Source organism: Rhodococcus sp. IEGM 1351 (genome assembly GCF_030056875.1).
GTDB lineage: Bacteria > Actinomycetota > Actinomycetes > Mycobacteriales > Mycobacteriaceae > Rhodococcus_F > Rhodococcus_F opacus.
Genome location: NZ_JASHKU010000002.1, coordinates 390868 through 448538, shown reverse-complemented (window position 1 = coordinate 448538; position 57671 = coordinate 390868). Strand labels below are relative to the sequence as shown.

The 57671-nt window shown below is 68.7% G+C and carries 55 protein-coding genes and 1 pseudogene (2 of these 56 only partly in view); 40 read left to right on the top strand and 16 right to left on the bottom strand.

Translation table 11 applies throughout. The annotated features are described in order from the left end of the window. The 8 genes from folC to proB form a co-directional block, all read left to right on the top strand. On the top strand, positions 1-1171 hold the 3' portion of the coding sequence (gene folC / locus QM806_RS05255) for a bifunctional tetrahydrofolate synthase/dihydrofolate synthase (protein WP_283290722.1). The gene continues 239 nt to the left of window position 1, outside the view; 1171 of the gene's 1410 nt are visible here — the last part of the coding sequence; its start codon lies beyond the left edge, outside the window; the stop codon is at positions 1169-1171. Beyond that, complete coding sequence (locus QM806_RS05250) at positions 1168-1578, top strand: DUF4233 domain-containing protein (RefSeq protein WP_005248087.1); 411 nt, start codon at positions 1168-1170, stop codon at positions 1576-1578. Before folC ends, QM806_RS05250 begins: the two co-directional genes overlap by 4 nt. Positions 1579-1596: 18 nt before the next feature. Continuing rightward, entirely contained in the window at positions 1597-2016 is a 420-nt protein-coding gene (ndk, locus tag QM806_RS05245) for a nucleoside-diphosphate kinase (protein ID WP_005248085.1), read from the top strand. A gap of 457 nt (positions 2017-2473) precedes the next feature. Further along, positions 2474-5869, top strand: coding sequence for a translation initiation factor IF-2 N-terminal domain-containing protein (locus tag QM806_RS05240; RefSeq protein WP_064080189.1), 3396 nt, complete (start codon positions 2474-2476; stop codon positions 5867-5869). Positions 5870-6075: 206 nt separating this feature from the next. After that, positions 6076-6387, top strand: coding sequence for a 50S ribosomal protein L21 (gene rplU, locus QM806_RS05235; protein WP_005248081.1), 312 nt, complete (start codon positions 6076-6078; stop codon positions 6385-6387). Between the two features lie 42 nt (positions 6388-6429). Then, positions 6430-6693 carry a 50S ribosomal protein L27 gene (rpmA, locus tag QM806_RS05230; RefSeq protein WP_005248077.1) on the top strand — a complete coding sequence of 88 codons (264 nt, stop codon included), beginning with the start codon at positions 6430-6432 and terminating at the stop codon, positions 6691-6693. Between the two features lie 143 nt (positions 6694-6836). After that, on the top strand, positions 6837-8297 hold the full coding sequence (obgE, locus tag QM806_RS05225; protein WP_005572497.1) for a GTPase ObgE: 1461 nt from the start codon (positions 6837-6839) through the stop codon (positions 8295-8297). Next, positions 8294-9394: a glutamate 5-kinase gene (gene proB / locus QM806_RS05220; RefSeq protein WP_005261297.1), complete on the top strand. Its 1101-nt coding sequence runs from the start codon at positions 8294-8296 to the stop codon at positions 9392-9394. Before obgE ends, proB begins: the two co-directional genes overlap by 4 nt. A 3-nt stretch (positions 9395-9397) precedes the next feature. On the opposite strand, the gene QM806_RS05215 is transcribed toward proB, so the two are convergent. The 9 genes from QM806_RS05215 to QM806_RS05175 form a co-directional block, all read right to left on the bottom strand. Next, positions 9398-10225, bottom strand: a complete 828-nt coding sequence (locus QM806_RS05215; RefSeq protein WP_065491745.1) for an NAD-dependent protein deacetylase — start codon at positions 10223-10225, stop codon at positions 9398-9400. A 21-nt stretch (positions 10226-10246) separates the two neighbouring features. Then, positions 10247-11182: a D-isomer specific 2-hydroxyacid dehydrogenase family protein gene (locus tag QM806_RS05210; protein ID WP_005575166.1), complete on the bottom strand. Its 936-nt coding sequence runs from the start codon at positions 11180-11182 to the stop codon at positions 10247-10249. A 10-nt stretch (positions 11183-11192) separates the two neighbouring features. Further along, complete coding sequence (locus QM806_RS05205) at positions 11193-11591, bottom strand: ectoine synthase (protein WP_005261294.1); 399 nt, start codon at positions 11589-11591, stop codon at positions 11193-11195. 19 nt (positions 11592-11610) lie between these two features. Continuing rightward, positions 11611-12873: a diaminobutyrate--2-oxoglutarate transaminase gene (ectB, locus tag QM806_RS05200; RefSeq protein ID WP_005575164.1), complete on the bottom strand. Its 1263-nt coding sequence runs from the start codon at positions 12871-12873 to the stop codon at positions 11611-11613. 27 nt (positions 12874-12900) lie between these two features. Beyond that, positions 12901-13413, bottom strand: coding sequence for a diaminobutyrate acetyltransferase (gene ectA / locus QM806_RS05195; protein WP_005575162.1), 513 nt, complete (start codon positions 13411-13413; stop codon positions 12901-12903). A 151-nt stretch (positions 13414-13564) separates the two neighbouring features. Continuing rightward, on the bottom strand, positions 13565-15664 hold the full coding sequence (locus QM806_RS05190) for a RecQ family ATP-dependent DNA helicase (RefSeq protein WP_005575160.1): 2100 nt from the start codon (positions 15662-15664) through the stop codon (positions 13565-13567). 56 nt (positions 15665-15720) lie between these two features. Beyond that, positions 15721-16587, bottom strand: a complete 867-nt coding sequence (locus tag QM806_RS05185; RefSeq protein ID WP_283290624.1) for a ribokinase — start codon at positions 16585-16587, stop codon at positions 15721-15723. A 9-nt stretch (positions 16588-16596) separates the two neighbouring features. Then, positions 16597-18066: an MFS transporter gene (locus QM806_RS05180; protein WP_005561353.1), complete on the bottom strand. Its 1470-nt coding sequence runs from the start codon at positions 18064-18066 to the stop codon at positions 16597-16599. A gap of 243 nt (positions 18067-18309) precedes the next feature. Then, positions 18310-19410, bottom strand: a complete 1101-nt coding sequence (locus tag QM806_RS05175; protein ID WP_064080187.1) for an NADH:flavin oxidoreductase/NADH oxidase — start codon at positions 19408-19410, stop codon at positions 18310-18312. Between the two features lie 114 nt (positions 19411-19524). On the opposite strand from QM806_RS05175, the gene QM806_RS05170 reads away from it, so the two are divergent. The 12 genes from QM806_RS05170 (at position 19525) to QM806_RS05115 (ending at position 30583) form a co-directional block, all read left to right on the top strand. After that, on the top strand, positions 19525-20805 hold the full coding sequence (locus tag QM806_RS05170; protein ID WP_005261287.1) for a glutamate-5-semialdehyde dehydrogenase: 1281 nt from the start codon (positions 19525-19527) through the stop codon (positions 20803-20805). A 61-nt stretch (positions 20806-20866) separates the two neighbouring features. Next, complete coding sequence (locus tag QM806_RS05165; RefSeq protein ID WP_005261286.1) at positions 20867-21748, top strand: AAA family ATPase; 882 nt, start codon at positions 20867-20869, stop codon at positions 21746-21748. Positions 21749-21759: 11 nt separating this feature from the next. Next, on the top strand, positions 21760-23220 hold the full coding sequence (locus QM806_RS05160; RefSeq protein WP_005261285.1) for a vWA domain-containing protein: 1461 nt from the start codon (positions 21760-21762) through the stop codon (positions 23218-23220). A 64-nt stretch (positions 23221-23284) separates the two neighbouring features. Then, positions 23285-23935, top strand: a complete 651-nt coding sequence (gene nadD, locus QM806_RS05155; RefSeq protein WP_005261284.1) for a nicotinate-nucleotide adenylyltransferase — start codon at positions 23285-23287, stop codon at positions 23933-23935. A 35-nt stretch (positions 23936-23970) separates the two neighbouring features. Then, positions 23971-24396, top strand: a complete 426-nt coding sequence (gene rsfS, locus QM806_RS05150) for a ribosome silencing factor (protein WP_167119350.1) — start codon at positions 23971-23973, stop codon at positions 24394-24396. Beyond that, positions 24393-25052, top strand: a complete 660-nt coding sequence (locus tag QM806_RS05145) for a histidine phosphatase family protein (protein ID WP_005563510.1) — start codon at positions 24393-24395, stop codon at positions 25050-25052. The genes rsfS and QM806_RS05145 overlap by 4 nt, the downstream gene beginning before the upstream one ends. Continuing rightward, positions 25039-25836 carry a diglucosylglycerate octanoyltransferase gene (gene octT / locus QM806_RS05140; RefSeq protein WP_005563507.1) on the top strand — a complete coding sequence of 266 codons (798 nt, stop codon included), beginning with the start codon at positions 25039-25041 and terminating at the stop codon, positions 25834-25836. Before QM806_RS05145 ends, octT begins: the two co-directional genes overlap by 14 nt. Before the next feature lie 4 nt (positions 25837-25840). Next, entirely contained in the window at positions 25841-26707 is an 867-nt protein-coding gene (locus QM806_RS05135) for a DegV family protein (protein WP_005563505.1), read from the top strand. A 70-nt stretch (positions 26708-26777) separates the two neighbouring features. After that, complete coding sequence (locus QM806_RS05130) at positions 26778-27641, top strand: ComEA family DNA-binding protein (protein ID WP_182625026.1); 864 nt, start codon at positions 26778-26780, stop codon at positions 27639-27641. Beyond that, positions 27641-29200 carry a ComEC/Rec2 family competence protein gene (locus tag QM806_RS05125; RefSeq protein WP_265146190.1) on the top strand — a complete coding sequence of 520 codons (1560 nt, stop codon included), beginning with the start codon at positions 27641-27643 and terminating at the stop codon, positions 29198-29200. The genes QM806_RS05130 and QM806_RS05125 overlap by 1 nt, the downstream gene beginning before the upstream one ends. A 52-nt stretch (positions 29201-29252) precedes the next feature. After that, complete coding sequence (locus QM806_RS05120) at positions 29253-30218, top strand: LLM class F420-dependent oxidoreductase (RefSeq protein WP_005560615.1); 966 nt, start codon at positions 29253-29255, stop codon at positions 30216-30218. Positions 30219-30412: 194 nt separating this feature from the next. Then, positions 30413-30583 carry a hypothetical protein gene (locus QM806_RS05115; protein ID WP_005261277.1) on the top strand — a complete coding sequence of 57 codons (171 nt, stop codon included), beginning with the start codon at positions 30413-30415 and terminating at the stop codon, positions 30581-30583. A gap of 10 nt (positions 30584-30593) precedes the next feature. Here the strand turns inward: QM806_RS05115 and QM806_RS05110 are convergent, their stop codons facing one another. Continuing rightward, positions 30594-31322: a GAF and ANTAR domain-containing protein gene (locus QM806_RS05110; protein ID WP_054246739.1), complete on the bottom strand. Its 729-nt coding sequence runs from the start codon at positions 31320-31322 to the stop codon at positions 30594-30596. Positions 31323-31456: 134 nt separating this feature from the next. Here QM806_RS05110 and QM806_RS05105 point away from each other — a divergent pair, with 134 nt between their 5' ends. Together QM806_RS05105 and QM806_RS05100 are read left to right on the top strand one after the other, a co-directional pair. Then, positions 31457-33007: a carboxylesterase/lipase family protein gene (locus QM806_RS05105; RefSeq protein ID WP_054246740.1), complete on the top strand. Its 1551-nt coding sequence runs from the start codon at positions 31457-31459 to the stop codon at positions 33005-33007. A gap of 46 nt (positions 33008-33053) precedes the next feature. Further along, the gene (locus QM806_RS05100) at positions 33054-34163 is read left to right on the top strand and encodes a carboxylate-amine ligase (protein WP_043786877.1); all 1110 of its coding nucleotides are present in this window, start codon (positions 33054-33056) and stop codon (positions 34161-34163) included. Here the strand turns inward: QM806_RS05100 and QM806_RS05095 are convergent. After that, positions 34156-34911 (bottom strand): hypothetical protein, encoded by a 756-nt coding sequence (locus tag QM806_RS05095; RefSeq protein WP_005560624.1) that lies wholly within the window; start codon positions 34909-34911, stop codon positions 34156-34158. The two genes, QM806_RS05100 and QM806_RS05095, sit on opposite strands and share 8 nt — an antisense overlap. 118 nt (positions 34912-35029) lie before the next feature. Here QM806_RS05095 and holA point away from each other — a divergent pair, with 118 nt between their 5' ends. Then, on the top strand, positions 35030-36007 hold the full coding sequence (gene holA / locus QM806_RS05090) for a DNA polymerase III subunit delta (RefSeq protein ID WP_054246743.1): 978 nt from the start codon (positions 35030-35032) through the stop codon (positions 36005-36007). A 70-nt stretch (positions 36008-36077) separates the two neighbouring features. Here the strand turns inward: holA and rpsT are convergent, their stop codons facing one another. Further along, the gene (gene rpsT / locus QM806_RS05085) at positions 36078-36338 is read right to left on the bottom strand and encodes a 30S ribosomal protein S20 (RefSeq protein WP_005248015.1); all 261 of its coding nucleotides are present in this window, start codon (positions 36336-36338) and stop codon (positions 36078-36080) included. A gap of 305 nt (positions 36339-36643) precedes the next feature. Here rpsT and QM806_RS05080 point away from each other — a divergent pair, with 305 nt between their 5' ends. The 5 genes from QM806_RS05080 to QM806_RS05060 all read left to right on the top strand — a co-directional run bounded on the left by QM806_RS05080 (position 36644) and on the right by QM806_RS05060 (position 41834). Next, entirely contained in the window at positions 36644-38293 is a 1650-nt protein-coding gene (locus QM806_RS05080) for a circularly permuted type 2 ATP-grasp protein (RefSeq protein ID WP_169693660.1), read from the top strand. Then, a complete protein-coding gene (locus QM806_RS05075; RefSeq protein ID WP_005248011.1) occupies positions 38293-39264 on the top strand; it encodes an alpha-E domain-containing protein in 972 nt (323 codons plus the stop codon). Before QM806_RS05080 ends, QM806_RS05075 begins: the two co-directional genes overlap by 1 nt. A gap of 8 nt (positions 39265-39272) precedes the next feature. Next, positions 39273-40103: a transglutaminase family protein gene (locus QM806_RS05070; RefSeq protein ID WP_005261269.1), complete on the top strand. Its 831-nt coding sequence runs from the start codon at positions 39273-39275 to the stop codon at positions 40101-40103. A 64-nt stretch (positions 40104-40167) separates the two neighbouring features. Next, on the top strand, positions 40168-40941 hold the full coding sequence (locus tag QM806_RS05065; protein WP_283290611.1) for an aquaporin: 774 nt from the start codon (positions 40168-40170) through the stop codon (positions 40939-40941). A gap of 131 nt (positions 40942-41072) precedes the next feature. Then, complete coding sequence (locus QM806_RS05060; protein ID WP_120661438.1) at positions 41073-41834, top strand: SGNH/GDSL hydrolase family protein; 762 nt, start codon at positions 41073-41075, stop codon at positions 41832-41834. 5 nt (positions 41835-41839) lie between these two features. Here QM806_RS05060 and QM806_RS05055 read toward each other — a convergent pair whose 3' ends face one another. After that, positions 41840-42403 carry a type II toxin-antitoxin system PemK/MazF family toxin gene (locus QM806_RS05055; protein WP_005261266.1) on the bottom strand — a complete coding sequence of 188 codons (564 nt, stop codon included), beginning with the start codon at positions 42401-42403 and terminating at the stop codon, positions 41840-41842. Positions 42404-42468: 65 nt separating this feature from the next. On the opposite strand from QM806_RS05055, the gene lepA reads away from it, so the two are divergent. Together lepA and QM806_RS05045 are read left to right on the top strand one after the other, a co-directional pair. Then, complete coding sequence (gene lepA / locus QM806_RS05050; protein WP_005575144.1) at positions 42469-44361, top strand: translation elongation factor 4; 1893 nt, start codon at positions 42469-42471, stop codon at positions 44359-44361. 57 nt (positions 44362-44418) lie between these two features. Further along, complete coding sequence (locus tag QM806_RS05045) at positions 44419-45357, top strand: NAD(P)H-dependent flavin oxidoreductase (RefSeq protein ID WP_005575146.1); 939 nt, start codon at positions 44419-44421, stop codon at positions 45355-45357. A 25-nt stretch (positions 45358-45382) separates the two neighbouring features. On the opposite strand, the gene QM806_RS05040 is transcribed toward QM806_RS05045, so the two are convergent. Then, a complete protein-coding gene (locus QM806_RS05040) occupies positions 45383-47338 on the bottom strand; it encodes a glycoside hydrolase family 15 protein (protein ID WP_005261264.1) in 1956 nt (651 codons plus the stop codon). Between the two features lie 78 nt (positions 47339-47416). Here QM806_RS05040 and QM806_RS05035 point away from each other — a divergent pair, with 78 nt between their 5' ends. The 8 genes from QM806_RS05035 to QM806_RS05005 all read left to right on the top strand — a co-directional run bounded on the left by QM806_RS05035 (position 47417) and on the right by QM806_RS05005 (position 54698). Next, positions 47417-47608 (top strand): hypothetical protein, encoded by a 192-nt coding sequence (locus QM806_RS05035; RefSeq protein ID WP_005261263.1) that lies wholly within the window; start codon positions 47417-47419, stop codon positions 47606-47608. A gap of 87 nt (positions 47609-47695) precedes the next feature. After that, entirely contained in the window at positions 47696-47824 is a 129-nt protein-coding gene (locus QM806_RS41610; protein ID WP_368681004.1) for an Ms4533A family Cys-rich leader peptide, read from the top strand. A gap of 181 nt (positions 47825-48005) precedes the next feature. Next, positions 48006-49037 (top strand): sulfate ABC transporter substrate-binding protein, encoded by a 1032-nt coding sequence (locus QM806_RS05030; RefSeq protein WP_005261261.1) that lies wholly within the window; start codon positions 48006-48008, stop codon positions 49035-49037. Positions 49038-49044: 7 nt separating this feature from the next. Continuing rightward, a complete protein-coding gene (cysT, locus tag QM806_RS05025) occupies positions 49045-49926 on the top strand; it encodes a sulfate ABC transporter permease subunit CysT (RefSeq protein WP_005247989.1) in 882 nt (293 codons plus the stop codon). Next, the gene (cysW, locus tag QM806_RS05020) at positions 49923-50729 is read left to right on the top strand and encodes a sulfate ABC transporter permease subunit CysW (protein ID WP_005247987.1); all 807 of its coding nucleotides are present in this window, start codon (positions 49923-49925) and stop codon (positions 50727-50729) included. The genes cysT and cysW overlap by 4 nt, the downstream gene beginning before the upstream one ends. Further along, positions 50726-51739 carry a sulfate/molybdate ABC transporter ATP-binding protein gene (locus tag QM806_RS05015; protein ID WP_005575148.1) on the top strand — a complete coding sequence of 338 codons (1014 nt, stop codon included), beginning with the start codon at positions 50726-50728 and terminating at the stop codon, positions 51737-51739. Before cysW ends, QM806_RS05015 begins: the two co-directional genes overlap by 4 nt. A gap of 25 nt (positions 51740-51764) precedes the next feature. Next, positions 51765-53147, top strand: coding sequence for a sulfatase family protein (locus QM806_RS05010; protein WP_005575150.1), 1383 nt, complete (start codon positions 51765-51767; stop codon positions 53145-53147). A 57-nt stretch (positions 53148-53204) separates the two neighbouring features. Further along, positions 53205-54698: a UDP-N-acetylmuramoyl-L-alanyl-D-glutamate--2,6-diaminopimelate ligase gene (locus QM806_RS05005; protein ID WP_043794258.1), complete on the top strand. Its 1494-nt coding sequence runs from the start codon at positions 53205-53207 to the stop codon at positions 54696-54698. A gap of 20 nt (positions 54699-54718) precedes the next feature. On the opposite strand, the pseudogene QM806_RS05000 reads toward QM806_RS05005, so the two are convergent. Continuing rightward, positions 54719-55387: pseudogene (locus QM806_RS05000) on the bottom strand (Stf0 family sulfotransferase); the annotation flags it as partial. Between the two features lie 249 nt (positions 55388-55636). Then, positions 55637-56497 carry a universal stress protein gene (locus QM806_RS04995; protein ID WP_007299485.1) on the bottom strand — a complete coding sequence of 287 codons (861 nt, stop codon included), beginning with the start codon at positions 56495-56497 and terminating at the stop codon, positions 55637-55639. A gap of 150 nt (positions 56498-56647) precedes the next feature. On the opposite strand from QM806_RS04995, the gene QM806_RS04990 reads away from it, so the two are divergent. After that, entirely contained in the window at positions 56648-57049 is a 402-nt protein-coding gene (locus QM806_RS04990) for a DUF1801 domain-containing protein (protein ID WP_005574639.1), read from the top strand. Positions 57050-57169: 120 nt separating this feature from the next. After that, positions 57170-57671, top strand: partial view of a sigma-70 family RNA polymerase sigma factor gene (locus QM806_RS04985; RefSeq protein WP_005247969.1) — the 5' portion only. It continues 5 nt past the right edge of the window; the window shows 502 of its 507 coding nt (coding positions 1-502); it begins with the start codon at positions 57170-57172; its stop codon lies off the right edge, out of view.

Below are 57671 nucleotides of genomic sequence, written 5' to 3'. Positions count from 1 at the left end.
CCGCACCACCAGCCCGCACCTGCAGCTCGCCACCGAGCGCATCAGCATCGACGGGCGCCCGGTGTCGCCCCGCCGGTACGTCGACACGTACCGGGAGATCGAACCGTACGTGCAGATGATCGACCAGCAGTCGCAGGCGGCCGGCGGCCCGGCGATGAGCAAGTTCGAGGTGCTCACCGCGATGGCGTACGCCGCGTTCGCGGAGGCACCCGTCGACGTCGCCGTCGTCGAGGTGGGTCTCGGCGGGCGTTGGGACGCAACCAATGTCATCGACGGCGAGATCGCGGTGATCACCCCGATCAGCCTCGATCACGCCGAGTATCTCGGCGATGACCTGGCCGGGATCGCCGAGGAGAAGGCCGGCATCATCAAGAAGGGCCGCGAGGACGCGCTCGTGCCCCGCGACGCCGTCGCGATCCTCGCCGAGCAGACGCCGGAAGTGATGGAGGTGCTGCTCCGCCGGGCCGTCGAGGTGGATGCCGCGGTCGCGCGGGAGGGCTCCGAGTTCACGGTGCTGGCCCGGCAGATCGCGGTCGGCGGCCAGCAGCTCGAACTCCAGGGCCTCGGCGGGGTCTACACCGACATCTTCCTGCCCCTGCACGGGGAGCACCAGGCGCGTAACGCGTCGCTCGCGCTCGCGGCCGTGGAGGCGTTCTTCGGTGCGGGCCCGGAACGGCAGCTCGACCAGGAGGCCATCCGGGAGGCGTTCGCCTCGGTCGTCAATCCGGGCAGGCTCGAACGTGTGCGCAGCGCCCCGACCGTCTTCCTCGACGCCGCGCACAACCCGGACGGGGCTCGTGCGCTCGCCGCCGCCCTGACCGCCGAGTTCGACTTCCGCAAGCTGGTCGGCGTCGTCAGCGTGATGGGGGACAAGGACGTCGACGGCATCCTGTCGGCGCTGGAACCGGTGTTCGACGAGCTCGTCGTGACGAACAACGGTTCGGCGCGGGCCATGGACGTCGACGATCTCGCCAATCTCGCGGTCGCCAAGTTCGGCGACGAACGCGTCGTCGTGGCGCCCACACTCGCGGACGCGCTGGAAACGGCCATCGGACTGGCCGAGGAGGTCGCCGAGCCGGGTGAAGCAGTATCGGGGGCGGGCGTCGTGGTCACCGGATCCGTGGTGACCGCCGGTGCGGCCCGCACCCTCTTCGGAAAGGACCCAGCGTGAGCGAGCCAGACTCGAGTGCTTCGGAACCGGAGTTCGGGCCGCCGACCAAGGACCCGTGGAAGGGATTCCGCGGTGTGGTCGCGGGATCTCTGATTCTGGAAGCGATCGTGGTGCTTCTCGCCCTGCCGGTCGTCGCGACGGTCGGCGGCGGACTGACCTGGTGGTCCGGAACGTACCTCGTGGGGCTGGCGGTGCTCATGATCCTCGGGGCGGGCCTGCAGGGCCGCCCCTGGGCGATGAAGTACAACCTGTTGTTGCAGGTGGGGCTCCTGCTCGGGTTCTTCGTCCACGTGTCGATCGGCTCGGTCGGAGTGGTCTTCGCCATCCTGTGGGGATACCTTCTCTACTTCCGCCGGAATGTCCGCCAGCGAATGGAGCGGGGCCTGCTGCCGGGGCAGCGGGGCTGACCATTTAGGCTGTGCGCCGTGACTGAGCGCACCCTTGTACTGATCAAGCCCGATGCCGTTGCCCGCGGATATGTAGGAGAAATCCTCGGTCGTATCGAGCGGAAAGGTCTGACGATCTCCGCGCTCGACCTGCGCACCGCTCCCGGCGACATCGCAGCCGCCCACTACGCCGAGCACGAAGGCCGCCCGTTCTACCCGGGCCTGCTGGAATTCATCACGGGCGGCCCGCTCGTCGCGGCAGTGCTCGAAGGTCCGCGGGCGATCGCGGCGTTCCGTCAGCTCGCCGGCGGCACCGACCCCGTCGAGAAGGCCGTTCCGGGCACGATTCGCGGTGACTTCGGGCTCGAAGCCCAGGAGAACCTGGTGCACGGCTCCGACTCGGTCGAGTCCGCCGAGCGCGAGATCGCCCTCTGGTTCCCGCACCTCGCCGCCAACTGATCTACCTCTCCACCCACCCCTCGACCCACCGGCCTGCCCTCCGGGCCGGCGGCGCCCTCGCGTGCGGAACATGTTCCAGACCGATACGTGCGCCGCTGGCACGGACTGCGGCACACGTGTGGGATACTGAGGGTGGTCGGACCGCAATTTGTGCACCACGTGGCTTCGACCGGATGACACCACGGCTCGATGCCCTTCATCGCTGCCCCTGCGTCAACAGGAAATACCTGGGCGTTTCGGCACGCTGGATGATCAGGCGCTCGCGCCGCGGACGACGGCCATCCGCAAGGCACTACATGGGTGTGCAGTGAAAACGGACACTGCACGCGCTGTGTGGAGCGAGACCAGACAATCTCGCGCTCACATCTGGGGCGCGAGTACACACACTGCGCCCTCGCGTGGCCGCGTGACACCCCCAGACACGGGAGTGGACGCGCCCGGGGGCTGAGGAGACTACGTGGCCGATCAAGCGCCGCCCACAAATTCAGAGCCGAACGAATCGGCCACCGCCGGGAGCGCGGTTCCCGCTCTTCCGGAGAAGATTCGCGTTCACGCCCTCGCGAAGTTGCTGGGCGTGACGAGCAAGCAGGTTCTCGCCGAGGCTGCGGCCCTCGGAACCGAACTGCGCAGCGCGCAGTCGAGCCTGCAACGCGACGTCGCCGAGCGTGTGCACGCAGCTTTCACCGCTGCGCAGAACGCTCCCACCGAGCCACCCGCAGCGGCCGAACCGGCCGCGGAGACCCCGGCCGCCGAACCGGTCGCGGAAACCCCGGCCGCCGAACCGGCCGTCGAGGTCGCGCCGGAACCGGTCGCGGCTGCCGACGTCGAGGAAGCGGCGGTCGAGCAGACTCCCGCTCCGGCGGTTCCCGCCGAGGAAACTCCCGCCCAGGAACCCGTCGCGGAGGAGGCCGCGGTTTCCGAGCGCGACCTCGGACGTGACCTGTTCACCACCGCGTCCTACCAGGTCGAGGCGCCCGCCGCCGAGCCCGCCGTGGAGACCCCGCCCGCCGTCTCGCAGGTCCCGCTCTTCCTGCAGCCCGACCTCGCGGCGGTCGAGACCCCGCCGCGTCGCCGCCGCAGTCGCCGGGACGCCGGGACCCCGGAACCCACCACCGAGCAGCCGCCCGTCGTCGAATCGCACGACGAGGTGCCCGAGACCGCGAAGGCCACGGACACCGGAACCGCCGAGACCGAGACGGACGAGTCCGACGTCGACGGCGACCAGCCGCGTCGTCGTCGCCGCGGCCGTCGCGGCCGTGGTCGCGGACGGGGCGAACAGCAGAACGAGCAGGACACCGACACCGACACCGAGGGTCCCGAGGCCGAGGAATCCGCGCGGGAATCCGCGCGCGAGGAGAAGGTCGCCGAGACACCGGCTCGGGAGCTCGAAGAGAAGCCGAAGAAGGAATCCGAGGAGAAGCCCGCTGAGGCCGAGCAGGCCGAGGCGGAGTCCGGTGACGAAGAGGCCGGTGAGGGCGACTCCGACGGGTCGAGCCGTCGCCGCCGTCGCCGTCGTCGTCGCAAGTCCGGTGGCGAGGGGGCGGGAGAGGCCACGTCCGAGGACGATCCGCCGAACACCGTCGTCCACGAGCGTGAACCTCGCAACAAGAGCCGCTCGAAGGACGAGGTCCAGGGCATCACCGGTTCGACGCGGCTCGAGGCGAAGCGTCAGCGTCGCCGTGACGGCCGGGATGCCGGCCGCCGGCGTCCGCCGATCCTCACGGAATCGGAGTTCCTGGCCCGCCGCGAGGCCGTCGACCGCGTGATGGTGGTGCGCGACCGCATCGCCACCGGGCAACCGCACGCGACGACGCAGGTCGCCGTGCTCGAGGACGGCGTCCTCGTCGAACACTTCGTGACCACGTCGGCGTCGGCATCGATGGTCGGCAACGTGTACCTCGGACGCGTCCAGAACGTGCTGCCCAGCATGGAAGCCGCGTTCATCGACATCGGCCGCGGCCGCAACGGCGTGCTGTACGCGGGTGAGGTCAACTGGGAGGCCGCCGGGCTCGGCGGCAACTCCCGCAAGATCGAGCAGGCTCTCAAGCCGGGCGATCAGGTGCTGGTTCAGGTCAGCAAGGACCCGGTCGGGCACAAGGGTGCGCGGCTGACCACGCAGATCAGTCTCGCGGGCCGCTTCCTGGTGTACGTGCCGGGCGGCACGTCCACCGGCATCAGCCGCAAACTCCCCGACACGGAGCGCAAGCGCCTCAAGGACATCCTGCGCGACATCGTGCCCTCGGACGCCGGAGTCATCATCCGGACCGCGTCGGAGGGTGTGAGCGAGGAGGAACTCGCTCGCGACGTGAAGCGCCTGCAGGACCAGTGGGCCGGGATCGAAGCGCAGGCCGCGAAGGCGGAATCCGGCAAGTCCGGTAACCCGCAGGCCCTGTACGAGGAGCCCGACCTTCTCGTGAAGGTCATCCGCGACCTGTTCAACGAGGACTTCTCCAAGCTCGTCATCGAGGGCGAGAAGGCCTGGTCGACGGTCGAGTCGTACATCAAGTCCGTGGCCCCCGATCTCATGCCGAGGCTCGAGCAGCACACGTCGGACAACGGTGTCGACGTCTTCGTGGCGCACCGCATCGACGAGCAGCTGGCGAAGGCGCTCGACCGCAAGGTCTGGTTGCCGTCCGGCGGCACGCTCGTGATCGACCGCACCGAGGCCATGACCGTGGTCGATGTCAACACCGGCAAGTTCACCGGTGCCGGCGGAAACCTCGAGGAGACCGTCACCCGGAACAACCTCGAGGCGGCCGAGGAGATCGTCCGGCAGATGCGCCTGCGCGACATCGGCGGCATGATCGTCGTCGACTTCATCGACATGGTGCTCGAATCGAACCGCGACCTCGTGCTGCGACGGCTGACGGAAGCCCTGGGCCGGGATCGCACCCGCCACCAGGTGTCCGAGGTCACGTCGCTCGGTCTGGTCCAGATGACGCGGAAGAAGTTGGGCACCGGACTGGTCGAGGCGTTCTCGACGACGTGTGAGCACTGCCACGGCCGGGGCATCCTCGTCCACGCCGAGCCGATCGAGGTGAAAGCCTCCGAGGACAACGGTGCGCGCGGCGGGTCGTCCCGCGGCGGCGACTCCGGTGGCTCCCGCAAGAAGCGGGGACGCGACAAGTCGTCCGGCGGGGAGACGTCGCAGCCTCCCGTGCACGAGGAGACCCCGACGGTGGACGCCACCGTCAAGCGGGCCCACCCGGTCGCTCTCGCGATGGCACACCACCATCACGAGGAGGAGGCCGCGCACGCACACAGCGGGCACGAGGCGGAATCCGCCGCGCAGCCCGCGGCGGCGGTTCCCGAGCCCGAGCAGCCGGTCGCCGTGGAGGCGGAGACGCCGGCGGCTGACCTGCCCGGCATCGAAGAAGCCGTGGCCGAGGCCCCGGCAGCGGTCGCCGCGGAAGCCGTCGTGGCACCCGAGGCGGAGGAAGTCGTCGTCGAGGAAGCTGTCGTCGAGGAAGCCGTGGCCGAAGAGCCGGTCGTCGAACCTGCGCCGGCCGAAGAGGCTCCGGTCGCCGAGACCCCGGAACCCGTCGTGGAGCGCGAGCCCGAGCCCCAACCGGAGCCGGTGGCCCCGCCGCGGCGCAGGAGTCGTCGGGTGTCGAGGGCAGCGGCCGCGCCGGTGTCCGAAACCCCGAGCGCCGGGACCGTGTTCGTGATCCCGACATCGGAGACCGGCGCGGAGCACGCACCGGAGCCGGAACCGGCCATGTCGGCTTCGGCCGTGAGCGGACCGCCCGCGTCCTCGCCCGACGGCGCGGATGCGCAGGCAGCGCCGCGCAGGCCGCGGCGCCGCCGGGCGGCGGCACGTCCCGCCGGCCCGCCGGTGGACGCCGACAACTGACGAGGGAGCGCGGGAAGGCAATCGACGCCGGTTTGTACGGAACGGTTGCCTTCCTGTAACCTTGACCAGTCGCTACTCGGCGATGAAGGTCAGCTGTGCCCTCACCTGTGAAGGCTGCGCGATCTCGACCGAGCTAGCCGTCACACCAGACCAGTCGCGCACACTGTGGCGCGAGCAAGTTCGAAGAAGCAAGGGGTAGCCCTCCGATGGCAACGTACGCGATCGTCAAGACCGGCGGAAAGCAGTACAAGGTCGCTGTTGGTGACCTCGTCAAGGTCGAGAAGATCGAGGGTGAGCCCGGCACTGCTGTCTCGCTTGCTCCCGTTCTCGTCGTCGACGGATCCGATCTGACGACCGACGCCGACAAGCTGGCCAAGATCTCGGTCACGGGTGAGGTCGTCGAGCACACCAAGGGCCCGAAGATCCGGATCCACAAGTTCAAGAACAAGACCGGCTACCACAAGCGTCAGGGCCACAGGCAGAAGCTGACGGTCCTCAAGGTCACCGGCATCAAGTAGCTAGAGCTTCAGAGCTGATTTCACCCGAGGAGGGTCAAGAACATGGCACATAAGAAGGGTGCATCCAGCTCCCGTAACGGTCGCGATTCAAATGCTCAGCGACTCGGCGTGAAGCGTTTCGGCGGCCAGTCCGTCAGCGCCGGCGAGATCCTGGTGCGTCAGCGCGGAACCCACTTCCACCCCGGCGTCAACGTCGGTCGTGGCGGCGACGACACGCTCTTCGCGCTCTCTGCCGGTGCCGTCGAGTTCGGCACCAAGCGTGGACGCAAGACCGTGAACATCGTTCCGGCGGCGGCAGAGGCCTAGTCCTGCCGCGAGTATGCATCGTCCCGTGAGGGACGTTTCAAGCTCCCAATAGGGGCGGACCTGGGTCGAGATACCCGGTCCGCCCCTATTGTTTTTTTCAAGAGTGAGATCAACACAATTGGCTGAGGAAGGATCCGGCAGTCATGTCCCGATTCATTGACCGCGTCGTGCTGCACGTCAGCGCCGGAAAAGGCGGCAATGGCTGCGCCTCCGTACACCGGGAGAAGTTCAAACCACTCGGTGGCCCGGATGGCGGCAACGGCGGGCGTGGCGGTGACGTCGTGCTCGAGGTGGACGGCAACGTCCACACCCTCCTCGACTTCCATTTCCACCCCCACGCGAAGGCCACCAACGGCAAGCAGGGGATGGGGAGCAACCGTGACGGCGCCCAGGGCGACGACCTGATCCTGAAGGTCCCCGACGGCACCGTCGTCCTCGACGAGGACGGGCGTATCCTCGCCGACCTCATCGGTGTCGGCACCCGCTTCGAGGCCGCCCAGGGTGGCCGCGGCGGACTCGGCAACGCGGCCCTGTCGTCGAAGGCGCGCAAGGCGCCGGGCTTCGCGCTCCTCGGTGAGGACGGTGTCGAGCGGGAACTGGTCCTCGAACTGAAGTCCGTGGCCGATGTCGGGCTGGTCGGGTTCCCGTCGGCGGGTAAGTCCTCGCTCGTGTCCGTGCTGTCGGCGGCGAAGCCGAAGATCGCCGACTACCCGTTCACGACGCTCGTGCCGAACCTCGGTGTGGTGTCGAGCGGCGACACCACGTTCACGGTGGCCGACGTGCCCGGGTTGATCCCCGGCGCGAGCGACGGCCGCGGGCTCGGACTGGACTTCCTGCGCCACCTCGAGCGGTGCGCCGTGCTGGCCCACGTCGTCGACTGCGCGACGCTCGACCCGGGCCGCGACCCGATCTCCGACATCGACGCACTCGAGGCGGAACTCGCCGCGTACAAGGGCGCGCTGTCCGGCGACGCCGGGCTCGGTGACCTCGCGGACCGGCCCCGCATCGTGATCCTGAACAAGGCGGACGTGCCGGAGGCGGCCGAGCTGGCCGAGATGGTCACCCCCGATCTCGAGGCCCGCGGGTGGCCTGTCTTCACGATCTCGGCTGTCAGCCGAGAGGGATTGCGCCCGTTGACGTTCGCGCTGGCGAAGCTGGTTGCGGACTACCGTGAGGCGCACCCGAAGGCCGAGCCGAAGCGTCAGGTGATCCGCCCGGTGATCGCGAACGAAAACAGCTTCAGCGTCGTCGCCGACCCCGAGATCCCCGGTGGGTTCATCGTCCGCGGCACGCGGCCGGAGCGCTGGGTGCGGCAGACGCAGTTCGACAACGACGAGGCCGTGGGCTACCTCGCCGACCGCCTCGCGCGACTCGGCGTGGAGACCGAGCTCGTCAAGCAGGGTGCGGAGCCGGGAGCGTCCGTCACGATCGGCAACGTGAGCTTCGACTGGGAGCCCCAGACACCGGCCGGCGTCGATCTCACCCGCACCGGCCGCGGTACCGACCCGCGTCTGGATCAGGTCGAGCGCATCGGCGCGACCGAACGCAAGCACGCATCCAGGGTCCGTCGCGGTCTCGAAGGCCTCGACCCCGAAGACCAGTGAGCGCCACCCGGCGCACGATCGCGTCGGCGGGCAGCATTGTCGTGAAGATCGGATCGTCCGCGCTGACCAGTCTGGTCGGCGGGCTCGACGTCCGTCGCCTCGACGAGCTGGCCGATGCGATCGAGGCACGGATGCGTGCCGGTTCCGACGTGGTCGTCGTGTCGTCCGGGGCCGTGGGCGCGGGTCTGGCTCCGTTGGGGCTGACCAAGCGGCCGCGGGACCTGGCGACGAAGCAGGCCGCCGCGAGCGTCGGCCAGCTGGCGCTGGCCCACGCCTGGGGCACGTCGTTCGCCCGGTACGGGCGCACCGTCGGGCAGGTGCTGCTCACCGCGGACGACATCGCCCGCCGCGCGCAGCACCGCAACGCGCAACGCACTCTCGACCGCCTGCGCGCGCTGCACGCGGTCGCGATCGTCAACGAGAACGACACCGTCGCGACGGCGGAGCTGCGCTTCGGCGACAACGACCGGCTCGCGGCGCTGGTCGCGCACCTGGTCGGCGCCGACGCGCTGGTCCTGCTGTCGGATGTCGACGGGCTGTACGACGGCGACCCCCGCAAGGGCAATGCGACGCTGATTCCCGAGGTGAACAGCCCTGAGGATCTCGACGGGGTGGTCGCAGGCTCGGGCGGCGCTCTCGGCACCGGCGGGATGGCGTCCAAGCTGTCGGCAGCGCGCCTCGCGGCCGATGCCGGCGTGCCCGTGCTGCTCGCCGCCGCCTCGGACGCCGGGGCAGCGCTACGGGACGCCGGGGTGGGGACGGCATTCGCGGCCCGGCCGTCCCGGTTGTCGGCGCGCAAGTTCTGGGTACGCCACGCCGCGGACGAGCAGGGGATCCTGCACATCGACGAGGGCGCTGTGCGTGCCGTCGTCACCAAACGGCGGTCGTTGCTGCCCGCGGGGATCAGCGCGGTGTCGGGGCGGTTCTACGGCGGCGACGTCGTGTCGCTCCTCGGCCCCGACGAGCGTCCCGTGGCCAGGGGTGTCGTGGCGTACGACTCCGCCGAGATCAGCGACATCCTGGGCAAGTCGACCCAGGAACTGCCCGCGGAGATGCAGCGCCCCGTCGTCCACGCGGACGATCTGGTGCCGCTCTGACGGTCACGCGGGCAGCGCGGAGGACGCGTCGAGCAGTGCGGTGAGTGCCTCCGAGCAACCGGCGTGGAGGGTGAGGGTGGCGAACTCGTCGCCGCGTGTCGTCCCCCTGTTGACGATGACGATGGGGATTCCGCGCTTGGCGGCGTGCCGGACGAACCGCAGTCCCGACATGACGGTGAGCGACGAGCCGGCCACCAGGAGCGCCTCGGCCTCGTCGACCACGTCGTAGGCGGCGGCGACCCTCGGTTTCGGGACGGATTCGCCGAAGTACACGATGTCGGGTTTGAGAAGTCCGCCGCACGCCTCGCAGTCGACCATCCGGAAATGCCCGGTGCTGGTGATCACCGCGTCGGCGTCCGGTGCGATCTCCACTCCCCGTGCGGCAGAGACGGTTTCGGCGAAACCGGGGTTCGCACGCTCGAGCCGGTCGGCGAGCGTCGCCCGCGAGATCAGGGCGTCGCACGCCAGGCACCGGACTTGGGCGTACGTGCCGTGCAGGTCGATCACCCGGCGACTGCCGGCCTTGGTGTGCAGCAGGTCGACGTTCTGGGTGATGACGGCACGCGCGACACCGGCCCGTTCGAGCCCCGCCAGCGCGCGGTGGCCCGTGTTGGGCCGGGCGGCGTCCATGTGCCGCCAGCCGAGGTGGTTGCGCGCCCAGTAGTGGCGGCGGAAGTCGGGGTCCCCGGTGAACTGCTGGTACGTCATGGGATTGCGCGGCGGCGACTCCGGACCCCGGTAGTCGGGAATTCCGGAGTCGGTCGAGATGCCGGCGCCGGTGATCACACACAGGCGCCGGCCACCGAGTACGTCGATCAGTCGGGCGAACACGCACTCCAGGGTAGCGCCGGCTCAGTACCCGACGACAGGATCGATCAAAGCGGTGAGATTCTCACCTGCGACGAAGCGGGCGACGTTCAGCGCCACGTGCTCGGCGAACGCCGGGGGCCGGACCGCAGGCGGGTTGGAATCGTGCGGGGTGATGATCACGTTGGGCAGATCCCACAGCGGGTGGCCGTCGGGAAGCGGCTCGGGATCGGTGACGTCGAGTCCCGCACCGCCGATCGTTTTGTCCCGCAGCGCTTTCACCAGTGCGTTGGTGTGCACGAGCGAGCCGCGCGCGACGTTGATCACCCACGCGGTCGGCTTCATCTGCGCGAACTCCGCCGCCCCGACCAGATGGTGCGTGGCGTCGGTGGCGGGAGCCCCGATCACGAAGTGGTCCGCGCGGGCCCACACCTCGCCGAGACGGGTGGTGGGGAGCGTCTCGATCGCGCCCGGCACCGGGCTTCCGGAGCGATTCACCGCGATGACGTCGGCCCCGACACCCGCGAGCATCGGGATCAGTGCCCGGCCGATTCCGCCGGCACCCACGATCGCGACCGTGGTGCCCCGCAGGGTGCCGATCTTCGAGAAGAACTCCTGCTGACGCCAGGTCTTCGCCTCGAGGTGCTCCGGTAGTGCCCGCACCCCGGCCAGCAGCAGCGTCAGAGCGTGCTCGGCGACGGTGGCGGCGAACGCGCCCGCCGCCGACGTCCACAGCACGGTGGTGTCAGGTCTGATCACCTTCGCGGCGAACCACTCCTCGACACCCGCGGAGTTCAACTGCACCCAGCGGATGTTCTCGGGAAGCGGGTCCGGGAACCCGATCGGACCCGCGGTCCAGACCAGGGCGTCCGCGGACTCGAAGGGTGCCACACGGGCGCCGCCCCGGCGCACCGCATCCTCGAGGAGCGGGTCCGGGGCGGGTCCGATGGCTATAGCTGGAACAGCAGCGTCGTCGGCCATGGGGTCGAACTTACGCGGGAACCTCGACCAACGGGTAGACACCGTTTTCGTCGTGGACCTCACGCCCGGTGACGGGCGGGTTGAACACGCACAGCATGCGCATTTCGGTGTCGGGCTCGACACGGTGACGCTCGTGACCGTTGAGCAGGTACATCGAACCGGGGCCGAGTTCGTAGACCTTGTCGTTGTCGAGGTCGATCAACTTGCCGGTTCCCTCGACGAGCCAGACGGCCTCGACGTGGTTGGCGTAATGGAACTCGTTGACCGAGCCCGCCTTGATCGTGGTCTCGTGGAACGAGAAGCCCACTTTGTCGCCGCCGAGGATGATGCGCTTGCTGCGCCAGTTTCCGTCCTCGCTGGTGATGTCGCGCTCGGTGTCGGTGATTTCTGCGGTGGTGCGAACGATCATGTGAGTGTCAGTCCTCTCTCTAGCTGCAAACCTTGCCGGTGGCGTCGGCGAGAATCGCGAGTCCGTGGTCCAGTTCCTCGTCGGTGATGGTGAGCGCCGGCAGGAGCTTGACCACCTCGTCCGACGGTCCGGAGGTCTCCGCGAGCAGGCCCTCGTCGAAGGCGAGCTTGCAGACCTTGCCCGCGTTCTCCGGCTCGTCGAACACGAGGCCCTGGACGAGGCCGCGACCGCGGGTGGAGATGGAGCCCTCGAACTGGTTCGCCAGATCGGTGAACGCCTGGTGGATCTTCTCGCCCTTTTTCAGCGTCGACTGGTGAAGGGTGTCGTCGGACCAGTAGTGGTCCAGCGCCACCTTCGACGTGACGAACGCCGGGTTGTTGCCGCGGAACGTGCCGTTGTGCTCGCCCGGTCCCCACACGTCGAGCTCACGCTTGAACAGCGTCAGCGCCATCGGCAGGCCGTAACCACCGATCGACTTCGACAGGCAGACGATGTCCGGGGTGATGCCGGCGATCTCGAAGGAGAAGAACGGCCCGGTGCGTCCGCAGCCCATCTGGACGTCGTCGACGATCAGCAGGATCTCGCGCTCGGCGCACAGGTCCGCGAGGGCGCGCAGCCACTCGGCGCGGGCGACGTTGACGCCGCCCTCACCCTGCACGGTCTCGACGATCACGGCGGCCGGACGGTTCAGGCCACTACCCGAGTCGTCGAGCACGCGGCGGAACCAGTGGAAGTCCTCGGTGACTCCGTCGAAGTAGTTGTCGAACGGCATCGGGGTGGCGTGCACCAGCGGGATTCCGGCGCCGGCGCGCTTCATCGAGTTACCGGTGACAGACAGGGCGCCGAGCGTCATTCCGTGGAAAGCGTTGGTGAAGTTGATGATCGACGAACGACCCGTCACCTTGCGCGCCAGTTTCAGTGCGGCCTCGACCGTGTTGGTGCCGGTGGGTCCGGGGAACTGGACCTTGTAGTCGAGACCGCGGGGTTTCAGGATCTTGTCCTGGAACGTCTGGAGCAGGTCGCGTTTGGCCACGGTCGACATGTCGAGACCGTGCGTGATGCCGTCGCTGACGATGTAGTCGACGAGCGCCGACTTCAGGACCGGGTTGTTGTGGCCGTAGTTCAGCGAACCGGCACCGGCGAAGAAGTCGAGGTAGTCGCGACCGTTCTCGTCGCGGATCCACGATCCGGACGCCGACTCGAAGACGGCGGGCCAGCCGCGGCTGTAGCTGCGAACCTCGGATTCGAGGTTGTCGAAAATGTTCGTATCGAAGTTAGTCATGTTGCTGCATTCCTCCGGGGCATGCTCTTAGCCGATCGTGTACAGATCTTCGGCTTCGTGTCCATCGGGAAAATCGTTTGGGGAGAACAGTTCTTGCTTGTTGATCGCCGTGTCTCGGCGACGCGCCAATGCTGTGAACAGCGCGATCGAGGCCTCGTTGTCGGGGCTGATCGTCGTTTCGAGATGGGTAATCCCTTCGGGTGCAAGTCGGTCGAGCAGCGCGCTCAGCATGCGACCTGCAATTCCCTTGCCGCGCTGGTCTGCGTCTACGGCTACTTGCCAGACGAACAGCGTCGCTGGGGCTTCGGGGCGGATGAACCCTGATACGAAACCCACGACGCGCTCGTCAACGACTGCGACGACCGACGAGCGGCTGAAATCTCTACACCACAACAGGTATGCGTAGCTCGAATTGAGATCGAGCACTTCCGTGTTCCTGGCGATCTCCCAGAGCCGGACTCCGTCAGTGATCTCTGGACTTCTGAACAACACCGCGTCCGGCGCGGTGGTCGGGATGGCACTCTTCTGAACAGGCGTCATTGGAAATTCGAACCTAACAACCATCCCCTTCGATTTCACGTGCCTCGCGAAATTGGACAGTTCAGGTGGCGGAGCCTTGCAGGTGAGACGTGCAAAGTGATGCTCATCACATTATGTAACTTTTGGGTGAATCGCAAGCGACACACTTCGCCTATTTGAGACTCGCGAGCGCGAAGGGGAGGACCGACGCGGCACCCGCCGCGCGCAGCGTCCTGGCGGCCATCGTGAGGGTCCAGCCGGTGTCCGTGAGGGTGTCGACGAGCAGCACCGGACCGGCGCCGTCGGGAAGGCCGGGGACCTCCCAGGCGTCGACGAGCCCGGCCACCCGGTAGGCGGAGTTGGCCGCGGACACCGGCGGATGCTCCGGGCGCAGCCGCAGAACTCCCAGGTCGGTGAGGCGTCCGACGGCGGCGAGTTGCCCCGCGATCGAGGCCGACAGGAGAGGATGGGTGGCGGATTCGACGGCCATGACAGCGGTGGGCCGCTCGGTCCAGTCCCAGGAGGCCAGCACCTGGATGCAGGCCTTCAGGACGGCGTCGGGGGCGGGCCCGTCCGGTTCGTCGAGCAGGGAACGCAGCCGCTGACCCCAGCCCAGGTCGGACAGCCGGCCCAGGACGCGCCCCGGTTCGGGGCCATCCGTGATCTTCCCGGACAGCGTCACGCCGAGCTTCGCGAGGCCCGTGGGCCACTGTTTACGGGGCGCCAGGTCCACGCCTGGGCGCTCGAGGCGCGTTCTGGTCTGTTGCACCGCCTCGGCGTCCACGGTCGCGTCGTGGCGCACTCCGGTGCAGTTGTCGCACCGCCCGCACTCCGAGGCGCCCGCCGCCAGACCCGGATCGTCGAGCTGCTCGCGCAGGAACGCCATCCGGCACGTGGTGATCCGCTGGTAGTCGATCATCGCCTGCTGCTCGGACTCGCGGGCGCGTTCGAGGCGTTCGTACCGGTCGGCGTCGTACGTCCAGGGCTCCCCGGTGCCCACCCAGCCGCCACGCACCCGGCGTACGGCACCGTCCACGTCGAGGACCTTCAGGACCATCTCGAGCCGGGTGCGGCCCAGCTCCACCAGCGGCTCGAGCGCCTGCGTGGACTGCGGCCGCTCGGTGTCGAGGACCTCGATCACCCGCCGCACCACGTGCTCCCGGGGGAACGCCACCGAGGCGAAATAACTCCAGATCTGCCTGTCCTCGGATCCGGGCAGCAGGATGACCTCGGCGCGGTCGGTGGACCGTCCGGCACGCCCGACCTGCTGGTAGTAGGAGATGGGGGACGACGGCGCACCGAGGTGCACGACGAACCCCAGGTCGGGCTTGTCGAACCCCATGCCGAGCGCGGACGTCGCCACGAGGGCCTTGACCCGGTTGCCGAGCAGGTCCTGCTCGAGGGTCTCGCGCTCGGCGGCGTCGGTTTGCCCGGTGTATGCGGCGACCGTGTGGCCCTGCTCGGACAGCAGGCTCGCCAGATCCCGGGCCGCCGACACGGTGAGTGCGTAGATGATGCCCGAGCCGGGCAGGCTGTCGAGCTTCTGGGCGAGCCACGCGGCCCGGGCGGTGGCCTCCGGAATCTGCACGACCGACAGGTGCAGCGACTCGCGTTCGAGGCCGCCGCGGAGGACGAGGGTTTCGGCGCCACCCACCCCGAGCTGCGTGGAGACGTCGGAGACGACGCGGTCGTTCGCCGTGGCCGTGGTGGCCAGGACGGGGATTCCCTCGCCCAGTTCGGCGATCAGCGTGCGGATCCGCCGATAGTCGGGACGGAAGTCGTGACCCCAGTCCGACACGCAGTGCGCCTCGTCGACCACGACGAGGCCCGCGTCGGCGGCGAGGGAGGGGAGCACCTGGTCGCGGAAGTCGGGATTGTTGAGACGCTCGGGGCTGACCAGCAACACGTCGAGTTCGTTGTCCGCGACCCGGGCGTGGATGTCGTCCCACTCGGTGACGTTGCCGGAATTGATGGTGGCGGCGCGCACGCCCGCCCGCTCGGCGGAGGCCACCTGGTTCCGCATGAGGGCCAGGAGCGGCGACACGATGACCGTGGGGCCGTGCCCGTGCGCCCGCAGGAGCTTCGCCGCGATGAAGTAGACCGCCGACTTGCCCCAGCCCGTCCGTTGGACGACCAGCGCCCGTCTGCGGCCCACCACGAGCGCCTCGATCGCCGTCCACTGGTCGTCGCGGAGGGTGGCGTGCTCGCCTGCCAGCTCGCGGAGCAGCCGTTCGGCCTCGTCACGTAGTGCGGGTTCGGTGGCGGTCGTCATGCCCCCATGGTGCCCGACACGGGTGACACGGAGGATCCGGGCGGCGGCAGGAGCGCTCAGCCGGGCAGTGCCGCCTCGATCTCGGCCAGGGTCGGTGACGACGTGGACGCGCCTCGGCGGGTGGTGGCGAGCGCGCCCGCCGTGCATGCGAACGGGACGGCGGCCGCGGGCCCGCGCCGCCACGAGATGGCCAGGGCGCCGGCGAACGCGTCGCCCGCCCCGGTCGTGTCGACGACCTCGACCTCGGGGGAGTCGGCGTGGATCGCGGTGCCGTCGCTGCCCGCGTAGTCCGCGCCGGACGACCCCCGCGTGGTCACGACGTGGGCGAGGGCGCCGATGACCTCGGCGCCGAGTTGCCCGGCCTCGGTCTGATTGACGAGGAGTACGTCGACCAGCTCGACGAGTTCAGGCGGAAGTGTCTGCGCCGGTGAGGGATTCAACATCACGACGGTACCGTGTGCCGCGGCGTGCGCCGCCGCGGCCAGCACGGTGCCCAGAGGTATCTCGAGTTGGCAGAGCAGGACGTCGGCGTCCGCGACGGCCGCGAGTTCGGCCGTCGTCAGGTCCACCACGGTGCTGTTGGCGCCCGCAACCACGACGATGCTGTTCTCACCGGCGGCGTCGACGGTGATCGCCGCGATCCCGCTCGGCCCGTCCACTTCGCGCAGGTACCGCGTGTCGACCTCGGCGTCCACCAGGGCCTGCCGCAGGTCGAGAGCGAACACGTCGGAGCCGACGGCGCCGATGAACGTCACGGCGCCACCGGCCCGCGCCGCGGCGATCGCCTGATTGGCGCCCTTGCCACCGGGGGTGGCGGCAAAGGCGTTGCCCAGGATCGTCTCTCCCGGCGCGGGCAACCGCTCGGCCGCCGTCAGCAGGTCCATGTTGATGCTGCCGACCACGGCGACCCTGGGAGCGGACATATCCCGAGACTAACCCGCGTCGGCGGCTGCCGTCTCCTGTGCGGGTGTCGCGGACGCGTCGCCCTTGGTGCGGCGGAGACGCTTCAGGATGCGGCGGGCCTCGGCGTCCGTGGCCACGGCGGGCGGCGAACCCTCCAGCGGCTTCCGGGCGGTCTCGGAGATGAGCAGAACCGCGATACCGCCGATGACGGCCGCGACCATCATGTACATCGGCGCGACGAGGTCACTGCCCGTCGCGTCCTGCAGCGCCGTGAGGACGAGGGGGGTGGTGCCACCGAAGATCGACACCGCGAGGTTGTATCCGATCGCCAGCCCGCCGTAGCGGATTCCGGTGGGGAACAGCGCGGGAAGGACCGACGGGAAGACGCCGACGAACAGCAGCAGCAGCCCGCCGAGCATCGCGAGGCCGACGAAGACGGTGAAGTAGTGCCCGACACCGATCAGCAGGTACGCGGGCAGCGACAGCGCGAAGAATCCGACGAAACCGGCCAGCAGCAACGGTTTACGACCCACCCGGTCGGACAGCTTTCCGACGAAGCTGATGCACACCATCATGATGAGCATCACGATGATCATGAGGACGAGGCCGTGCGACTCGTCGTAGCCGAGCGTGTTCGACAGGTACGTCGGCATGTAGCTGAGCAGGCCGTAGTGCGCGATGTTGTACGTGGCGACCAGGATGACGCAAAGCACCAGCGGACGCCAGTTCTCCACCAGGGTCTCGCGCAGTTTGCGTCCCGTGGATTCGTCTGCGAGCGAACGCTCTTCGGCCTGCTCCATCTGCTGGAACGCAGGCGTCTCCTCGAGCCGCAGCCGCAGGTAGAGGCCGATCAGGCCGAGCGGACCGGCGAGCAGGAACGGAATTCGCCACGCCCAGTCCACCAGCGCGTCGGCGCTGACCACGGTGCTGATGACGGTGACCAGGCCCGCGGCCGCGACATACCCCGCGAGGGTTCCGAATTCGAGGAAGCTCGAGAAGAACCCGCGGCGCTTGTCCGGCGCGTACTCGGCGACGAACGTGCTGGCACCGCCGTACTCGCCGCCCGTCGAGAATCCCTGCACGAGCCGGAACAGCACCAGCAGAATCGGCGCCGCGAGCCCGATGGATCCGTAACTCGGGATCAGGCCGATGGCGAACGTGCTGCCCGCCATCAGGATGATCGTGGTGGCGAGCACCTTCTTGCGGCCGATCCGGTCACCGAGCGGACCGAAGAACAGCCCACCGAGGGGACGGACGATGAACGCCGCGGCGAAGATCGCGAACGTCGACAGTAGCTGTGCGGTACCGCTGGCCTCGGGAAAGAACACCTTGCCGATGGTGGTCGCGAGGTAGGCGTACACGCCGAAGTCGAACCACTCCATGGCGTTACCGAGCATGGTGGCCTTGACGGCTCGTTTGACGGAGGCCTCGTCGGTGACCGTGACATCAGGTGATTCGGCCACCTCGGCCGACGTGATCGAGTGATCTGGTGCATTCATGTCGTGCGCTCCCCAGCGCAGTTATCACCCGCGCGGGGCACGTACCTGATGCACGCATCTTTTCGTCGCCCGCACGGCGATTGCTGGTCGGGTTCGGCAACCCACGGCCCTTCGGCGCGATGCGGCCCCCGCCGATCGGCTCTGGCTCGTGGCTCGGTCCCGCCCCACCGTCCGGGGTGCGGGACTACCAGCTGTAAGAGCGATTACCGTAGCAAAGGATGTGCGGGCTTGTCGGCCCGAGCCTCAGTACGCCCGTGCGTACTGCGCCGGAATCTGCGGCGTCACCTGGGCATTCAATACCAGTGCGGCTTTTCGCGGCCAGTACGGGTCGCGCAGCAGTTCGCGCCCGAGGAACACGGCGACGGCTTCTCCCGACTCCACGATCCGCTCGGCCTGCTCCGGCTCGGTGATGAGCCCGACGGCGGCGGCCGGGACCGTGGTCTCGTTCTGGATGCGGCGGGCGAACGGGACCTGGTAGCCGGGCCCGATCGGGATCCGGGCGGACGCGACGCCACCGCTGGAGACGTCGACGAGGTCGACGCCGAGGTCGGCGAGGGCCTGCACGAGGGAAACGGTCTGATCCGGCGTCCAGCTGTCCGCGTCGAGGCCGGGCTCCTCGGACAGCCAGTCGGTGGCCGAGACCCGGACGAAGACGGGCAACTCGGCCGGCCACACCCCGCGTACCGCGTCGACGACCTCGAGCAGGAGGCGAATGCGGCCCGCGAAGCTGCCGCCGTACTCGTCGGTGCGGTGATTGCTGACCGGTGAGAGGAACTGGTGCAGCAGATAGCCGTGTGCCGCATGGATTTCCACCACCTTGAAACCGGCCCGCGACGCCCGCTCGGCGGCGGCGGCGAAATCGGCGACCACCTTCCGGATATCGGCGGTCGTCGCCGCGGCCGGCGGGGTGTGGTCGCCGAAACCGATCGCGCTCGGCGCCACCGTCTGCCAGGACAGCCGATCGTCGCCGTCGAGGCTCCCGCCCCCGCGCCACGGGACGTGCGCGGAGCCCTTGCGCCCGGCGTGACCGAGCTGGATGCCCGGGACCGCGCCGAAGTACTCGAGCTGTGCGTTGATCTCCGCGAAGGCCTCGGTCTGGGTGTCGTTCCAGATGCCGAGGTCGGCGGGACTGATGCGGCCCTCCGGGCTGACGGCCGTCGCCTCGGTGAGGATCAGGCCGGCACCGCCGATAGCGCGCGTCACGAGGTGGGTCCGGTGCCAGTCGCCCGGCACTCCCACATCGCGGCCCGTCACGTCTGCCGAGTACTGGCACATCGGCGCCATCCACACCCGATTGGGGACGGTGACTCCGCGGAAGGTGATGGGTTCGAACAACACGCTCACTACAGCACTCCTGCCTCTGATGGTCTCGACCAGTCGCAACCTGCGCGGGGGACCAAATCATTCCCGGTCGTTCCCGCTCCGCGGTGTACAGGCCCCGGTATATAGGCTGTCTTCATGACTGCAGTGACTTCCACCTCGTCGGCCGGTGCCACGGTGGATACCCGTGAAGCCGTCCACGCAGCGGCCCGTCGCGCCCGCACCGCGTCGCGGGTCCTCGCGCTGCTCACCACCGCGCAGAAGGATGCGGCGCTCCATGCGGCGGCCGACGCCGTGCTCGCCGCCTCCGCCGACATCCTCGCCGCCAACGCGGCCGATATCGAGACGGCCCGGGCATCGGGCACCGAGGACTCCCTGCTCGACCGCCTGCGGCTGACCCCGGAGCGGATCGAGGGGATCGCGTCCGGACTGCGCCAGGTGGCCGGTCTGCCCGACCCGGTCGGTGAAGTGGTGCGGGGCTCGACGCTCCCCAACGGTCTCGAACTTCGTCAGCTGCGGGTCCCGCTCGGCGTGGTGGGCATGGTGTACGAGGCCCGCCCCAACGTCACCGTCGACGCGTTCGGGCTGGCACTGAAGTCCGGCAACGCGGCCCTGCTGCGCGGCTCCTCGTCCGCGGCGAAGTCGAACGCGGCGCTGGTGGTGGCGTTGCGGGCCTCGCTGGCGGCGCAGCAGCTGCCGGAGGACGCGGTGCAGTTGCTGCCGAGCGACGACCGCTCCAGCGTGACGCACCTGATCCAGGCCCGCGGCCTCGTGGACGTCGTCATTCCCCGCGGCGGCGCCGGCCTGATCAGCGCCGTGGTGCGCGACGCGACAGTCCCGACCATCGAGACGGGCGTCGGCAATTGCCACGTCTACGTCCACTCGGCAGCCGACCTCGAGATGGCCGAACGGATCCTGCTCAATTCCAAGACGCGGCGACCGAGTGTCTGCAACACCGCGGAGACGGTGCTGATCGACGCCGCGATCGCCGAGACGGCGGTGCCGAAGCTGCTGCAGGCCCTGCAGACGCACAGCGTGACGGTCCACGGGGACCTGCCCGGACTGGTGCCCGCGACCGAGTCGGACTGGTCGGAGGAGTACCTCACCCTGGACGTGGCGCTCAAGGTCGTCGACGACCTGAATGCCGCGGTCGAGCACATCGACCGCTACGGAACCGGCCACACCGAGGCCATCGTGACTTCCGACCTCGCCGCCGCCCGCGAGTTCACCGCCCGGGTCGATGCCGCCGCCGTCATGGTCAACGCGTCTACCGCCTTCACCGACGGCGAGCAGTTCGGATTCGGCGCCGAGATCGGGATCTCCACGCAGAAACTGCACGCGCGTGGCCCGATGGGGCTCCCCGAACTGACCTCCACCAAGTGGATCGTCTGGGGTGACGGGCACACCCGCCCGGTCTAGACCTTCGCCCCCCCTTTCCCTCAGCCCCCTCTGCCCGTCACCCCTTCTGAAAGGAGCGAGCGTGGATCGCGCACTGCCCACCACGACGCCGTTCTTCGCGAGCGTCGACGACGTCATCGCTCGGCTCGCCGAAACCGGGTACCTGTCCGACAAGGGCACCGCGACCGCGGTGTTCCTCGCGGACAGGCTCGGAAAACCCCTGCTCATCGAGGGTCCCGCCGGAGTCGGTAAGACCGAACTCGCCCGCGCCGTCGCCGAGACCACCGGCGCCGAGCTGGTGCGGTTGCAGTGCTACGAGGGCGTCGACGAGGCACGCGCGCTGTACGAGTGGAACCACGCGAAGCAGATCCTGCGCATCCAGGCGGGCAGCGACCACAGCTGGGACTCCACCAAGGCGGACGTCTTCTCGGAGGAGTTCCTGCTGTCGCGGCCGCTGCTGACCGCGATCCGGCGCGAGGATCCGACGGTGCTGCTGATCGACGAGACCGACAAGGCCGACGTCGAGATCGAGGGCCTGCTCCTCGAGGTGCTCAGCGATTTCGCGGTCACCGTCCCCGAACTGGGCACCATCACGGCTACGCGGAAGCCGTTCGTCGTCCTCACCTCGAACGCCACCCGCGAATTGTCGGAGGCACTCAAGCGCCGCTGCCTGTTCCTGCATCTCGACTTCCCCGACGCCGAACTCGAGCGGCGGATCCTCGCGAGCCGGGTACCGGAGCTGCCCGAGGCTGTGGCCGAGCAGCTGGTCAGGACCATCCGCGTGCTGCGCGGCATGCAGCTGAAGAAGCTGCCGTCGGTCGCCGAGACCATCGACTGGGGTCGCACACTCCTGGCGCTCGGGCTCGACACCCTCGACGACGACGCCGTCCGCGCCACGATGGGTGTCGTCCTCAAACACCAATCCGACCAGCTACGGGCCGCTGCCGAGCTGCGACTGAACTGAAGGACTTCCCCATGGCTGCTGGTGGTCCACTCGCGTCCCGGTCGAAGCCGGGCGGTCCCGCGGCGCCGCACGGGCTGCCGGGGCATCTGGTCGACTTCGTCGAGGCGTTGCGGCGGCGCGGCATCATGGTCGGACCGTCCGAGACTGTCGACGCCGGTCGCGTGATGTCGGTCCTCGACCTGCTCGACCGCGAATCACTGCGCGAGGGTCTCGCGTGCGCGCTGCTGCGGCGACCCACCCACCGGCCCACGTTCGACGCGCTGTTCGAACTCTGGTTCCCGGCGGCTGTCGGAAGCCGGGCGGACGGGGCCATCGACACGAGTCTGCCGCGGAACGCCAAGGGTGAGATCGACTACGAGGCACTGCGCGAGCTGATCGTCGAACTCCTCACCGACGGGTCGCCGGAGGCGATCGAGCTCACCGAACTCCTGACCGCGCAGATGGTCGAGGAACTCGGGCAGTACCAGTCGGCGAACGGCCCGTCGTTCTCCGCGTACCAGGCGCTGCGGGACGTCGCACCGGAAACCCTGCTGAAGAAGATCCTCGACGGACTCCTGGGCAATCAGCAGGACGGCGAAGCCCGAACGACGGAAAGCTACGAATCCGAGGTGGCCAAGCGCACCGCCGCCCAGCGGATCGCCGACTTCCGGAAGATGATCGAGACGGAGACGCGGCGACGGTCGGCCGAGAACCTCGGCAAGGAACGGGTGGCGTCGTACGGCGTGCCCCGGCTGGCCGAGGAAGTGGACTTCCTGCGCGCGTCCGACGCCGAACTGACGGCGCTGAAACGCAACGTCACCCCGCTGGCCCGGTTGCTCGCCAGTCGGCTGGCCGTGCGGCGCAGCCGCAACCGGGCCGGTTCGATCGACTTGCGCCGGACCCTGCGCAAGTCGATGTCCACCGGCGGTGTGCCCATCGACCTCGTCCAGCGCAAGCCCCGGCGGGCGCGCCCCGAACTGGTCGTCATGTGCGACGTGTCGGGTTCGGTCGCGGGTTTCAGCCACTTCACCCTGCTGCTCGTCCACGCGCTGCGCGAGCAGTTCTCCCGGGTGCGGGTGTTCGCGTTCATCGACACCACCGACGAGGTCACCCGCTTCTTCGACGCGGGAGCCGACCTCGGCAGCGCCATGTCGCGGATGATCCGGGAAGCCGACCTGGTCGGCTACGACGGGCACTCCGACTACGGCAACGCGTTCGGGGTGTTCGCCGAACGGTTCACCCAGAGCATCACGTCGCGGACGTCGCTGCTGGTGCTCGGCGACGGCCGCAACAACTACCGCGACCCGAATCTGGAGGCCCTGGCCCGGCTCGTGTCGGTGGCGAAGCACGCGCACTGGCTCAACCCGGAGCCCCGCGGTCAGTGGGGAACGGGCGACTCGGCGGCCAAGGTGTACAACGAGGTCATCAGCATGCACGAATGCCGATCCGCTCAGCAGCTGGCGTCGGTGGTCGCCGGGTTGCTGCCGGTGTGAACACGTAAGCTCGTCACTCGTGGAACAGGGAGCAGCGGGTGCGCGTCGGCGCCGCCTGGGAGTCATGGGCGGCACCTTCGACCCCATTCATCACGGTCACCTCGTGGCAGCCAGTGAGGTGGCAGATCGATTCAGCCTCGACGAGGTCGTCTTCGTGCCCACCGGCCGGCCCTGGCAGAAGCAGGGCAAGGGCGTCAGCCCGGCCGAGGACCGGTACCTGATGACGGTCATCGCCACCGCGTCGAATCCGCGTTTCTCCGTCAGCCGGGTGGACGTCGACCGGGAGAAGGTCACCTACACCGTCGACACTCTGCGTGATCTGCGCAGCTACCACCCGGACGCCGAGCTGTACTTCATTACCGGTGCGGACGCCCTGGCGAGTATCCTGTCCTGGCAGGACTGGGAGGAACTGTTCTCGCTGGCGAAGTTCGTCGGGGTGTCGCGCCCGGGATTCGATCTCAACACCGAACATCTGGCCGGTCACCTGGACGCGTTGCCGGAGGACGCGGTCACGCTGATCGAGATCCCGGCTCTGGCGATCTCCTCGACGGAATGTCGGCGGCGTGCCAGTCGACACCGTCCTGTGTGGTACCTCGTGCCGGACGGTGTGGTCCAGTACATCTCCAAACGGAACCTGTACCGGCCACCGGACTCCGAGCGCCTCGACGGCGCGACGACGATGTCCGAACCGGCCCCGGACAAGACCAAGAGTTAGTCAGCACTTTTCGAACCGAACTGGGAGAACATCGCGTGAGCGCAACGACCGAAGCCATCGAGATGGCACGCATCGCGGCAGTGGCTGCCGACGAGAAGCTGGCCTCCGATGTGGTGGTGCTCGATGTTTCCGAGCAGCTGGTCATCACCGACTGCTTCGTCATCGCCTCCGCCCCCAACGAGCGACAGGTCAACGCGATCGTCGAGAACATCGAAGATCGACTGCGTGAGGCAGGTCACAAGCCGGTGCGGCGCGAGGGCACCCGCGAAGGCCGTTGGGCACTGCTCGATTTCGTGGACGTCGTGATCCACGTCCAGCACAACGAGGAGCGCAACTTCTACGCACTCGACCGGCTGTGGAAGGACTGCCCGACCGTGCCCGTCGAGGGTCTCGGGCTGCACGGCCCGGCCGACGCGAACGGTGCGGGCACCGCCGCCGAGGCGGAGGAGCCCGAGCTGTGACGGATGCCCCCCGCTCCCCGCGACGTCTGATCCTGCTTCGCCACGGGCAGACCGAGTACAACGCCGACAATCGCATGCAGGGTCAGCTCGACACCGAACTGTCGGAGCTGGGGCGGTCGCAGGCCCGCGCCGCCGCCACCGCGCTCGTCGGTCGCAGACCGATCTCCATCGTGTCCTCCGATCTGCGGCGGGCCTACGACACCGCGGTGGAGGTCGGCGACAACGCCGGTCTGCCGGTCCAGATCGACGAGCGCCTCCGCGAGACGCATCTCGGTGACTGGCAGGGGCTCACGCACCTCGACGTCGACGCCCGCGCACCCGGCGCCCGCGCCACGTGGCGCGGCGACGCGACGTGGGCACCGCCCGGCGGGGAGAGTCGCATCGACGTCGCCCGCCGCAGCAAGCCGGTGGTCGCCGAACTCGTCGAGAAGCACGAGGACTGGGCGGAGAAGCCGGTGGTCCTGGTTGCGCACGGCGGTGTGATCGCCGCGCTGACCGCCGCCCTGCTGGATCTGCCCGTCGACCGCTGGCCGGTGCTGGGCGGGCTGGGCAACACCAGCTGGGTGCAGCTGAGCGCGTACGGAAACCCCGATTCGCTCAACTGGCGCCTCGACGTGTGGAACGCTTCTGCGAGTGTGGCCAGTGACGTCCTCTGACGTGGATGCCGGCTCGGGGGAACGCCCCGTCCTGCTCGTGCTCGCCGATTCGCTGTCGTACTACGGACCCAAGGGCGGTCTCCCGTCCGACCACCCCGACATCTGGCCCAATATCGTTGCACGTCAACTCGGTTGGGATGTCGAGTTGGTGGCGCGGATCGGCTGGACCAGCCGCGACGTGTGGTGGGCGCTGACCCAGGACCCACGCGTGTGGTCGGCGGTTCCACGCGCCGGTGCCGTCGTGTTCGCGGTCGGCGGCATGGACTCCCTTCCGTCCCCGCTCCCGACGGCGCTGCGGGAACAGTTGCGTTACGTCCGCCCGCCCGCGCTGCGCCGCGTCGTGCGGGCCGGCTACCAGTGGCTTCAGCCCAGGCTGTCCCCGCTGGGATGGCCGGTGGCGTTGCCCCCGCGGCTGAGTGTCGAATATCTGGAGAGCTCACGGGCTGCGCTCGAGTACATGCGGCCCGAGTTGCCCGTCATCGGGACCCTGCCGTCCGTGCATCGCAGCGAGGCCTACGGCAAGGTGCATGCGGGCCGCCCCGGTGCCGTTGCCGCCATCACGGCGTGGTCGGAGGAGAAGAACGTGCCCCTCGTCGACCTGGCGGAGGCGGTGCGCGCCAACGTCTTCAGCGATCAGGGTAATCCGGACGGCATCCACTGGGGCTGGGACGGACACACCGGGGTGGCCGCGGCGATGCTGACCGCGCTCCGCGCGGCGGGAGTCGTTCCCGACTCCGCCGAGGGTGCGGTTTCGGCCGACCCGGTGTCGAGCGGAGCCGAGTAGTCCGATGCCCGTCGTCGTCGTCACCGATTCCTCGGCCTCGATCCTGCCCGAACTCGTCGAGCAGTACGGGATCCAGGTGGTCCCACTCCATGTCCTCAGCGGCGGCCAGGATTTCCGGGAGGGAATCGACGCGCTCCCCGAGGATCTTGCCGGCGTCACCACGTCGGGCGCGTCGCCGAGCGAGCTGTCCGAGGCGTACGCGACAGCGCTGGAGCTGAGTGAGGGCGCAGGCGTTCTCGCGGTGCACATCTCCCGGCAGCTGTCCGGAACGTGGGAGGCAGGTCGTCAGGCGGCACAGGAATTCGACGGCCGGGTGCGGATCGTCGACTCCCAGTCCGCCGGAATGGGATTGGGCTACCCGGTCCTCGAGGCCGCGCGGGCCGCGAAGGACGGTGCGAACCTCGAGACGGCGTACCGGCGGGCGGTCGACGTCGCGAGCCGCGGGCGTTGCCTGATCGTCGTGGACAGGCTCGATCAGTTGCGACGCGGAGGACGCATCGGCACCGCCGCCGCACTGCTCGGTACCGCACTGGCGATGAAACCGGTGCTGCATCTCGTGGACGGCCGGCTGGTTCTGAAGGAGAAGACGCGCACGTCGACCAAGGCGATGGCCAGGATGGTCGACGCCGCGGTGGAGCTGGCAGGTCTGGACAGGACGGCCGTCGCTGTGCATCACATGCACGCCCGGCAGCGCGCCGAAGCGGTGGCGCAGCAGCTGAAGGACCGGATTCCGCAGGTCAGTGACCTCGTCGTCACCGATTTCAGCTCGGTGATCGGCGCCCACGTGGGCGTGGGCGCCATCGGCATCGTGCTGTGCCCGGAACCCGCCCTGCACCACGAAGACCGCGATTCATCCACAACTTCGCACTGATCCACAGGCCGATTCGGAAAGCCTGGTCGTCGCGGCGATTCTGTGGGCGGCGCACTTTACCGTCGCCTCCATGGGCATCAGGGAAGAACGTTCGAGGGGCCGGACCCGGCTCGCGATCCTGACGTCGGGGGAACGCGATGCGGTGCCGCCCGACACACCGGCGGCGCCGGAGTGGCTGGCCGAGCCGAGCGGAACCGTCCTCGACGGCGACACGACGTGGTCCGCCGACCGCCGCCGGGGCGGATTCTCGCTGCCGGACCGGTGGCGGGACGCACGATTCGATCCCGGGCGGACCGGGGCGTTGGTGCTGATCGTGGTGGGAATCGTCGTCGCGACGGCCACCGTGCTCGGCGTGCGCAGCGATCGGCCGGAGACGCAGGCCGTTCCGTCGTTACCCGCCGCCGGAGTGCATTCCCTGACTCCGGCACCGGCGACGACGACTCCCGCCGCGGCGGCGGCGGCACCCGCCCCGGCGGAGGAGATCGTCGTCAGCGTCGTGGGACTGGTGGCGTCGGCCGGTCTCGTCCGGCTGCCACCGGGCTCCCGGGTCGCGGACGCTCTCGCCGCTGCCGGGGGAGTGCGCGACGGCGGTGACACCCTCGGATTGAATCTGGCTCAACGACTTTCGGACGGCGATCAGGTGCTCGTAGGTGCCGCGACCACCCAGGCGCCACCGAGCGCGGTGGGCGGTGCCTCCGCAGGATCACCGGGGCCCGCCGGCGCACCGGCCGCCACGGGCGGAGGGCTCGTGAACCTCAACACGGCGACGGAGACGGAACTCGATGCACTTCCCGGTGTCGGACCCGTCACGGCGGCGGCGATCGTCGCGTGGCGAACGACCAACGGCAAATTCACCGACATCTCGCAACTGGGGGAGGTGGACGGGATCGGGCCGGTGCGGCTGGAGAAACTGCGCGGCCAGGTCACCCTGTGATGCGAAACAACGAACCGCGGCTCCTCGACCTGCGGCTTCTTCCGTTCGCCGGGATGTGCTGGGCGGCAACGCTGATCGGTATCCTCGGAGGCTCCCGGGCGGCGTGGGTCCTCGTGGCGATCCTGTCGGGAGCGGCGGTTCTCCTCGCCGCGGGATGCGCCCTGCGGGGGCCGGGACGGTGGACGGCCGGGACGTTGGCGGTACTGCTGTTCGGGTCCTGCTGCGCTGCAGGGGTGGCCTGGCGGGTTCAGGCCGCGGAACGGCACCCGATGACCGAACTCGCCCGGAACGAGACGTGGGTGACGCTCGTCGTCACCCTTGCCGACGATCCCCGGGAGATTGCCGGCTTCGGACGACACGTCCTCGTGAACGCGAACGTCGTCGAGATCCGCCGGGCCACCGAGACGATCCACTCGGGCGGTGCGGTGGTCGTCCTCGCCCCGGCGGACGGGTGGCTCGGACTGCTGCCGGGACAGGCTGTGGTCCTGCGCGGGCAGGTGAGCCCTCCGCGGCACCGGGACCTGAGCCTGGCCGCGGTCCGGGTGTCCGGACCGCCCGCGGACGTCGGTCCCGCGCCACCGCATCAGCGGTGGGCAGGCGCCCTGCGTGCGCGGTTCGCCGTTGCCGCCGCCGTCCTGCCTGCCGACGAGGCAGGACTGTTGCCGGGGCTGGTGGTCGGCGACACCTCGGCGCTGCCCCGGGAGGTGAAGGACGACTTCACCGCGACCGGACTGACGCATCTCACGGCGGTGTCCGGGGCGAACGTCAGCATCCTGCTGGGAGCGGTGCTGCTCCTGGTCCGAGGGGTGGGACTCGGTCCCCGCGCGGGTGCGGCGCTGGCTGCCGCGGCGCTGATCGCATTCGTGGTGATCGCGCGACCGTCACCCAGCGTGCTGCGCGCCGCGGCGATGGGCTCGGTCGCCCTGCTGGCGCTCGTGACCGGACGGCGGAAACAGGCGATGCCCGCGCTGGCAGCGGGTGTCATAGCCCTGCTGGCGTGGTCACCGGGGTTGGCGGTGGACTTCGGCTTCGTTCTCTCGGCAACCGCCACTGCAGGGCTGATCGTGATCGCGCCGGTGGGGGTCGACGTGCTGGTGGGCCGCGGCTGGCCGCGGGCGGTGGCCGAGACGGTGGCGGTGTCCGTCGCCGCCTTCGCCGTCACCGCTCCGATCGTGGCCGCGATGGCGGGGACGGTGAGCCTGGTGTCCATCTGCGCGAACATCCTGGTCGCCCCCGTGGTCGGCGTGATCACCGTGGCCGGAGCGGTCACCGCGCTGATCGCAGGGGTCAGTGTTCCCGTCGCGGAAGTGGTGGTGCGCGTGACCCAGTGGCCGCTGTGGTGGCTCGTCACCGTGGCCGAGCGGGGCGCGCGGCTTCCGGGTGCCTCGATTCCGGTGCCCTCCGGGCCCGCCGGTGCGGCGATCGTCCTCGGTGCCGTGGTGGCGCTCGGTGTCACGCTACGCAGACGCGGACCCCGGCTGGTGCTGGCGGGAATCGCGATCGGCGTGCTGGTGCTGTGGGCGCCGATCTGGCCGTCGTCGCTGGGTCGCGTTGTGTGAGCGCGCCCGAATCCGGGAAACCTTCGCAGAACTCGAGGAAAGGGACGACGACATGCAGGTGGGGTTCAAGTTGATGGCCGAGACGTTCGATCCGCGGGAGATCGTGCGGCAGGCGGTGGAAGCCGAACGGGCCGGCTTCGACTTCGTCGAGGTGAGCGATCACTATCACCCCTGGCTCTACAGTCACGGACATTCGGGATTCGTGTGGTCGATGCTCGCGGCCGCCGCGGCACGGACCGACCGGATCGGTCTGGCGACCGGTGTCACCTGCCCGTTCGTCCGATATCACCCCGCGATCATCGCGCAGGCCGCGGCCACGACCGCCGTCCTCAGCGAGGGCCGGTTCACCCTGGGACTCGGTTCGGGGGAACGGCTGAACGAGCATGTCGTCGGTGGCGGCTGGCCGTCGGTGACCACCCGGCACCAGATGCTTCGTGAGGCGATCGACATCATCCGCCTGCTGTGGTCGGGCGGCTACCACTCGTACGAGGGCAAGCACCTCACCCTCGACGACGCACGCGTCTTCGATCTGCCCGACGTGCCGCCCACGATCGCGGTCGCTGCGGGCGGCACGGAGGCAGTCGGGATCGCCGCGGAACTCGGCGACGGACTGTTCGCCACCGAAGCGGATCCGGACCTCGTGAAGGCCTATGCCGGGGCCGGTGGGTCGGGGCCCAAGTACGGGGAGGTGCCCCTCGCGTGGGCGCGTGACGAGGAATCCGCGGTCGAGTCGGCGCATCGGTTGTTCCGGTTCGGGTTGACCGGATGGAAGGTTCAAGCGGAACTGCCGAATCCGATCAACTTCGAGGCGGCGGCGTCGTCGATCCGCACCGAGGACGTCCGCGACGCCATGGCGTGCGGTCCGGACGTCCGGCGGCACCTCGAGGTGGCAGGCACTTTCGTCGATGCCGGGTTCGATCATCTGGCGCTGATCAACGCGGGGCCGGACGTCGACGGCTTCTTCGAATTCTTCGCCAACGAGTTGAGTGAGCCGCTGCGGGCGCTGGCAACTTCCTGATATATGTTGTGCCGCTGTCACTTTCGTCTCCGGAGTGCGCCGCGCGGCACGCTCGGTGCGACGGCGGCGGAACGACGTCTGTATCGTTTCGACTTCGATTCCCGATGTGCGTATGCGACACCGAAACACCGACTACCATCCGGTGGCAGATGTTGAGGTGAACGGTCTTGGAACGCACCCGCATTGGAGGGCGAATGTCGGAATCGGAGCGGACAGATCTCGATGTGGACGACGAGCTCGACGCCGGGCAGGTGTGGAGGGCGCAGCGGGTCGTTGCTGCCCAGTCACTCGACGCCGAAGACTGCCGCATGCTCCTGTCCATGCTCGGCATCGCGGGTAACCCCGATGCGCCGGAGGTGGACTGACTGACAGCGGTCAGGTCACCTTCCGGTGATGGTGAGCGACGATTTCCTGCGCCACCTTCGCCAGTTTGAGATTCATGTCCTGCGAGGTGGTGCGGAGAATCTCCATCGCCTGAGTCTCGGGAATGTTGTGGAACGCCATCAGCAGACCCACGGCCTTCCCGATTTCACGGTTGCTGGTCAGGCCGGCCCGCAGTGTCTCGGCCTCGGCGTGCTCGTGGACGGCCGCCAGCGCCACCGCCGCGAACGATGCGAGCATGATGCCCTGCTCGACGGACGTGGTGTTGAGGGCTCCCGCCGTGTCGGAGAACAGATTGAGGGCGCCGACCTTGCGCCCGAGGATGACCATGCGAAATCCGGCCGCACCGCGCACCGGCGTGTGGGCCAGCACCCGCGCCGACAGCCGCGGCCACTGCGACGTGGTGGAGAGGTCCGTCTCGAACTGGGGCGTGTCGCTGACGATGGCATCGACGCACGGTCCCTCGTTCTCGTCGCGCTCGTACTCGTCGACGCGGGCGGCCACGTCGTCGCTGGCCGCGGCCGTCACGTAGCGGGATCCCTCCCGGAGCATCAGGCTCGCGTGGTCACAGCCCTCGACGAGTAGTGGCGCGGCGTCGCAGATGGCTTGGTGGACGTGCCCGAAATCCTGACCCGCGTAGAGAAGATCGGCGAGGGTCGCGAACGTCGCGGCCGACCTGCCGACAGCCTGCGAGCGCGTCGTATCGGGCACTGTGTCTCGCATCGGTTCCTCCAGCGTGCGGGCATGCGCCCGGCTCACTGATTCAGTCTGCCAGAGAGGGCGGTCGCTGCAGGTCCGGGGCCGGAGGAATTCCCGATCGGACTCCGGGGGCGGTCGTCCCGGGCGAAGATGACGGCATGGTTTCGCGCACCGAGGACCCACAGGTGACCATCGGCCAGGGGACGCTGCGGGGTGTCCGCCTGGACGGCGTCCGGTCATGGAAAGGCATTCCCTACGCCGCGCCGCCGGTCGGCGAGTGGCGGCTCCGCGCCCCGCGCGCGCCCGAACCGTTCACCGGGGTGCGCGACTGTTCCCGGTTCGGTTCGATCGCGCCGCAGAACGAGCACGGCCCGCTGCCCATCGACCCCGGTCTGACCATCGACGAGGACTGCCTGACCCTGAACGTCTTCGCCCCCGCGACGGACACGGAGCGAGCGCGGCCGGTGATGGTGTGGATCCACGGCGGGGCGTATTACCTCGGTTCGTCCGGACAGCGCATGTTCGATCCGACTCGTCTGGTCGAACGCGGCGACGTCGTGGTCGTCACGTTCAACTACCGGCTCGGTGCGCTGGGATTCCTGGACTTCTCCTCGTTCTCGACCGAGAAGCATCCGTTCGACACGAACCTGGGCCTGCGCGATCAGATCGCGGCACTGACCTGGGTCCGCGACAACATCGCGGCGTTCGGCGGCGACCCGGGTGACGTGACGCTGTTCGGGGAGTCCGCCGGTGGCGGCGCGGTCACCACGCTGATGACGTCCCCACCGGCGGAGGGACTGTTCCACCGTGCGATCGCCGAGAGTTCGCCCGCGACGTCCGTTTACGGCAGTGACCGCGCCGCGAGCATCGCCGAATCGTTCCTCGAGCTGCTCGACATCGCGCCCGCCGACGCGAGCCGACTCCGCGACCTGCCCGTCGACGTGCTGACCAAGGCCTGCGTCGAACTCGTCCAGCAGGTGCCCGCACGGGTCCCCGGCACCCTGGCGGTTGCCCCGACCGTCGACGGCGACGTGGTCCCGCACCACCCTGTCGCGGCATTCCGCACAGGCCTCGCACACCGAATTCCGCTGCTGATCGGGACGAACAAGGACGAGGCGTCGATGTTCCGGCTCATGAAGTCGCCCCTGATGCCCATCACCCCGGACGCCGTGCACCAGATGTTCGTGGCGATCGCCGCCGATCACCCCGACCTCCCGGCAGACGAGGAGCACGAGGTGGCGGCCGCATATCCCGACTACCCGAAGAAACGCTCGGCCATGGAGATCTCGCGGGACGCCGCGTTCCGAATGCCGACGCTGTGGATCGCGGAAGCGCACAGCCGCGTCGCCCCGACCTGGCTGTACCGCTTCGACTACGCGACACCGTTCCTGCGCGCCGCGCGGATCGGCGCCACCCACGGCACCGAGGTGCCGTACGTCTTCGGGAACTTCGGCGTGGTCCCGCACGACCCCACGTTCAAGCTCGGTGGGCACCGAACCGCCGGTCACGTGTCGGAGCGGATCCAGCGACGGTGGCTGTCGTTCGCCACCGAGGGCACCCCGGACGGAACGGGAGAGGAGGTCGGCTGGCCGCGGTACGACGAGGCGGATCGCACGACCCTGCTGATCGGCAAGAACGACGCGGTCGTCGCCGATCCCGACCGGGAACTCCGCCGGGCCTGGGGTGAGGAAGTCATCGGTTTCACCTGAGCGGCGGCCCGGTTTCGTATCCGCGGAACGGGGGGATACCTCCTGAATGAGCCCTGCAGCAACGGAATCGGGTCGCGACCTCAGTGTGGGAGTCGAGGAGGAGTTCTTCCTCGTCGACGAGTCCGGTCACCTCTCCGCCGCGGGACCCGACGTGGTGGCCGAGGCCGGCCACGACATTCACGGGCTTCAGCGTGAACTCGCCCGATGCCAGATCGAGACGGCGACGGGTGTGTGCCACACCGGGGAGGAACTGCACGAGGAGCTGCGCAGCCTGCGCCGCCGGCTGGCGAAGGCCGCCGCGGGCCGCGACCTGTTGCTGCTGCCCAGCGGGACGTCCCTGATCGTCGAGGGATTGCCCCCGGCGATCACCCCGAGCCCGCGGTACGAGGAGATGGCCCGTCACTTCGGGTCGATCGTGGACACGGTGACCACGTGCGGCTGCCACGTGCACGTGGGGATCCCGAGCCGCGACGTGGGTGTGCAGGTGAGCAACCTGGTCCGCAGTTGGCTGCCCGTGCTGCTCGCGCTCGCCGCGAACTCCCCGTTCCACAGTGGGCACGACACCGCGTATCACAGTTGGCGGCACATCATGTGGTCGCGGTGGCCGTCGGCGGGACCGCCGCCCCACTTCGATTCCGCGGACCAGTACGAGGCGACGGTCGGCGCCATGATCGGAACCGGTGCCGCCATGGATCGGGGAATGATCTACTGGCACGTCCGGCTCTCCGACAAGCAACCGACCATCGAGGTCCGGATCGCGGACGTCGCCATGACCGCCGCGCACGCGGCGCTCTTCGCGGTGGTCGTGAAGGGGCTCGTCGGGTGGGCGCTGCGGTCGCTGGAGGACGGCCTCACCGTGCCGTGGCTGCGCGGCGAGCTGCTGCGGGCGCAGTTGTGGCGCGCGGCTCGCGACGGACTCGACGGGGAATGCACGAGCCCGGCCGCGGATCGGTCCCAGCCGATCCGCCTGCAGCTGGAAATGCTGAACGAGTACGTGGCCCCGGGGCTCGGCGCGAGTGATCGGGCGTTCCTCGAGTCGGGGCTCGACACCGTATTGCGGGAGGGCACGGGCGCCGAGCGGCAACGGGCCGAGTTCGGGCGCGTCGGCACGCTGGCGGCGGTGGTCGACCTCCTGACGCGCGAAGTGGTCAGCTGACCGGGGGCGGCGGAGTCAGCTCGGTGACGCCGGCGGTGGTGGAGCCGATGTAGCCGGGATGCAGCAGTCCGGCGGGTCCGATGCCCGTGAGCAGGGCGCCTGCGCTGGTGTCCGGTCCGGTGCGCAGCGGACCGGGGTCGTCGATCAACGCCTCCACGGTCGCGGTGTCGACCAGGGTGAGGTCGATGCGCTGCCCGACGGGTTGGTAGACGGCGAGGACGACCGGATCGGGGTAGTGGGCGGCGGTGCGGCGCATGACGTGGAACGCGGGGTCGGTGCCCAGGGCGAGCACGGTGACCTCGGCGAACGACGCGAGCCGGTCGGCGAGCGCCCGGCCGGCGGTGTTGCGCCACGTACGCCCGTACAGGGTGAGCGCGTCGGACAGGTGACGTTGCTCGTTCTCACCTCGCGGGCTGCCGCCCGCCGGGTCGAGCAGGGCCCGCCACCGGTGTTCGTAGAAGTCGCACGCCGCGTCGAAGTCGCCGTCGGAGCCGGCCCCCGCAACGTCGCGATGCGAGGGCGATGCGGGTTCGAGGACGGATCGACCACCCGCGAACAGTGTCTCGGCGTGCCCGGAGGCCGAGCAGCGGGTCACCAGTTGCACCGACCATCGGAGGAGCAGCCCGTCGCGGCAGGTGTACCGGAAACTCAGCTCGTACCGGTGCCCTGCCGCGCGATCGTCGTCGAGGTCGATCATGTGCGCGTAGTCTTCGCGGGTGACGCCGTCCACCTCGGTTTCCGCGGTCATATGATCGAGTGTCCACCGCCGACGCGACCGCTGCGTGGCGATCGCCCGTGTTCGCCCTGCTCGGTCCCGGTTACGGGGTGTCGGCGACCGTGTCCGCCCCACGTGGCACGATCTTCGCGTGAGCACTCCAACTCAGCTCGAACAGCTCCATCTGGTCCTCGGTGACGAGGAATTCCTCGTCGAACGCGCGGTGGCGCAGGTCATCGGCCACGTCCGCGCGAACGCGGACGTGGCCGCGGGCGCGGAGCTTCCCGTCAACCGGTTGCGGGCGGGTGATGCCGGGGCGGCCGAACTCGCCGAACTGCTCAGCCCCTCGCTGTTCGCCGAAGATCGCGTGGTGGTGCTGGAGGCCGCGGCGGAGGCGGGCAAGGACGCCGTGGCACTGATCCTGGACGCGGCCGGCGACCCGCCACCGGGCGTCGTCCTGGTGGTCCTGCACTCGGGCGGCGGACGTGCGAAAGCGATGACCGGGGCGCTGGAGAAGCTCGGAGCCGTGGTGCACCCCTGCGCCAAACTGAAGTCGGGCGACCTGATCGGGTTCATTCGCGGCGAGTTCCGCACCCTCGGGGTGCGGGTGTCGCCGGAAGTGGTGCAGAGCGTGTTCGAAGGAGTCGGCTCGAATCTGCGCGAACTGGCCGCCGCGTGCTCGCAACTCACCTCCGACACCGGCGGAAAGATCGACGTCGCCGCCGTCCAGCGGTACTACTCGGGCAAGGCCGAGGTGAGCGGATTCGACGTCGCGGACAAGGCCGTCGCCGGCGACACCGCGGGCGCGATCGAGGCGCTGCGCTGGGCGATGCTGCGTGGCGTGCCGCACGTGCTGCTGGCGGACGCGCTGGCAGATGCGGTGCACTCGATCGCCCGGGTGGCCCCGGCGGGGCGGGGAGACCCGTTCCGGATGGCGTCGGAACTCGGCATGCCGCCCTGGAAGATCAAGAAGGCGCAGGCCCTCGCGAAGGGCTGGACACCGACGTCGGTGGGGGAGGCGCTGCGCATCGTGGCCGCCCTGAACGCCGACGTCAAGGGCGCGTCGGCCGACGCGGACTACGCCGTCGAGAGTGCCGTGGGCCGCGTCTCCCGGCTACGACAGGTCTGACGGAGACGCGACAACAGCCGCTCGGTCCGAGGATCGAGCGGCTGTTGGAGAGCCTACGACGGAAGAACCGTCAGATCTTGTTGATCGCCTGCGCGAGAGCAGACTTCTTGTTGGCAGCCTGGTTGGCGTGAATGACGCCCTTGCTGGCTGCCTTGTCGAGCTTGCGGCTGGTGGCGACGAGGAGCTCGTTGGCCTTGTCCTTGTCACCGGCCGCCGCAGCCTCGCGGAACGAGCGGATCGCCGTGCGCAGCGAGGACTTCACCGACTGGTTACGGAGTCGGGCCGCCTCGTTGGTACGGATCCGCTTCACCTGGGACTTGATGTTGGCCACGCGTAAAATCCTGTCGTCTTAAGCTGGTTACGGTCGAGAAAGCTCTGGGCGCACACATATGCACCGACAGGCGAGATTACCAGTGATCGGTGTCCGATCTCAAACCGGCGCCGGACGCGCCGACAAATCCTGCGGCTGTGCTGCTGAAGGGGTGTACATGTAGCAGCATGTCTGGGATGACGCCCCCAGCATCGAAGTCGTCAACAGTAACGAAATCGTCGGCAACCTCGAAAGCCCCCGTCCGAAAATCGGGGGGAAGCACGCAGGCGGGTGCGAAGGCATCGGGAACCCAGCCGCGGACGCGGGTGACCGCCCGGCCGCGCAAGCCCGCAGAACCCGCCCACGTGTTCGACGGGTACACCGACATCGGGCGCTACGGGCTGGCGTTCGACGAGATGTTCGACCGCGACGGCACCGTCCGCCCGCCCTACAAAGGCGTCTTCAAGGCGCTCGAGCCCGCGGACCGAGCCGATCTCGCCGCCCGATCCGACGCCCTCGGCCGGGCGTTCATCGACCAGGGCGTGACGTTCTCGCTGTCCGGTCAGGAGCGACCCTTCCCGCTCGATCTGGTTCCTCGGGTCATCGCCGCTGCCGAGTGGACGCGTCTCGAGAAAGGCATCAAGCAGCGCGTGCAGGCGCTCGAGATGTTCCTCGACGACGTGTACGGGGAACAGCGCATCCTGCGTGACCACGTGCTGCCGAAGCGGTTGGTCACCTCGTGCGAGCACTTCCACCGGGCGGCCTCCGGGATCGTCCCGCCGAACGGGGTGCGGATCCACGTCGCCGGAATCGACCTCGTCCGCGACGAGAACGGGGTGTTCCGCGTACTGGAGGACAACCTGCGTTCGCCGTCGGGAGTGTCGTACGTCATGGAGAACCGCCGCACGATGGCGCGGGTGTTCCCCGACCTGTTCATGTCACACCGTGTGCGGTCCGTCGGCGACTACGCCTCCCATCTGTTGCGGGCGCTGCGCGCTTCCGCCGCCCTCAACGAGGCCGACCCGACCGTCGTGGTGCTGACGCCCGGGGTCGCGAACTCCGCGTACTTCGAGCATTCGCTGCTCGCGCGCCAGATGGGTGTCGAACTGGTCGAGGGCCGCGACCTGTTCTGCCGCGACAACATGGTCTACATGCGCACGACCGAGGGCGAACGCCAGGTCGACGTCATCTACCGCCGCATCGACGACGACTACCTCGACCCCATGCACTTCCGCCCGGATTCCGTGCTCGGGGTGGCCGGCGTGCTGAACGCGGCCCGGGCGGGCAACGTCGTCATCTCGAGTGCCGTCGGCAACGGGGTCGGTGACGACAAGCTCGTCTACACCTACGTCCCGCAGATCATCGACTACTACCTCGGTGAGAAGCCGTTGCTCGCGAACGTCGACACATTCCGGTGCTGGCTCGACGAGGAGTGCGAACAGGTCCTGGACCGGGTCGACGAACTGGTGATCAAACCGGTGGAGGGTTCCGGCGGCTACGGCATCGTCTTCGGCCCCGACGCATCACCCAAGGAACTGAACACGATCGCCCGGAAGATCAAGGCGGACCCGCGCGGGTGGATCGCGCAGCCCGTCGTCCAGCTGTCCACGGTGCCCACCAAGGTCGGGGACGAACTGGTTCCCCGGCACGTCGATCTGCGGCCCTTCGCGGTCAACGACGGTGACGACGTGTGGGTGCTGCCGGGCGGGCTCACCCGCGTGGCCCTGCCCGAGGGGTCTCTCGTCGTGAACTCCAGCCAGGGCGGCGGCAGCAAGGACACGTGGGTGCTCGCGAGCAGGAGCTCCGACGAGGAGCGGGAACTCGCAGGTGAGGAGCTCGTGGCCGAGCCTGCGCAGTCCGCCGAGGCCGAGCAGGGACCCGAACTCAGCACGACTCAACTGCAACAACAACAGCAACAGCAGCAGCAACAGCAGCAGCAACAGCAGCAGCAACAGGGCCAGGGAGGTGATCGCTGATGCTCGCGAGGAACGCGGAATCGCTGTACTGGATCGGCCGGTACGTCGAGCGGGCCGACGACATGGCCCGCATTCTCGACGTCGCCGTGCATCAACTGCTCGACGACGCCTCGGTGGACCCGGACCGCACGTCCCGGTTGCTGCTGCGGGTGCTCGGCATCGAAGCGCCCGACACCGAACTCGACGTCCGGTCGGTGACGGAACTGGTGGCGTTCAGCCGCAACCAGGTGGGCTCGATCATCGACTCCCTCGCCAGCGCCCGCGAGAACGCGCGGGGTGCCCGGGAGGTCACGTCCAGCGAGATGTGGGAGTGCCTCAACACCACGTACAACGGCCTCGCCGAACGGGAGCGGGCGTCCAAGCGTCTCGGGCCGCACGAGTTCTTCCGGTACGTGGAGGAACGCGCGGCGATGTTCGCGGGTCTGGCCGATTCGACGATGAGCCGCGACGACGGATACCGCTTCCTGCTGCTCGGCCGCTCGATCGAACGCGTCGACATGCTCGCGCGGATGCTGTTGTCCCGTGCGGGCGACCGCCCGTCCTCGCCGGCGTGGGTGACGGTGCTGCGCTCCGCGGGAGCCCACGACACCTACCTGCGCACATACCGCGGCGCGCTGGACGCCAACCGGGTGGTCGAGTTCATCCTGCTGGACCGGCTGTTTCCGCGGTCGGTGTTCCACGCCATCCGGCAGGCGGAGTTGTGCCTCGCCGAACTCGACCACCAGCCCGACAGCCGCGTCGGACCCAGGGCCGAGGCGCAGCGTCTCCTCGGCAGGGCCCGCAGCGAACTCGAGTTCCTGCCGCCCGGCGTGCTCCTCGAGGATCTCCAGGATCGGCTCGCGGGGTTGCAGGAAACTTGCCGCGAGCTCGGAGAAGCCATCGCGCTGCAGTATTTTCACGCCGCGCCGTGGGTGGCGTGGACCGATGCACGGGCCGTCGGCGGCGAAGCCGTCGTGGAGGGAGAGCTGTGAGCTGGCGTATGAGAGTCGTGCACACCACCGGGTATGCCTACGACGCACCGGTCACGTCCTCGTACAACGAGGCGCGACTCACCCCTCGCGGTGACAGCAGGCAGACGGTGATCCTGAACCGGGTCGAAACGACGCCGGCGACGCGGTCGTACCGCTACACCGACTACTGGGGCACCGCCGTCACCGCGTTCGATCTCCATGCGCCGCACAAGGAACTCGAGGTCACCGGGCTGTCCGTGGTCGAGACCGAGCCGTTCTGGGAGCCGGAGGAGAAGGTGGACTGGGACGAGCTGGTCAGCCCTCCGCTCACCGACCGGTTCAACGAACAGCTGAGCAACACGACGTTCGTGCCGCGCAGCCGCAAGCTCGACACGATCGCCCGGGACCTCCGCAAGGGCCGCACTCCCGACGAAGCCGTTGTCGCGGCGGCGGACTGGGTGCATCGGGAGATGGATTACGTTCCGGGCACGACGGGCGTCCACACGTCCGCGGTCGACGCCTGGGCCGAGCGGCAGGGCGTGTGCCAGGACTACGCGCACCTGACGCTGGTCCTTCTGCGCAGTATGGGGATTCCGAGTCGCTACGTGTCCGGCTATCTGCACCCGAAACCCGATGCGGCGGTGGACGACACGGTGGCGGGGGAGAGTCACGCGTGGGTCGAGGCGTGGACCGGTGCATGGTGGGGATACGACCCCACCAACGCCGTCGCGGTGAACGAACAGCACGTGTCGGTGGGTATCGGACGGGACTACGCGGACGTTCCGCCGCTCAAGGGCATCTTCTCCGGTGGCCGGGCGACAGATCTCGAAGTCGTCGTGGAGATCACACGCCTGGCGTAAAGTGCCAGCCAGATCTCTCTGTGGAAAGCAGGACTAACGATCCATTTCGACGAAGGTGGGTTCAATGTCTCCAACCGCACAGGAACACGTAGAAGTCGAACCGATCTCGGATCTCAAGAAATACGTAGCAGAGGCGGTCGGTACGTTCGTACTGGTCTTCGCGGCGGTGGGTACGGCGGTCTTCGCCGGAGCCAAGGTCGGAAACCTCGGTGTGGCACTGGCATTCGGACTGACGCTCCTCTTCCTCGTCTACGCCATCGGCCCGATCTCGGGCTGCCACGTGAACCCGGCCGTCACCGTCGGACACCTCGCGCTCGGCCGGTTGTCCGTCGCGAAGGCGGGGTTGTACGTCGTGGCACAGGTCATCGGCGGTCTCGTCGCCGGAGTGGTGGTCTACGCGATCGCGCAGAGCCTGCCCTCGTACAACCGGGCCGCCGACGGTCTCGGCGCCAACGGCTGGGGAGCCCACAGCCCGTCCGCCATCAAGGGGCCGCTCGGCGGGGTCATCGAGAACGGGTACGGCATCGGTGCGGCGATGATCATCGAAGTCCTGCTCACCGCGCTGCTCGTGTTCGTGGTCCTCGCATCCACCGACCAGATCTCCGACGTCCCCCTCGCCGGTGTCTCCATCGGATTCACGCTCGCCGTGATCCACCTCGTGTCGATCCCGATCGACAACACGTCCGTCAACCCCGCCCGCAGTCTCGCCGTCGCGCCGTACCAGAACGGCGCGCTCGCTCAGGTCTGGCTGTTCATCGTGTTCCCGTTGATCGGTGGCGCGGTGGGAGCGCTGGTGTACCGGTCGCTGTTCGGCCGGTACGACCGACTGCAGAGCTGAGCACCCACCGACCCGTCCCGGACCGGCGCGCCCTGCGAGCCGCAATCCTCACGTGCGTCGTTCTCGCGCTCACCGGGGTGATCCCGGCGACCGCGACCGCCGAGGACGCGCCGCGGCGGGGACCGACATATGTGGCACTCGGCGACTCCCGGGCGGCCGGGCCGCTCATCGAGTTCTCCGAGCACCGCGACCTGTGCCTGCGATCACCGGACCTGAACTACCCGGCGAAGCTGGCGCGGCTGATCGGCGCAGCCACCGTCGTCGACGTCACCTGTTCCGCCGCGAAACCCGCCCACGTGATCAGCACGCCGCAGTTCGTGGGGACGGGATTCGCTCCGCCGCAGATCGACGCGCTCCGCCCGGACACCGACGTCGTGACGCTCAGCATCGGCGGGGGCGGTTCCAATCACCTGCCCGTGTCGGTGCGATGCGGCGCCGTCGTTCCCGGCGCAGATGCCGGTTGCCGCAACAACCCACGGGCGGAGCAACTCACGGTCGAGGGGATCGCGCAGATGGCGCCCCAGGTCGACGCCGTGGTGGCTGCGATCGTCGCGAAGGCGCCGAACGCCGAGGTCTACCTGATCGGGCACGGCGGCTCCGTCGGACGACGCGGCTGCTGGCCGAACCTGCCCGTGTCCGACGCGGACGCGGTCTGGCTCGAGCAATACTTCGCACGGTTCAACCAGATCTACGCCCAGGCCGCGGCCAGGTACGGCGTGCACTACGTCGACATCGCGACGGCCGCCGTGGACGGTGGGCACGACGCCTGCGCGCCGGCGGGACAGCGATGGTTCGAGGGCATCCTGCCGCAGTCACCCGCCGAACCGGCACACCCCAACGCGCTCGCGATGACCGCGATCGCCGAGATGATCGCCGAAGATCTAGGCCGGTGACCGCGTCACTGCCAGCTGAAGTCCGCCCGCAGACGCCGCGCCACGATCTCGAACGTGTCCCGGGCCATCACGGCACCCTCGCGGCGGATCCCCGCCTCCGGCACGTCCAGCACCCGGTCCAGGCGGATCCAGCTCGGACGGCCCTCCGCATCCCACGCCCCCGTGCCGACCGCGATCCAGTCCCGGTCGCCGTCGTGCTTGCTCTGCGAGGACAGCATCAACCCCATCAGGGTGTCGCCATCGCGTCCGACGACGAGCACCGGGCGGTCCTTGCCCTGGCTCGGATCCTCCTCGTACGCCACCCACGTCCAGACGATTTCGCCGGGATCCGCGCGACCGTCCAGGTCGGGGGAGTACTCCACCCTCCGTGCCCGATGGGCTGTCGGGGCGGAGTTCGCGGTGACCGGACGACCCGGGGCCGGCTTCGGCGCGGCGGCCGTCGACCCGGTCAGGACACCGGCCGCGCGGTCCAGCGCGCCGGACTTCTGCAACTGCTGGAGAAGCTGCGGGCCCTTGTCCCGTGCAAGTCGGCCCAACGTCTTCCCGATGCTGCTCCACGTGCTCGCCATGGCCGCCGAGCTTAGTGCGTGTATGCCGCGGCAGCCGCAACGCGGTGGCTTGGATATCCTGACAGGTGACAGTGGTCCGGAACCGGGCCGGTGCCGGTCCAGGTAAGGGGTCCCCCATCAGCAGTTTCGCCGACAAGACGTTCACGGATCCTGCCCGGATCCGGAATTTCTGCATCATCGCGCACATCGATCACGGCAAGTCGACGCTGGCCGACCGCATGCTGCAGCTCACCGGTGTGGTCGAGGAGCGGCAGATGCGTGCCCAGTACCTCGACCGCATGGACATCGAACGCGAGCGTGGCATCACGATCAAGGCGCAGAACGTGCGGCTCCCGTGGAAGGTGGGCGACGAGGAGTTCGTCATCCACCTCATCGACACCCCCGGGCACGTCGACTTCACGTACGAGGTCTCGCGCGCACTCGAGGCCTGCGAGGGTGCGGTCCTGCTGGTGGATGCCGCGCAGGGTATCGAGGCCCAGACTCTCGCCAACCTGTACCTGGCGATGGAGAAGGACCTCACCATCATCCCGGTGCTCAACAAGATCGACCTGCCCGCCGCCGACCCCGACCGGTACGCCGAGGAGATCGCGCACATCACCGGGTGCGAACCGGGGGACGTGCTGCGCGTGTCCGGCAAGACCGGCGTGGGTGTGAAGGAACTGCTCGACGAGGTCGTGCGGCAGATCCCCGCCCCCGTCGGCGACCCCGACGGTCCGGCGCGCGCCATGATCTTCGACTCCGTGTACGACGCCTACCGCGGAGTCGTCACCTACGTGCGCGTCGTCGACGGCCGGATCTCGCCGCGCGAGAAGATCACCATGATGTCGACGGGCACCACCCACGATCTGATCGAGGTCGGCATCATCTCGCCCGAACCGAAGGCCAGTATCGGCCTCGGCGTCGGCGAGGTGGGTTACCTCATCACCGGTGTGAAGGACGTCCGGCAGTCGCGGGTCGGCGACACGGTCACCGCCGCGCGCGGCGGTGCGACGGAACCCCTCGTGGGGTACCGCGACCCCAAGCCGATGGTCTACTCCGGCCTCTATCCGCTCGACGGGTCGGATTATCCGGTGCTGCGCGACGCCCTGGACAAGTTGCGGCTCAACGACGCCGCCCTGGCCTACGAGCCGGAGACGTCGGTGGCGCTCGGGTTCGGTTTCCGTTGCGGATTCCTCGGACTGCTGCACATGGAGATCACCCGCGACCGCCTCGAGCGCGAATTCGGGCTCGAACTGATCTCGACCTCGCCGAACGTGGTGTACCGGGTGGTGATGGAGGACGGCTCCGAGCACGTCGTCACCAACCCGTCGTACTGGCCGGAGGGCAAGATCCGCGAGGTCTACGAGCCGATGGTGAAGTGCACCGTCATCGCGCCGAGCGAGTTCATCGGCGCGATCATGGAGCTCTGCCAGAACCGGCGCGGTGAACTCGGCGGCATGGACTACCTGTCCGAGACCCGGGTCGAGCTTCGCTACGAGATGCCCATGGGCGAGATCATGTTCGACTTCTTCGACGCCCTGAAGTCGCGGACCAAGGGGTACGCCAGCCTCGACTACGAGGAGGCCGGCGAGCAGCAGGCCGACCTGGTGAAGGTGGACATCCTGCTGCAGGGTGAGGCGGTCGACGCGTTCTCGTCGATCGTGCACCGCTCCGCGGCCGGCGCGTACGGCGGACGGATGACGTCGAAGCTGCGTGAGCTGATTCCCCGGCAGCAGTTCGAGGTGCCGATCCAGGCGGCGATCGGCTCGAAGATCATCTCGCGTGAGAACATCCGCGCGATCCGCAAGGACGTGCTCGCCAAGTGCTACGGCGGCGACATCAGCCGTAAGCGCAAGCTGCTCGAGAAGCAGAAGGAAGGCAAGAAGCGGATGAAGACCATCGGCCGGGTCGAGGTTCCGCAGGAGGCCTTCGTGGCCGCATTGTCGTCCGAATCGGTCGGGGACAAGCCGAAGAAGTAGCGCGATCGCTCGGTTGGTTCTCCTCCGTCGACGTCTGATCGAAAGTAGGTGCGGCACGTGGCCCTCGAAACCTGGCTCACCCGGACACTGGGAATCGAGGTACCGATCTTCGGCGCCCCGATGGGCGGACGGGCCGGCGGGGCCCTCGTCGGCGAGGTGTCGAAGGCGGGTGGGCTCGGCCTGCTCGGCGCGGCGCGCTACGCCACCCCGGAGTGGGTGGCGAAGGAGACGGCGGTCGCGCGGAGCATCGGCGGCGACGCCTTCGGTATCGGGTTGATGACCTGGGCGCTCGACGACGACGACGCTCTGCTCGACGCCGCGCTGGCGGAGAACCCGCGGGTCGTGTCGCTGTCGTTCGGTGATCCCGCGCCCTACGTGGAGCGGGTGCACGCCACCGGGGCGCTCGTGATGTCGCAGGTGAACACGGTCGACGATCTGCGGGTCGTGGAGGCGGCGGGCGTCGACTTCGTCATCGCCCAGGGCGCCGAGGCGGGCGGCCACACCGGCCGGATCGGGACGTTGCCGCTGCTGCAGGAGATCCTGGACGCCACCGCGCTGCCCGTGCTCGCGGCCGGCGGCATCGCGACCGGCCGCGGTCTCGCCGCTGTTCTCGCCGCAGGCGCGGAAGGCGCGATGATCGGGACCGCGTTGCTGGCCAGCCCCGAAACCATCGGACCGGAGTACGCCCGCGACAAGCTGATCGCGGCGGGCAGCGCCGACACCGTGTACACGTCGGTGTTCGACCAGGCGCGCAGCCAGCCGTGGCCGGCCCGATGGGGTGGGCGGGCCCTGAGCAACGAGTTCACGTCCCGCTGGCACGGCGCACACGCCCCCGACACCGAACTCGCCGCCGCCTACGACCCCGCGAATCCCGACCTCGGTGTCGTGTACGCCGGGGAGGCGGCTGGTCTCGTCACGTCGGAGCGGCCGGCCGGTGTCGTGGTGCGGCAGATCGCGGCCGACGCGGAGCGGTTGCTACACCGTTTCGCGGAGTAACCGCAGTCGCAGGTCCTCGGCCTGATCACACCGCGTAGTGGGCAGGGTGGAAGCCGCTCGCCGCGGCCTCCTCGGCGCGGATGACGTGAACGACCGCGTTGATCAACGCCAGATGGGTGAACGCCTGCGGGAAATTGCCCAGGTGCCGTCCCGACCCGGGATCGATCTCCTCCGCGTACAACTCGAGGGGGCTGGCGAACCCGAGGAGCCGCTCGCACAGGCGCTTCGCGCGGTCGAGCTCACCGATCTCCACGAGCGCCGACACGAGCCAGAACGAACAGATCGTGAACGTGCCCTCCTTGCCCGTCAGCCCGTCGTCCGTGGTCTCCACCCGGTAGCGCAGCACCAGCCCGCCCTCGGTCAGCTCGTCCGCGATGGCGAGCACGGTCGCGCGGATACGCGGGTCGTCGGCGGGCAGGAACCGCAGGAGCGGAGCGAGGAGGAGTGAGGCGTCGAGTTCGTCGCTGCCGTACCGCTGGGTGAGGACTCCGCGTGCGTCGACGCCGTGCTCGAGAATGTCGGCCTTGATCTCGTCGGCCAGTTCGGCCCACTGGTCCGCGTAACTCGTCTCGCCCTGCTGCTCGGCGAGTTTCGCGCCCCGGTCGAGCGCCACCCAGCACATGATCTTCGACGACGTGAAGTGCTGTGGTTCGCCGCGCACCTCCCAGATGCCGCGGTCGGGGAGCTGCCAGTGCTCGATCGCCTCCTCGACCTGACGTTTGAGCATCGGCCACAGCGTTTCCGGCACCCGCTCGCGCGATCGCACGTGCAGGTACACGGAATCGAGGATCGTTCCCCAGATGTCGTGCTGATCCTGGTCGTACGCGCCGTTTCCGACCCGGACCGGACGCGCGCCGTCGTAGCCGGACAGATGCGGCAGCTCCTCCTCGACGAGGGTCCGCTCGCCGCCGACGCCGTACATCACCTGCAGCGGCCGGTACTTGCCGTCGTCGGCACTGGACACGTCGTAGAGGAACGCGAAGAAATCGTCGGCCTCCCGGTCGAGTCCGAGGCTGTACAGACCCCACAGCGCGAACGTCGAATCGCGGACCCACGCGTAGCGGTAGTCCCAATTCCGTTCACCCCCGGGGGTTTCCGGAAGCGACGTGGTCGACGCGGCGAGCAGCGCGCCGGTGGGGGCGTACGTCAACCCCTTCAGGGCAAGGGCGCTGCGCTGCAGGTAGCCACGCCACTTGTGGTCGGGGAAGCGGCCGGTCGTGATCCATTCCCGCCAGAACTTCGCCGTCTGCCACATCTTCTCGGCAGCCTCGTCGTACGTCTGCGGCGCAGGCAGGTGCGACCAGGACAGTGCCACGAACACGTTGTCGTCCTCGACCATCCGGGTCCGGGCGCGGGCCTCGCGCCCTTCCAGCCCGAGCTTCATGTTGCTGGTCAGCCGGAGTGTCGGGTGGTCGCCCGGGCCGCTCGACGTGCAGGTGGCGGTGGCTTCCTCGTAGACCTTGCCGGTGTACTCCCACACTGCGTCGCCGCGGTGGTAGTCGAACGCGGGCTCGCAGCTCATCTCGAGGTCCACGGTGCCGTTCACGCATTTGACGGTCCGCAGCAGGATGTGTTCGGCATCCCAGTCCGTGGGGGTGCGGCGGCGGGAGCGGGACCGCTGCTCCACGTTGTGCCACGGGCCGAGCACGAGTGCGTCGCGGACGATGAGCCACCCTGTCGGGGTCTGCCACGTCGTCTCGACGATCAGTCCCCCTGGCAGGTAGCGGCGGGCGGCGGGCACGTTCTGCCCGTACGGTGCGATCCGGAAGTGGCCGGCGCTGCGGTCGAGGACGGCGCCGAAGACGCTGGGGGAGTCGGGCCGGGGGATACACATCCACTCGACCGCGCCGTTCCGTGCGATCAGGCACGTGTTCTCGCAGTCCGACAGGAATGCGTAATCGTCGATCGGCGGAAACGCGCGACGGTGACGATGCGCGGCGGAGCGGGGTTGGTCGTCCGAGTGCGCATCGAGAGACACCATCTGCTTATCATCGGCTGTCGTCGTCGCGGCGTCCACCTGTGCGCCGACTCGGTGCCGGCGAACGATAGGGTGGCAACCGTGGACCGGATGGCGAGTTGGTGGGACGGCTTCGAGCTGTGGATCGCCGGGCTCCCGTTCGTTCCGCAGGTCGCTCTCGTGCTGCTGGTGATGGTGCCGGTGTGCCGAGGACTGGCGTGGCTGCTCGATCGTGGCCTGGCCGCAGTCTTCGTCCTGCTCAGGCGGGACGTCTCGAAGGTGGAGGAACCCTGATGCCGCGCTCCCGCGTCACGCTCGCGCTGCTCGCGCTGCTCGTCCTCGTCGTCGTCGCATGGCTGGTCACCCGGTAGATCCCGTTCGATGTGGGCGGTTGGTTCAGCCTCTGCTACAGTCCACGGCGTGTCTGAAGCCGCTGTACACCAGGTCCGCCATGAATTGGCGTTGATCGCTGTCGGCATGCTCGCAGTCGCCGACATCGACTGTTGTTGATTTCTCCTCGCACACAGCAATGCGTGCGGGTGACACCGCACCCGTTCGATCGGTCTCGCGCTGCTGATTTTCGTTCGCATTCCTGATGCCCGCTCGGGCGATCCCTGCGTTCCTCCTCTCGAACCCCCTCCCACGTTTGTGCACCACCCCTCTGTGACAGATCCCCAGGAAGGTTTCTCCCATGAAACGCCGTTCTCGCAGTCTTCTCACGGCCCTCGTGACGCTCGGAGCTGTGGCGCTGACCGCGTGCAGCGGCGGCGCCAGCGACACCGTCGGCAGCGACTCGGCCGGTGCCGACGGCAGTGCGGGCACCATCAACCTGTACGCGTACGCCGTGCCGAAGCCGGGCTTCGACAAGCTGATCCCCGCGTTCAACGCCACCGACGAGGGCAAGGGCGTGGCCTTCCAGCCGTCCTACGGTGCCTCCGGTGACCAGTCCCGCAAGGTCAAGGACGGCGCCGAGGCCGACTTCGTCAACTTCTCCGTCGAACCCGACATCACCCGCCTCGTCGACGCCGGCCTGGTGGACAAGAGCTGGAACCAGGACGCCTACAACGGAATTCCCTTCGGGTCGGTCGTCACCATCGTCGTGCGTGAGGGCAACCCGAAGAACATCCGCGACTGGGACGACCTGTTGCGTCCCGACGTCGAGGTCGTGACCCCCAACCCGTTCAGCTCCGGATCCGCGAAGTGGAACCTGCTCGCACCGTACGCGGCGAAGAGCAACGGCGGTCAGGACCCGGAGGCCGGTCTGGCCTACATCACCTCGCTGGTGAACGACCACGTGAAGATTCAGCCGAAGTCGGGCCGCGAGGCCTCGGAGGCGTTCCTGCAGGGCACCGGCGACGTGCTGCTCAGCTACGAGAACGAGGCGCTGTTCATCGAGGGCAACGGCGACCCCGTCGAGCACGTGACCCCGCCGACCACGTTCAAGATCGAAAACCCGGTCGCGGTGCTGTCGAACAGCAAGAACCTGGAGAAGGCCAACGCGTTCAAGGACTTTCTCTATACCCCCGAGGGGCAGAAGCTGTGGGGCGAGGCCGGATTCCGCCCGGTCGATCCCGCGGTGGCCACGGAGTTCGCCGACAAGTTCCCGGAGCCGGCCAAGCTGTGGACCATCGCCGATCTCGGCGGCTGGTCCAAGGTCGACTCCGAGGTGTTCGCCAAGGACACCGGGTCCATCGCAGTGATCTACGACAACGCAACCAAGTAAGACCGACATGAGCGACACGACGACGGCGACGGGCGGACGCGGCACCACGGTGCCGTCTCCGCCCGTTCCGCCTACGCGCAAGAAGGTCGCCCGGGTCACCGGTGCGGTGGGACCCCTCGGCATCGGCATCGCGACGCTCTGGCTGAGCATCATCGTGGTCCTGCCCCTCGCCGCGCTCACCGTCGCCTCGTTCGGCGACGGAATCGGCGGCTTCGTGGACGCGATCACCTCGCCCGTGGCGGTGGCGTCCCTGCGCGTCACCGTCGTGGTGTCGGTGGTGGTGGCCGTGATCAACGTGATCATGGGCACGCTCATCGCGTGGGTTCTGGTGCGCGACGAGTTTCCCGGCAAGCGGGCCGTCAACGCGCTGATCGACCTGCCGTTCGCGCTGCCGACCATCGTGGCCAGCATCGTGCTGCTGTCGCTGTACGGCCCGGAGAGCCCGATCGGCGTCCACCTCAACGCGACGCAGCCCGGTCTGATCGTGGCACTGGCGTTCGTGACGCTGCCGTTCGTCGTCCGCTCGGTGCAGCCGGTGCTCATCGAGGTGGACCGGGAAGTCGAGGAGGCCGCGGCCTCACTCGGCGCGGACAACGTGACGATCTTCCGGAGAGTCGTGCTGCCCACCCTGACCCCGGCGATCATCAGCGGCGCGGGGCTCGCGTTCGCCCGCGCGATCGGCGAGTACGGATCCGTCGTTCTGATCGGCGGAAACATTCCCCGAGAGACACAGGTCGCTTCCCAGTACATTCAACAGCAGATCGAAATCGATCGGCCGGCCGCCGCGGCGGCCGTGTCGGTGGCTCTCCTGGCCATCGCGTTCGTGACGTTGTTCGCCCTCCGGGTCTTCGCCAGCCGGGGGCAGCGTCGTGAGGAGCAGGCGGAATGAAGCTCTCTGGGTCCACCCGGATCACCCTGCGCGCAGTCGCGCTGCTCTACCTGTTCGGCCTGCTGGTGGTGCCGATCGTCATCATTCTGTTCCGCACGTTCGAGAACGGGATCGGCGCCTTCATCCAGTCGATCAGCACCCCCGCCGCGATCTCCGCGCTCAACCTGTCCCTGCTGATCGTGGCCATCGTCGTCCCGGTCAACGTGGTGTTCGGGATCGTCACGGCACTCGCGCTGGTGAGGGGCCGCTTCCCCGGCCGCGGCCTGGTGCAGGCGGTGGTCGACCTGCCGTTCGCCGTCTCACCCATCGTGGTCGGTGTGTCACTGATCCTGCTGTGGGGTGCCAACGGCTGGTTCGGCGGGCTCGAATCGCTGGGGTTCAAGGTGATCTTCGGGCTTCCCGGCATGGTCATCGCCACCCTCTTCGTGACACTGCCGTTCGTGGTGCGGGAGGTGGAACCCGTCCTGCACGAGATCGGCGAGGAACAGGAACAGGCCGCCGCGACGCTCGGCGCGAGCCGCTGGCAGACGTTCTGGCTGATCACACTGCCCGCCATCCGCTGGGGCCTGACCTACGGTGTGGTCCTCACCGTCGCCCGCTCGCTGGGCGAGTTCGGTGCGGTGATCATGGTGTCCTCGGGCTTCCCCGGGGTTTCGCAGACCCTGACCCTGCTCGTGCATTCGCGCTACATCGACGACCACAACACGTTCGGTGCCTACTCCGCAGCCACCCTGCTGATGGGCATTGCGCTGATCACCCTGCTTCTGATGACTCTGCTCGACCGCAAGAGGAGCACCACATGATTACCGTGACCGGCGCCCGGAAGAACTACGGGTCCTTTGCTGCTCTCGACGACGTCACCATCGACATCCCCTCGGGTTCGCTGACCGCGCTCCTCGGGCCCAGTGGTTCGGGCAAGTCGACGCTGCTCCGGTCCATCGCCGGACTGGAGTCCCTCGACTCCGGCACCGTCGTGATCGGCGGGAACGACGTCACCGACATCTCCCCGCAGAAGCGGGACATCGGCTTCGTGTTCCAGCACTACGCGGCGTTCAAGCACATGACGGTGCGCGACAACGTCGCGTTCGGTCTGAAGATCCGCAAGCGGCCCAAGCCGGAGATCGACAGGAAGGTCAACGAGCTTCTCGAGATCGTCGGCCTCGACGGGTTCCAGCACCGCTATCCGGCGCAACTGTCGGGCGGTCAGCGTCAGCGGATGGCGCTCGCGCGGGCCCTGGCCGTGGACCCGAAGGTGCTTCTCCTCGACGAGCCGTTCGGCGCACTCGACGCGAAGGTCCGCACGGACCTGCGCACGTGGCTGCGCCGGTTGCACGACGAGGTGCACGTGACCACCGTGCTGGTCACCCACGACCAGGAGGAGGCGCTCGACGTCGCCGACCGGATCGCGGTCCTCAACAAGGGCCGGATCGAGCAGATCGGCGAACCGGAGGACCTCTACGATCGTCCGCGCAACGACTTCGTGATGTCGTTCCTCGGGTCGGTGGCCAAGCTCAACGGTCAGCTGGTCCGACCGCACGACATCCGTCTCGGCCGCGATCCCGACCTGGCCCTCGCGCGGGAGGCCGGCACGGCCGAATCGCTCGGCGTCACCCGGGCCACCGTCGAGCGCGTGGTGCACCTGGGATTCGAGGTGCGGGTGGATCTGCGTAACGAGGCGACCGGTGAACCGTTCTCCGCGCAGGTGACTCGCGGCGACAGCGCGGCGCTCGGCTTGCAGGAAGGCGAGACCGTGTACGCGCGGGCGACGCGGGCACCCGAACTCCCGGAGGCCGAAGTTCCGGTCTCCCTGTAACTCCCCGCTGATGTAGGAGGCGACTGTGGCGACCCCGGTGAATCCCGTCCGTGACAACGTTCTGATCGTGCATTGGCACGACCTGGGCCGTCACCTCGGGTGTTACGGCGCGTCGGGGGTGCGGAGTCCGAACCTGGACCGGCTCGCCGCGGAGGGTGTGCTGCTGACGGACGCGCATGCGGCGGCGCCGCTGTGCTCGCCGTCGCGTGGCGCTCTGTTCTCGGGCCGGTACCCGCACAGCAACGGTCTGATCGGCCTCGCACACCACGGCTGGCAGTACCACGACGACGTCCGAACGCTGCCGTCCCTGCTGGCGGAGGCGGGCTGGTACACGGCTCTGTTCGGGATGCAGCACGAGACCGCGTACCCCAAGCGGCTCGGCTTCCACGAGTACGACGTGACGAACTCGTACTGCGAATACGTCACCGATCGGGCGTCGCGGTGGCTGGCGCGGTTCCCTCCGCAACCGTTCCTGCTGACCGCGGGTTTCTTCGAGACCCACCGCCCGTACCCGGTCGACCGGTATGTCCCCGCCGATCCCGAGGGTTTCGACGTTCCGTCGTACCTGCCCGACCGGCCGGAGGTCCGTGCGGATCTGGCCGGATTCCACGGGTCGATCGAGGTGGCCGACGCGGCCGTCGGCAGGTTGCTGCAGACGCTGGACGACGAGGGGCTCGACGACAGCACGTGGGTCGTGTTCCTCACCGACCACGGCGAGGCGTTCCCCGGTGCGAAGTCGACACTGTATGCGCCGGGCACGGGAATTGCGACGATCATCCGGCCACCGCGAAGGCTGCGGGCGACGCCCCGCGTCTACGACGACCTGTTCAGTGGGGTGGATCTGGTTCCCACCCTCCTCGATCTGCTCGGGATCCCGATCCCCGCGGCGGTGGAGGGCGTGTCCCACGCCGGGCAGTTGCTGGGCCGGTCGGAGGCGACGGCGCGCGACGTCCTGTTCACGGAGAAGACCTTCCACGACAGCTTCGATCCCATTCGCGCGGTGCGCACCAAGCAGTTCAGCTACATCGAGAACTACGCACCCCGGCCCAAGCTCGATCTGCCCCTCGACATCGAGAACAGTCTGTCCGGTGCGGCGCTGGGCACCGAGCATCTCGGGCCGCGTCCGAGCCGGGAACTCTACGACCTGGTCGCCGATCCCGGCGAGCGCGACAACCTGGCCGACACCGAGGACCTCGCCGGGACACAGGCCGAGTTGGCGCTGGAACTCGCGACGTGGCGGCGGGCGACGGGCGACTCGATTCCGAGCGAGGCGGAGGGGACGGCCTACGCCCGGAAGGCGATGGAGGAATACCTCGCCACACTCGGCCGGGTGCCGGACGTGCGTTCGGCCTACAGTTCGGCACGCGGAATCCTCACCGAGCCGCGGAGCGACGTAACCGCCGGGTAGCGGCCGGATGATGCGGTTCCGTCGCCGCGACCTGCACGGCAGTGGTGCACTGGAAGCGTGAGCGTCGACTGCCCGCGGTGTACCCCGCCGAAGCTACTGCGCGAGATGGTGCGCCGCCTCGGCCGCTCGGCGACGCTCCGCGGGTCCGGCGAGGCAGCGGTGACGGGTATCAACCAGGACTCTCGGCTCGTCCGGGCCGGCGACGTGTACGCGGCGCTGCCGGGGCGGCACCGGCACGGGATCGAGTTCGCGGTCGAGGCCGCGGCGCGCGGTGCTGTCGCGATGCTCAGCGACCGCGGGTCGGACGTCCTGCCGACGGTCGTGGTGGACGATCCGCGTCGTGTTCTCGGTCCGTTGGCAGCGTGGGTCTACGGCAATCCGTCCGAGGCACTCGACGTCTACGGCGTGACCGGGACGAACGGGAAGACCAGCACCGCGTATCTGCTGGACGCGGGACTGCGCGCGGCAGGTGTCGCCACCGGCATGATGACGGGGATCACCGTCCGGGGACCGAACGGGTCACGCACCGCGACCCGGACGACTCCCGAGGCGTGCGAACTCCAGCAGACCCTCGCCGCGTTCGCCGAGCACCGGATCGGCGCCGTCGCGATGGAGGTGTCGAGCCACGGCCTCGCTCTGCACCGAATCGACGGAACGTCCTTCCGGGTGGGGGTGTTCACCAACCTCGCCCGCGACCATCTGGACTTTCACCCCGACATGGACGCGTACTTCGCGGCGAAGGCCAGATTGTTCGAACCGGGGCATTGCGCCGCGGCAGCCATCGGCATCGACGACGAGTTCGGACGCCGCCTCGCCGCCACCGTCGCCGTGCCCCGCGTGACGTTCTCGTCGAGGACGGCGGCGGCCGACTTCCACGCGGCCGCCGTGCATGCGGACGAGGGCGGCACGTCGTTCACACTTCACGGCGCCGGGGCACGGAAACAGGTGCGGCTCCGGCTACTCGGAGTGCACCAGGTGGACAACGCACTGGCGGCGATCGCCGCCCTCGCGGCTCGCGGTGTGGACCTCGACTCGGCGGTCGGCGGGCTCGAGAACCTCGACACGGTGCCCGGACGCCTGGAGGCGGTGGACGCGGGCCAGCCGTTCCTCGCGTTCGTCGACTACGTGCACAACACGGCCGGTCAGCGACGTCTGTTTCCGTACCTCCGTTCCCTGACACGGGGCCGGGTCATCGCCGTCGTCGGGGCAACCGGTGAGCGCGATCCCGGCAAGCGGGTCCCGCTCGGTGCGACCGCAGCCCGTTTCGCCGACACGGTCATCGTCACCGACGAGAGTCCGTACTCCGACGACGCGCAGCGCCTGCGCGAGGACGTGGCGCGAGGAGCACGCAGTGGTGGCGGCGCCGACGTGCTCGTCCTACCCGACCGCGCCGAGGCGATCGTCGCCGCCGTCACTCTCGCCGCGCCGGGCGACGTCGTGGTGGTCGCAGGCCGTGGGCACGATCGGGTTCAGGCGTACGGACCGCGCCGGCGTGTGTTCGACGACCGGATTGCGCTCCACGAGGCACTCCTCCGGCTCGTCGCAGGCTAGGCCGGCAGCGTCTCGTGCCGGGCGAGTTCGGCGAGAATCCGCGCGACGAGATCGTCGAAACCGATGTCGATGTGGTCGAGTCCCTCGGCCTCGAACCAGTTGCGCCACTGCGCATCTTGATCGCGCAGAATGCGGACGAGGTGCGCGATGCCGCCCGCGTGGTATTCGGCGCCGTCGTGCGGGGCGGGCGGCGTGGCGTCGTCGCGCCACACCTAAGTCTGCACCGCCCGCCACATCGACACCGCCTGCGCGACGACGTCACGCCGGTAGACATGGATGAAGGCGAGGTCGCGGCCCAGGATGTCGTCGAGGGCGGACCGCAGGTCGTCGCCGGACCGGTCCGTAAGTCCGGCGGCGCGGTCGAGGACGAGCGGCACCTGATTCCACATCAGCTTTCCGCCCCACACCCCGTTGGGCGTGCGACCGAGGCTGAGCAGTTGATCGCGCCACTGCTCCGCGGTGCGGGTGTCGGCGGTCCCCGGTTCGAGCGGGGCGAGCAGTGCGAGCACCGTCTCGTCGGTGACGCCCTCGAACCACTGCCGCGGCTGCGGTGATCGCTTGGTGGACGGCAGGTACTGGAAGAACTCCTCGGGGTTGCCGGCCACGGTCGTGGCGCGAAGGGATTCGACGAGCAGAGTGCTGCCGCTGCGCTGTGACGCGCACACGAGATATGGGCGTGGCTCCGACATGCCGGAAACTATAAACGCGAAATTCGGTGCCGAAATCTGGAGGAAATCGAATTGGTGTGATTGCAGCACTTGGCATTTTCTGCTGCGTGTGAGTGTCCGATATCAGCGCCGTGATGTTCTGTATGTCAGCAGGTCAGGGCAGTGTTCTGGCACAGGAATTCGGGTCGCGCCCCGCCGGGGAAATGGCGCCGCGAAGCGTGAATATGAATCAGGCTGATCGAAAAGGGGAGAAACGGATCCTGCCGGTGTTCAGCCTTTTCGGCAGATGAGCACCGGGCACCGGGCGTGGTGGATGAGGCTCTGGCTCGTCGAGCCCACGATCGACGCGGTGAACGGATTTCGCCCGTGACTGCCGACCGCGATCAACTGTGCACCGAACGAGTACTCGAGGAGTACCTTCATCGGCCCACCACGCTCGAGGCAGCGCGTGACCTCGACATCGGGATATTTCTCGCGCCACCCGGCGAGGCTCTCGGCGAGCCACGCCTCCTCGTGCTGGACCAGATCGGACCAGTCGGTGAAGCGTCTTTCCTCCGAGTACCACGCACCGAGGGTGGAGTGCTCGGCCCAGGTGTGCACCGCGACGAGGGGAGCGCCGAAGAACGCCGCGAACTCGAACGCGTGGGCCACTGCCAGGTCGCTCAGTTCGCTGCCGTCCACCCCCACCACGACGGGCCGGGTTTCGCTGACCTCGTGGCCTTGGATGCCGCGCCAGACGACGACCGGGCATTCGGCTCGATTCGACACCCGCACGACATCGGAACCGGCAACCACCGATTTCATCTCGCTCGTGGCCGCGGGCCCGAGAACCAGCATCCGGGCCGTCTTGGACAATTCCACCAACGCGTGGGCGGGCGGGCCGGGGTGGGTACTGCGCTCCACGTCCAGGTCCCGCTGCCCGTCCAGGACGGTGCGCTCGGCGGCGTCGAGGAACTCGTCCCCTTCGGGGTGACCGTCCGCGGAATTCGGATGCTTGGGTAACACGTGGACGAGGCGCAGCGGCTCCTCGAAGCGCCTCGCCGCGGATGCCGCCCACGCCGCCGCCTCCAGCGCGCCGTCCGATCCGTCGATGCCTGCCACGATGCCGCGTCGAATCCGTGCTGTGCTCATGGGGCTGCTCCTCACCTCCATTCCAGTTTGGTCCAGGACGGCGTCGACGCGCCAGAGGCAAATCGGTCGGTAGCCGATCCCGGCACGATGTGCGAGGGATACTCGAGTGACGGCGAGCGACGACAGCCAGAAGGGGAGCGACGGTCCACCATGAAGAAGCGGACGAGCGGCTCGGACGAGGGAGGCGGAGGCGACTCTCCCTCGCAGTTGATAGATGCGCGCATCGAGGAGCTGGGTGACTGGCGGGGCGAGACGCTCGCCCGGATCCGCGCCCTCGTCACGAAGGCCGACCCCGACATCGTCGAGGAGTGGAAGTGGAGAGGAGTTCCGGTGTGGTCGCACGCCGGAATGATCTGCACCGGTGAGACGTACAAGAATGCGGTGAAGGTGACGTTCGCCAAGGGTGCTTCGCTGGACGACCCGTCCGGACTCTTCAACTCCAGCCTCGAAGGCAACACCCGGCGTGCCATCGATTTCCACGAGGGCGACACGATCGACGAGGAGGCGTTCCAGGCCCTCGTCCACGCCGCCGTGGCACTGAACACCTCCTAATCTACGGGCCAAGGGTTTTCGGCCGCTGCGATCCGGCTCACCTGGGGTTTCCCTGTGTTTCGGTGGGCGGTGAACCGGAGGCGCGGTTGAACCGTGTGTACTGCTGGGAGGTGGTGACCGATGCCGGATGCCCAGACCGAGCTGATGCACGCCCTGTACGAGGAGCATGCCCCCGCAGTGTGGCGATATGCCCTGCGGCTGACCGGCGACCGCGCCCGCGCCGAGGACATCGTGCAGGAGGTACTGCTGCGAGCCTGGAAGCATCCGAACGTGCTCGACCAGTCGGAGTCGTCGGCTCGGGCGTGGTTGTTCACGGTCGCCCGCAACCTCGTGTTCGACGAGCACCGCAGCGCCCGCTCCCAGCGTGAGATCGGGATGAGCTCCACACCCGAACGCGCTGCCCCGGACAGCTCGGACGGCGCTCTCGACGCCTGGATGATGGGTGATGCGCTGGCCCGGCTCAGCCCCGACCATCGTGCGGTCCTCGTGCTCGGCTACTACCGGGGAATGTCGACCAACCAGATCGCCGACGAACTCGGAATACCGGAGGGAACGGTGAAATCCCGCATGCATTACGGCTTGCGGGCCCTTCGATTGGCTCTGCAGGAAATGGGGGTGACCC

Coding starts and splice junctions, on each gene's coding strand:
- rplU (WP_005248081.1), top strand. CDS start 6,076: ATGGCAACGTACGCGATCGTCAAGACCGGCGGAAAGCAGTACAAGGTC.
- rpmA (WP_005248077.1), top strand. CDS start 6,430: ATGGCACATAAGAAGGGTGCATCCAGCTCCCGTAACGGTCGCGATTCA.
- obgE (WP_005572497.1), top strand. CDS start 6,837: ATGTCCCGATTCATTGACCGCGTCGTGCTGCACGTCAGCGCCGGAAAA.
- QM806_RS05210 (WP_005575166.1), bottom strand. CDS start 11,182: ATGGCCGACGACGCTGCTGTTCCAGCTATAGCCATCGGACCCGCCCCG.
- QM806_RS05205 (WP_005261294.1), bottom strand. CDS start 11,591: ATGATCGTTCGCACCACCGCAGAAATCACCGACACCGAGCGCGACATC.
- ectB (WP_005575164.1), bottom strand. CDS start 12,873: ATGACTAACTTCGATACGAACATTTTCGACAACCTCGAATCCGAGGTT.
- ectA (WP_005575162.1), bottom strand. CDS start 13,413: ATGACGCCTGTTCAGAAGAGTGCCATCCCGACCACCGCGCCGGACGCG.
- QM806_RS05190 (WP_005575160.1), bottom strand. CDS start 15,664: ATGACGACCGCCACCGAACCCGCACTACGTGACGAGGCCGAACGGCTG.
- QM806_RS05185 (WP_283290624.1), bottom strand. CDS start 16,587: ATGTCCGCTCCCAGGGTCGCCGTGGTCGGCAGCATCAACATGGACCTG.
- QM806_RS05180 (WP_005561353.1), bottom strand. CDS start 18,066: ATGAATGCACCAGATCACTCGATCACGTCGGCCGAGGTGGCCGAATCA.
- QM806_RS05170 (WP_005261287.1), top strand. CDS start 19,525: ATGACTGCAGTGACTTCCACCTCGTCGGCCGGTGCCACGGTGGATACC.
- QM806_RS05160 (WP_005261285.1), top strand. CDS start 21,760: ATGGCTGCTGGTGGTCCACTCGCGTCCCGGTCGAAGCCGGGCGGTCCC.
- nadD (WP_005261284.1), top strand. CDS start 23,285: ATGGGCGGCACCTTCGACCCCATTCATCACGGTCACCTCGTGGCAGCC.
- QM806_RS05135 (WP_005563505.1), top strand. CDS start 25,841: ATGCCCGTCGTCGTCGTCACCGATTCCTCGGCCTCGATCCTGCCCGAA.
- QM806_RS05130 (WP_182625026.1), top strand. CDS start 26,778: ATGGGCATCAGGGAAGAACGTTCGAGGGGCCGGACCCGGCTCGCGATC.
- QM806_RS05125 (WP_265146190.1), top strand. CDS start 27,641: ATGCGAAACAACGAACCGCGGCTCCTCGACCTGCGGCTTCTTCCGTTC.
- QM806_RS05120 (WP_005560615.1), top strand. CDS start 29,253: ATGCAGGTGGGGTTCAAGTTGATGGCCGAGACGTTCGATCCGCGGGAG.
- QM806_RS05115 (WP_005261277.1), top strand. CDS start 30,413: ATGTCGGAATCGGAGCGGACAGATCTCGATGTGGACGACGAGCTCGAC.
- QM806_RS05110 (WP_054246739.1), bottom strand. CDS start 31,322: ATGCGAGACACAGTGCCCGATACGACGCGCTCGCAGGCTGTCGGCAGG.
- QM806_RS05105 (WP_054246740.1), top strand. CDS start 31,457: ATGGTTTCGCGCACCGAGGACCCACAGGTGACCATCGGCCAGGGGACG.
- QM806_RS05100 (WP_043786877.1), top strand. CDS start 33,054: ATGAGCCCTGCAGCAACGGAATCGGGTCGCGACCTCAGTGTGGGAGTC.
- QM806_RS05095 (WP_005560624.1), bottom strand. CDS start 34,911: ATGACCGCGGAAACCGAGGTGGACGGCGTCACCCGCGAAGACTACGCG.
- QM806_RS05075 (WP_005248011.1), top strand. CDS start 38,293: ATGCTCGCGAGGAACGCGGAATCGCTGTACTGGATCGGCCGGTACGTC.
- QM806_RS05070 (WP_005261269.1), top strand. CDS start 39,273: ATGAGAGTCGTGCACACCACCGGGTATGCCTACGACGCACCGGTCACG.
- QM806_RS05065 (WP_283290611.1), top strand. CDS start 40,168: ATGTCTCCAACCGCACAGGAACACGTAGAAGTCGAACCGATCTCGGAT.
- QM806_RS05055 (WP_005261266.1), bottom strand. CDS start 42,403: ATGGCGAGCACGTGGAGCAGCATCGGGAAGACGTTGGGCCGACTTGCA.
- QM806_RS05040 (WP_005261264.1), bottom strand. CDS start 47,338: ATGGTGTCTCTCGATGCGCACTCGGACGACCAACCCCGCTCCGCCGCG.
- QM806_RS41610 (WP_368681004.1), top strand. CDS start 47,696: ATGTGGGCGGTTGGTTCAGCCTCTGCTACAGTCCACGGCGTGTCTGAA.
- QM806_RS05030 (WP_005261261.1), top strand. CDS start 48,006: ATGAAACGCCGTTCTCGCAGTCTTCTCACGGCCCTCGTGACGCTCGGA.
- cysT (WP_005247989.1), top strand. CDS start 49,045: ATGAGCGACACGACGACGGCGACGGGCGGACGCGGCACCACGGTGCCG.
- cysW (WP_005247987.1), top strand. CDS start 49,923: ATGAAGCTCTCTGGGTCCACCCGGATCACCCTGCGCGCAGTCGCGCTG.
- QM806_RS05015 (WP_005575148.1), top strand. CDS start 50,726: ATGATTACCGTGACCGGCGCCCGGAAGAACTACGGGTCCTTTGCTGCT.
- QM806_RS04995 (WP_007299485.1), bottom strand. CDS start 56,497: ATGAGCACAGCACGGATTCGACGCGGCATCGTGGCAGGCATCGACGGA.
- QM806_RS04990 (WP_005574639.1), top strand. CDS start 56,648: ATGAAGAAGCGGACGAGCGGCTCGGACGAGGGAGGCGGAGGCGACTCT.